At 72.7% G+C, this 55005-nt stretch carries 53 protein-coding genes, 1 tRNA gene and 2 pseudogenes (1 of these 56 only partly in view); 26 read left to right on the forward strand and 30 right to left on the reverse strand.

Going from position 1 to position 55005, the window contains the following annotated elements; translation table 11 throughout:
• Positions 1-756: 756 nt before the first annotated feature.
• The gene (locus tag ABZ128_RS21545; RefSeq protein WP_356850375.1) at positions 757-1020 is read right to left on the reverse strand and encodes a hypothetical protein; all 264 of its coding nucleotides are present in this window, start codon (positions 1018-1020) and stop codon (positions 757-759) included.
• A 13-nt stretch (positions 1021-1033) separates the two neighbouring features.
• Positions 1034-1132 (reverse strand): annotated as a pseudogene (locus ABZ128_RS21550) (NUDIX hydrolase); the annotation flags it as partial.
• On the opposite strand from ABZ128_RS21550, the pseudogene ABZ128_RS21555 reads away from it, so the two are divergent.
• A pseudogene (locus tag ABZ128_RS21555) lies at positions 1119-1621 on the forward strand (site-specific integrase); the annotation flags it as partial. The pseudogenes ABZ128_RS21550 and ABZ128_RS21555 overlap by 14 nt on opposite strands.
• Before the next feature lie 89 nt (positions 1622-1710).
• Here the strand turns inward: ABZ128_RS21555 and ABZ128_RS21560 are convergent.
• Positions 1711-1785: transfer RNA gene (locus ABZ128_RS21560), tRNA-Val, on the reverse strand.
• 105 nt (positions 1786-1890) lie between these two features.
• Here ABZ128_RS21560 and ABZ128_RS21565 point away from each other — a divergent pair.
• From ABZ128_RS21565 to ABZ128_RS21575, 3 genes are all read left to right on the forward strand, one after another.
• Positions 1891-3135 (forward strand): hypothetical protein, encoded by a 1245-nt coding sequence (locus ABZ128_RS21565; RefSeq protein WP_356850377.1) that lies wholly within the window; start codon positions 1891-1893, stop codon positions 3133-3135.
• A 342-nt stretch (positions 3136-3477) separates the two neighbouring features.
• Positions 3478-4059 (forward strand): DUF4383 domain-containing protein, encoded by a 582-nt coding sequence (locus tag ABZ128_RS21570; RefSeq protein ID WP_356850379.1) that lies wholly within the window; start codon positions 3478-3480, stop codon positions 4057-4059.
• Positions 4060-4068: 9 nt separating this feature from the next.
• Positions 4069-4272, forward strand: coding sequence for a zinc ribbon domain-containing protein (locus ABZ128_RS21575; protein WP_356850381.1), 204 nt, complete (start codon positions 4069-4071; stop codon positions 4270-4272).
• Positions 4273-4363: 91 nt separating this feature from the next.
• Here ABZ128_RS21575 and ABZ128_RS21580 read toward each other — a convergent pair whose 3' ends face one another.
• From ABZ128_RS21580 to ABZ128_RS21595, 4 genes are read right to left on the reverse strand one after another with little or no spacing between them, the layout of a single operon-like run.
• The gene (locus ABZ128_RS21580; RefSeq protein WP_356850382.1) at positions 4364-5023 is read right to left on the reverse strand and encodes an O-methyltransferase; all 660 of its coding nucleotides are present in this window, start codon (positions 5021-5023) and stop codon (positions 4364-4366) included.
• Positions 5020-5841 carry an HAD family hydrolase gene (locus ABZ128_RS21585; protein WP_356850384.1) on the reverse strand — a complete coding sequence of 274 codons (822 nt, stop codon included), beginning with the start codon at positions 5839-5841 and terminating at the stop codon, positions 5020-5022. The genes ABZ128_RS21580 and ABZ128_RS21585 overlap by 4 nt, the downstream gene beginning before the upstream one ends.
• Entirely contained in the window at positions 5838-8438 is a 2601-nt protein-coding gene (locus tag ABZ128_RS21590; protein ID WP_356850386.1) for a phosphoribosyltransferase, read from the reverse strand. Before ABZ128_RS21590 ends, ABZ128_RS21585 begins: the two co-directional genes overlap by 4 nt.
• A gap of 8 nt (positions 8439-8446) precedes the next feature.
• Positions 8447-9622 (reverse strand): HpcH/HpaI aldolase/citrate lyase family protein, encoded by a 1176-nt coding sequence (locus ABZ128_RS21595; protein ID WP_356850387.1) that lies wholly within the window; start codon positions 9620-9622, stop codon positions 8447-8449.
• Between the two features lie 194 nt (positions 9623-9816).
• On the opposite strand from ABZ128_RS21595, the gene ABZ128_RS21600 reads away from it, so the two are divergent.
• On the forward strand, positions 9817-10620 hold the full coding sequence (locus tag ABZ128_RS21600) for a TerD family protein (protein ID WP_356850389.1): 804 nt from the start codon (positions 9817-9819) through the stop codon (positions 10618-10620).
• Between the two features lie 112 nt (positions 10621-10732).
• Here the strand turns inward: ABZ128_RS21600 and ABZ128_RS21605 are convergent, their stop codons facing one another.
• From ABZ128_RS21605 to ABZ128_RS21630, 6 genes are all read right to left on the reverse strand, one after another.
• Positions 10733-11473 (reverse strand): Tellurium resistance, encoded by a 741-nt coding sequence (locus tag ABZ128_RS21605; protein ID WP_356850390.1) that lies wholly within the window; start codon positions 11471-11473, stop codon positions 10733-10735.
• Between the two features lie 130 nt (positions 11474-11603).
• Positions 11604-12719, reverse strand: a complete 1116-nt coding sequence (locus tag ABZ128_RS21610) for a DUF475 domain-containing protein (RefSeq protein WP_356850392.1) — start codon at positions 12717-12719, stop codon at positions 11604-11606.
• 25 nt (positions 12720-12744) lie between these two features.
• On the reverse strand, positions 12745-13320 hold the full coding sequence (locus ABZ128_RS21615; protein ID WP_356850394.1) for a TerD family protein: 576 nt from the start codon (positions 13318-13320) through the stop codon (positions 12745-12747).
• A 145-nt stretch (positions 13321-13465) separates the two neighbouring features.
• Positions 13466-14041: a TerD family protein gene (locus tag ABZ128_RS21620; RefSeq protein ID WP_356850395.1), complete on the reverse strand. Its 576-nt coding sequence runs from the start codon at positions 14039-14041 to the stop codon at positions 13466-13468.
• Positions 14042-14271: 230 nt separating this feature from the next.
• On the reverse strand, positions 14272-14730 hold the full coding sequence (locus tag ABZ128_RS21625) for a peroxiredoxin (RefSeq protein ID WP_356850467.1): 459 nt from the start codon (positions 14728-14730) through the stop codon (positions 14272-14274).
• Positions 14731-14881: 151 nt separating this feature from the next.
• Positions 14882-15310, reverse strand: a complete 429-nt coding sequence (locus tag ABZ128_RS21630) for a DUF3052 domain-containing protein (RefSeq protein ID WP_356850396.1) — start codon at positions 15308-15310, stop codon at positions 14882-14884.
• 452 nt (positions 15311-15762) lie between these two features.
• Between ABZ128_RS21630 and aceE the strand changes: the two genes are divergently transcribed.
• The gene (gene aceE / locus ABZ128_RS21635) at positions 15763-18495 is read left to right on the forward strand and encodes a pyruvate dehydrogenase (acetyl-transferring), homodimeric type (RefSeq protein ID WP_356850397.1); all 2733 of its coding nucleotides are present in this window, start codon (positions 15763-15765) and stop codon (positions 18493-18495) included.
• 90 nt (positions 18496-18585) lie between these two features.
• Positions 18586-19392 (forward strand): potassium channel family protein, encoded by an 807-nt coding sequence (locus ABZ128_RS21640; RefSeq protein WP_356850398.1) that lies wholly within the window; start codon positions 18586-18588, stop codon positions 19390-19392.
• Here ABZ128_RS21640 and ABZ128_RS21645 read toward each other — a convergent pair.
• Together ABZ128_RS21645 and ABZ128_RS21650 are read right to left on the reverse strand one after the other, a co-directional pair.
• The gene (locus tag ABZ128_RS21645) at positions 19373-19771 is read right to left on the reverse strand and encodes a peptidase inhibitor family I36 protein (RefSeq protein WP_356850399.1); all 399 of its coding nucleotides are present in this window, start codon (positions 19769-19771) and stop codon (positions 19373-19375) included. The genes ABZ128_RS21640 and ABZ128_RS21645 overlap by 20 nt on opposite strands.
• Positions 19772-19979: 208 nt before the next feature.
• Positions 19980-21587, reverse strand: a complete 1608-nt coding sequence (locus tag ABZ128_RS21650; protein WP_356850400.1) for an MFS transporter — start codon at positions 21585-21587, stop codon at positions 19980-19982.
• Positions 21588-21704: 117 nt separating this feature from the next.
• Between ABZ128_RS21650 and ABZ128_RS21655 the strand changes: the two genes are divergently transcribed.
• The 3 genes from ABZ128_RS21655 (at position 21705) to ABZ128_RS21665 (ending at position 24662) form a co-directional block, all read left to right on the forward strand.
• The gene (locus ABZ128_RS21655) at positions 21705-22361 is read left to right on the forward strand and encodes a TetR family transcriptional regulator (protein WP_356850401.1); all 657 of its coding nucleotides are present in this window, start codon (positions 21705-21707) and stop codon (positions 22359-22361) included.
• 234 nt (positions 22362-22595) lie between these two features.
• Positions 22596-23735, forward strand: coding sequence for an alpha/beta hydrolase (locus ABZ128_RS21660; protein ID WP_356850468.1), 1140 nt, complete (start codon positions 22596-22598; stop codon positions 23733-23735).
• Between the two features lie 66 nt (positions 23736-23801).
• Complete coding sequence (locus ABZ128_RS21665; RefSeq protein WP_356850402.1) at positions 23802-24662, forward strand: DUF4429 domain-containing protein; 861 nt, start codon at positions 23802-23804, stop codon at positions 24660-24662.
• A gap of 95 nt (positions 24663-24757) precedes the next feature.
• On the opposite strand, the gene ABZ128_RS21670 is transcribed toward ABZ128_RS21665, so the two are convergent.
• Both ABZ128_RS21670 and ABZ128_RS21675 read right to left on the reverse strand, forming a co-directional pair.
• The gene (locus ABZ128_RS21670) at positions 24758-25786 is read right to left on the reverse strand and encodes an aldo/keto reductase (protein WP_356850403.1); all 1029 of its coding nucleotides are present in this window, start codon (positions 25784-25786) and stop codon (positions 24758-24760) included.
• The gene (locus ABZ128_RS21675) at positions 25783-26163 is read right to left on the reverse strand and encodes a MerR family transcriptional regulator (protein WP_356850404.1); all 381 of its coding nucleotides are present in this window, start codon (positions 26161-26163) and stop codon (positions 25783-25785) included. Before ABZ128_RS21675 ends, ABZ128_RS21670 begins: the two co-directional genes overlap by 4 nt.
• Before the next feature lie 52 nt (positions 26164-26215).
• Between ABZ128_RS21675 and ABZ128_RS21680 the strand changes: the two genes are divergently transcribed.
• Positions 26216-27031, forward strand: coding sequence for a serine hydrolase domain-containing protein (locus tag ABZ128_RS21680; RefSeq protein ID WP_356850405.1), 816 nt, complete (start codon positions 26216-26218; stop codon positions 27029-27031).
• Positions 27032-27040: 9 nt separating this feature from the next.
• Here ABZ128_RS21680 and ABZ128_RS21685 read toward each other — a convergent pair whose 3' ends face one another.
• On the reverse strand, positions 27041-27694 hold the full coding sequence (locus ABZ128_RS21685; RefSeq protein ID WP_356850406.1) for a pirin family protein: 654 nt from the start codon (positions 27692-27694) through the stop codon (positions 27041-27043).
• Positions 27695-27774: 80 nt separating this feature from the next.
• Between ABZ128_RS21685 and ABZ128_RS21690 the strand changes: the two genes are divergently transcribed.
• The 5 genes from ABZ128_RS21690 to fabF all read left to right on the forward strand — a co-directional run bounded on the left by ABZ128_RS21690 (position 27775) and on the right by fabF (position 32664).
• The gene (locus ABZ128_RS21690) at positions 27775-28983 is read left to right on the forward strand and encodes a helix-turn-helix domain-containing protein (RefSeq protein WP_356850407.1); all 1209 of its coding nucleotides are present in this window, start codon (positions 27775-27777) and stop codon (positions 28981-28983) included.
• An 89-nt stretch (positions 28984-29072) separates the two neighbouring features.
• The gene (locus ABZ128_RS21695) at positions 29073-29990 is read left to right on the forward strand and encodes an ACP S-malonyltransferase (RefSeq protein ID WP_356850408.1); all 918 of its coding nucleotides are present in this window, start codon (positions 29073-29075) and stop codon (positions 29988-29990) included.
• 19 nt (positions 29991-30009) lie between these two features.
• Positions 30010-31014, forward strand: a complete 1005-nt coding sequence (locus tag ABZ128_RS21700) for a ketoacyl-ACP synthase III (RefSeq protein ID WP_356850409.1) — start codon at positions 30010-30012, stop codon at positions 31012-31014.
• A gap of 58 nt (positions 31015-31072) precedes the next feature.
• Positions 31073-31321 (forward strand): acyl carrier protein, encoded by a 249-nt coding sequence (locus tag ABZ128_RS21705; RefSeq protein WP_125816520.1) that lies wholly within the window; start codon positions 31073-31075, stop codon positions 31319-31321.
• A 77-nt stretch (positions 31322-31398) separates the two neighbouring features.
• Positions 31399-32664 (forward strand): beta-ketoacyl-ACP synthase II, encoded by a 1266-nt coding sequence (fabF, locus tag ABZ128_RS21710; RefSeq protein WP_356850410.1) that lies wholly within the window; start codon positions 31399-31401, stop codon positions 32662-32664.
• A gap of 70 nt (positions 32665-32734) precedes the next feature.
• Here fabF and ABZ128_RS21715 read toward each other — a convergent pair whose 3' ends face one another.
• Entirely contained in the window at positions 32735-33229 is a 495-nt protein-coding gene (locus tag ABZ128_RS21715; RefSeq protein WP_356850411.1) for a DUF3145 domain-containing protein, read from the reverse strand.
• Positions 33230-33479: 250 nt separating this feature from the next.
• Here ABZ128_RS21715 and ABZ128_RS21720 point away from each other — a divergent pair, with 250 nt between their 5' ends.
• On the forward strand, positions 33480-34376 hold the full coding sequence (locus ABZ128_RS21720) for an SGNH/GDSL hydrolase family protein (RefSeq protein WP_356850412.1): 897 nt from the start codon (positions 33480-33482) through the stop codon (positions 34374-34376).
• 83 nt (positions 34377-34459) lie between these two features.
• Here the strand turns inward: ABZ128_RS21720 and ABZ128_RS21725 are convergent, their stop codons facing one another.
• Positions 34460-36898, reverse strand: a complete 2439-nt coding sequence (locus ABZ128_RS21725) for a glycoside hydrolase family 3 C-terminal domain-containing protein (protein WP_356850413.1) — start codon at positions 36896-36898, stop codon at positions 34460-34462.
• A 172-nt stretch (positions 36899-37070) separates the two neighbouring features.
• Here ABZ128_RS21725 and ABZ128_RS21730 point away from each other — a divergent pair, with 172 nt between their 5' ends.
• Together ABZ128_RS21730 and ABZ128_RS21735 are read left to right on the forward strand one after the other, a co-directional pair.
• On the forward strand, positions 37071-37643 hold the full coding sequence (locus tag ABZ128_RS21730) for a TetR/AcrR family transcriptional regulator (protein ID WP_356850414.1): 573 nt from the start codon (positions 37071-37073) through the stop codon (positions 37641-37643).
• A gap of 26 nt (positions 37644-37669) precedes the next feature.
• Positions 37670-38440 carry a carbon-nitrogen hydrolase family protein gene (locus ABZ128_RS21735; RefSeq protein ID WP_356850415.1) on the forward strand — a complete coding sequence of 257 codons (771 nt, stop codon included), beginning with the start codon at positions 37670-37672 and terminating at the stop codon, positions 38438-38440.
• On the opposite strand, the gene ABZ128_RS21740 is transcribed toward ABZ128_RS21735, so the two are convergent.
• From ABZ128_RS21740 to ABZ128_RS21750, 3 genes are all read right to left on the reverse strand, one after another.
• Positions 38437-40026 carry a DUF2142 domain-containing protein gene (locus ABZ128_RS21740; protein ID WP_356850416.1) on the reverse strand — a complete coding sequence of 530 codons (1590 nt, stop codon included), beginning with the start codon at positions 40024-40026 and terminating at the stop codon, positions 38437-38439. The two genes, ABZ128_RS21735 and ABZ128_RS21740, sit on opposite strands and share 4 nt — an antisense overlap.
• A 13-nt stretch (positions 40027-40039) precedes the next feature.
• Positions 40040-41704: a hypothetical protein gene (locus ABZ128_RS21745; RefSeq protein WP_356850417.1), complete on the reverse strand. Its 1665-nt coding sequence runs from the start codon at positions 41702-41704 to the stop codon at positions 40040-40042.
• 181 nt (positions 41705-41885) lie between these two features.
• Positions 41886-42467, reverse strand: coding sequence for a DUF1707 and DUF4190 domain-containing protein (locus tag ABZ128_RS21750; RefSeq protein WP_356850418.1), 582 nt, complete (start codon positions 42465-42467; stop codon positions 41886-41888).
• A 243-nt stretch (positions 42468-42710) separates the two neighbouring features.
• On the opposite strand from ABZ128_RS21750, the gene ABZ128_RS21755 reads away from it, so the two are divergent.
• Positions 42711-43430, forward strand: a complete 720-nt coding sequence (locus ABZ128_RS21755; RefSeq protein WP_356850419.1) for a hotdog fold domain-containing protein — start codon at positions 42711-42713, stop codon at positions 43428-43430.
• Positions 43431-43452: 22 nt separating this feature from the next.
• On the opposite strand, the gene ABZ128_RS21760 is transcribed toward ABZ128_RS21755, so the two are convergent.
• The 3 genes from ABZ128_RS21760 to ABZ128_RS21770 all read right to left on the reverse strand — a co-directional run bounded on the left by ABZ128_RS21760 (position 43453) and on the right by ABZ128_RS21770 (position 45900).
• Positions 43453-44310 (reverse strand): EI24 domain-containing protein, encoded by an 858-nt coding sequence (locus tag ABZ128_RS21760; RefSeq protein ID WP_356850420.1) that lies wholly within the window; start codon positions 44308-44310, stop codon positions 43453-43455.
• Between the two features lie 83 nt (positions 44311-44393).
• Positions 44394-44816: an organic hydroperoxide resistance protein gene (locus ABZ128_RS21765; RefSeq protein ID WP_356850421.1), complete on the reverse strand. Its 423-nt coding sequence runs from the start codon at positions 44814-44816 to the stop codon at positions 44394-44396.
• Positions 44817-44880: 64 nt separating this feature from the next.
• Positions 44881-45900 carry an NADP-dependent oxidoreductase gene (locus ABZ128_RS21770; protein WP_356850422.1) on the reverse strand — a complete coding sequence of 340 codons (1020 nt, stop codon included), beginning with the start codon at positions 45898-45900 and terminating at the stop codon, positions 44881-44883.
• Between the two features lie 97 nt (positions 45901-45997).
• On the opposite strand from ABZ128_RS21770, the gene ABZ128_RS21775 reads away from it, so the two are divergent.
• The gene (locus tag ABZ128_RS21775; RefSeq protein ID WP_356850423.1) at positions 45998-46420 is read left to right on the forward strand and encodes a MarR family transcriptional regulator; all 423 of its coding nucleotides are present in this window, start codon (positions 45998-46000) and stop codon (positions 46418-46420) included.
• A 30-nt stretch (positions 46421-46450) separates the two neighbouring features.
• Here ABZ128_RS21775 and ABZ128_RS21780 read toward each other — a convergent pair whose 3' ends face one another.
• The gene (locus tag ABZ128_RS21780) at positions 46451-47215 is read right to left on the reverse strand and encodes a hypothetical protein (protein WP_356850424.1); all 765 of its coding nucleotides are present in this window, start codon (positions 47213-47215) and stop codon (positions 46451-46453) included.
• A 67-nt stretch (positions 47216-47282) separates the two neighbouring features.
• On the opposite strand from ABZ128_RS21780, the gene ABZ128_RS21785 reads away from it, so the two are divergent.
• Complete coding sequence (locus tag ABZ128_RS21785; RefSeq protein WP_356850425.1) at positions 47283-47861, forward strand: hypothetical protein; 579 nt, start codon at positions 47283-47285, stop codon at positions 47859-47861.
• A gap of 13 nt (positions 47862-47874) precedes the next feature.
• Here the strand turns inward: ABZ128_RS21785 and ABZ128_RS21790 are convergent, their stop codons facing one another.
• A complete protein-coding gene (locus ABZ128_RS21790; protein WP_356850426.1) occupies positions 47875-48606 on the reverse strand; it encodes a triacylglycerol lipase in 732 nt (243 codons plus the stop codon).
• 222 nt (positions 48607-48828) lie between these two features.
• Between ABZ128_RS21790 and ABZ128_RS21795 the strand changes: the two genes are divergently transcribed.
• Together ABZ128_RS21795 and ABZ128_RS21800 are read left to right on the forward strand one after the other, a co-directional pair.
• Positions 48829-49866, forward strand: a complete 1038-nt coding sequence (locus ABZ128_RS21795; protein WP_356850427.1) for a rod shape-determining protein — start codon at positions 48829-48831, stop codon at positions 49864-49866.
• Positions 49863-51446 (forward strand): GAF domain-containing protein, encoded by a 1584-nt coding sequence (locus ABZ128_RS21800; RefSeq protein WP_356850428.1) that lies wholly within the window; start codon positions 49863-49865, stop codon positions 51444-51446. The genes ABZ128_RS21795 and ABZ128_RS21800 overlap by 4 nt, the downstream gene beginning before the upstream one ends.
• Before the next feature lie 85 nt (positions 51447-51531).
• On the opposite strand, the gene ABZ128_RS21805 is transcribed toward ABZ128_RS21800, so the two are convergent.
• Complete coding sequence (locus ABZ128_RS21805) at positions 51532-51972, reverse strand: Lrp/AsnC family transcriptional regulator (protein ID WP_356850429.1); 441 nt, start codon at positions 51970-51972, stop codon at positions 51532-51534.
• A 70-nt stretch (positions 51973-52042) separates the two neighbouring features.
• Between ABZ128_RS21805 and ABZ128_RS21810 the strand changes: the two genes are divergently transcribed.
• Positions 52043-52930, forward strand: coding sequence for a LysE family transporter (locus ABZ128_RS21810; RefSeq protein WP_356850430.1), 888 nt, complete (start codon positions 52043-52045; stop codon positions 52928-52930).
• Positions 52931-53023: 93 nt separating this feature from the next.
• On the forward strand, positions 53024-54391 hold the full coding sequence (locus ABZ128_RS21815; RefSeq protein ID WP_356850431.1) for a carboxyl transferase domain-containing protein: 1368 nt from the start codon (positions 53024-53026) through the stop codon (positions 54389-54391).
• Between the two features lie 112 nt (positions 54392-54503).
• On the opposite strand, the gene ABZ128_RS21820 is transcribed toward ABZ128_RS21815, so the two are convergent.
• Positions 54504-55005: the 3' end of an MFS transporter gene (locus ABZ128_RS21820; protein ID WP_356850432.1), read on the reverse strand. Its footprint extends 761 nt past the window's final position; 502 of the gene's 1263 nt are visible here — the last part of the coding sequence; its start codon lies off the right edge, out of view; the stop codon is at positions 54504-54506.

Consider the following 55005-nt stretch of genomic DNA (forward strand, 5'->3'; position numbering starts at 1 on the left):
GTCCGGTCACGAGCAGCAGGGGCCGGGACAGCCCGGGTGCGTCCGCGATCAGCGAGTCCCGCTCGTACACCTCCGGGTGCTCGGCTTGCCTGGGTCGACGGCAGGCGGGATGGGAGCACCACCCATCCACCTCCACCACAAACCAACCCGCACCCGCCGGCCGGCCCCCTCCATCCCGGAGCCTGAGCGCCCCCGCCGGAGGCATGTCTTTGAGTGGCTGGTGATGACGGACCTTGGGTCCCGTGCTCAGGCCTTGGAGGCCCGCCGCGCTTCGCTGGGGCCTGCGTCAGGGTTAGGCCTGGTGGTGTTGGGCGGCGTCGTGGTGTCGCTCGGCTCGGGTGCTTGGTGGGCAGGGGCTGGCTTTGCGGCCTCGGGTGCGTCAGCCGTACTGCGGGTCTCCCACCATCGAACCCGTGCCTTCTGGGGCGCGGCCGGCGGACGGGGTGGAGCGGGGCGGAGACAGGAATGCAGGCCCGGGCGACGGGCGCGCGCGCCGCGCTGTGCGCGGCGGGTGCCTTGATGAAGTAGGGAACTCTTACCGCGCTACGGGCCCGTGGCTACCAAAGCGCCTCGGTTCGCCTCGATGCACGCCGTCAGGTCGGGAAACGAGCACTCCATGCCGGTGCCGCCGATCGGCGCGAAGTCTGTGATCTCGGATGCATCGGCGTAGCCGGATGGCCCGATGCCCCACGCCTCGATCAGGCTCCATCCCGCCTGAACCAAGGCAGCCTGACCATCCGACGATGAGACGCGCAGCTATGCCGTGCACTGGTCGGAGAAGTCGTATGGAAAGTAGGCGATACCGCCCGGGCCCACGAGCTCGGCAACCTGTTCTTTCCACTGCTCCAGCAGGCGTCCGAGCTTCGCTCCTAGGCCTGCACCCGCCACCGTTGGCGACTGGTCGGTGGCGAAGTAGTAGGAGTCGCACACGTGCCGAAGGGTGCCGATGCTCAACCGGAGATCGTTGTGGGCTCCCCGGTTGGAGATGCGCTCGAAGCGCAGGGCAAGATCCGCAGTCATGAGCCGTCCCGGGTCAGCGAGCACTGGTGAGGGTTCGGCCGTCGTGGCTGCGGACGTGAGGGCCTGCGTCGTCCAGGGCGTCCAGGAGGCGGATCGCGAAGTCCTCGGACATCATTGACAAGCGGGAGATACGGGTGCGGACCCAGCGGCAGCGCGTTCGCGGTGAGGCCTACGAGGACGACCCCAAGGGCGCCGCCGCCGACAGACGCTCCCCCTGCCCGGGATCTGCGTCGCTCCCCTGCGCTGGCAGCGGATGAAGCAGGCCGCCATGAAGGAGGCAGCCGGGGAGAAGTGGGAGGATACCGGCTACGTGTTCACCACCCGGACCGGGCGGCCCATCGAGCCGCGGAACGTCTACCGCTCCTTCACCCGCGTCGCCAAGGACGCCGGGCTCCGGGTGGTCCGGCTGCACGACGCACGGCACGGAACCGCGACCCTGCTGACCGCCGCCGGCGTCCCGCCTCGGGTCGTGATGGAGATCCTCGGGCATTCGCAAATCGCCGTCACCATGAACGTCTACGCCCACGTGGTCCAGGACACGCAGCGCGAGGCGGTCGGGCACATGGATCGGCTGCTCAGGACTCGGCGCAACCGCCCCTGATCATCCCCGTTGATGTCAATCGTGGATGTCATGTGGCGTCGATGTGGCACAGAAAAGCCCCCAACCAAGATCGGTTGGGGGCTTTCCACTGGTGGGCGCGGACGGTTTCGAACCGCCGACATCTGCTTTGTAAGAGCAGCGCTCTACCCCTGAGCTACGCACCCGTGGATGAGTGGACAGCCTACATGGCGGGCACACCCCCCACGCAAACCCGATCCTGTGGGGGAGAATGGATCAGGGCATGGCGGACGCGGTACGGGAGAGGGATTGTGGCAACGGCATCCCGGCGGTGGTTCGGTGGGCGGGACGAGGGTCGGCGGGCCGATGCGCAGGCGGCGAAGGATGCCGCCGCCGCCGCGTTCTACGAGTTGGACACCGCGCAGCGCGATCTGCGGATCTCCATCGAGACCATCGCGGCGGCCGACGGGTCGCCCGCGGCGCGGGAGGCCGGGCAGGGGTTCGCCGCGCTCGGGCAGCGGATCGACCAGGTCAGCCAGGTGTACATCGAGGCCGTCGACGCCCATGACCTGGACCGGCCCGAGCTGGAGGGTTCCGTCGCGGCGCGGGCGCGGGATCAGCTGACGCGGGCGCGGGACGAGCTCGTACGGGTCAAGGCGGAGCTGGACCGGTTCGCGCAGGGGCTGCAGCCGCTGCTGGACAAGGCCGAGACGCAGCTGGCCCGGGTGGCGCCCGCGCGGGAGCGGGCCAGGGCGGCGCTGCTGGCCGCGAGCACGGCGCTGGACGACGTGCGCGGGAAGGGGATGCGGGCCGATGACCTGGCGGCTCGGCTGGCTGCGCTCGGGCCGGAGCTGACCCGGCTGAACCAGGGCGCCGCGCAGCACGGGGTGCAGGAGACCGTGCAGCGCGCGGACCGGATCCTGCGCGACGCGGAGGCGATACGGGCGGAGGCCGCGCGGCTGCCGGAGCGGGCTGCGGAGATCGACCGGCGGCTGGTGAGCCTGCGGACGCGGGCGCAGGCGTTGCGCAACCGGGCGGACCGGGTGGATCCGGTGCTCAGTGAGCTGCGCCGGCGGTTCAGTGCCGAGTGCTGGCAGGACCTGCAGCAGGTTCCGGACGAGGCGGTACGGGATGTGGCGCGGGCCGAGGAGCAGTTGCGGGAGGCGTCCCGGGCCCGCGAGGAGCAGCGGTGGGCGGACGTCGGGGCGCTGATCGAGGCGGTCCGGGTGTCGTTGGACGCGACCGACGAGGCGGTGTCGGCCGCGCAGGACCGGCTGGCGCGGCTGGAGGCGGTGGCGCGGGATCCGCAGGCGGAGGTGCAGCGGACGCGGTTCGCGATCCGGGATGCGCAGCGGCTGGCGATGGAGGGGCGCAGCGTGCCCGATCCGCGGCATGCGCGGCCGCTGGACGAGGCGGTGTCCCGGATGGAGCGGGCTCTGGGCGGGCTGGAGGGGCGGCATCCGGACTACTGGCATTTCCTCCAGGAGATGGAGGGGGTCCGGGCGGCCGTGGGCCGGGTGGTGGCGGACATGCGGGGCCGGCGCGCCGTCGGCTGACGCCGGGGCCGGAGTTGTCCGGGGGTGGGCATCGGCGGATGCTGGAGGTCCGGGAACGGAGCAGAGGAGGGCGGTATGGCTGCCCACACTTTCCACCGGCCTCGTGTGCTGCACAGGCCTCGTGTGCTGCACGGGCGTCGTGCGTCCCGCGCGCCGCGGGTGCCTCCCGTACCGCATGAGTACGAGCACGAGCATGGGCACGGCCACGGCCACGGTCCTGAGTCCTATGCGCCTCATGCGCTCTACGGGTGCCACGAGCCCCATGAGAACTATGCGCCGTACGTGCCCCACGAGCCGTATCCGACGCATGGGCCCCCGCCCGGCCCCCGGCTGGTGCAGCGCATGATGAATCCCGTCAATGCCCGGCTGGACGAGCACCTGCCCTCCGATCACAAGCTGAGCAAGGTCTACCGGGTCGGGGCCGGACTGACCGGGCTGCTGCTGGTCGCCTTCGGCGTCCTGGGGCTGGTCAACAGGATCGGGTTCTTCGACACCGGCGGGGACACGGTGCTCGCGCTGAACACCAACGGCGCGCTGAGTGTCCTGTCGATCTGCATCGGGGGGCTGCTGTTCGTCGGGATGGTGATCGGCGGGACGTTCGCCTCCACCCTGAACATCGTGCTCGGGGTGGCGTTCATCCTGAGCGGGTTCGTCAATCTCGCCCTGCTGGACAGCAGTTTCAACTTCCTGGCGTTCCACATCCAGAACGTGCTGTTCAGCTTTGTCGTCGGTGTGATGCTGATGTGGTTCGGGATGTACGGGCGGGTGGGCAGTGCGCTGCCGCACGACAATCCGTACTGGCGGGCCCGCCATCCGGAGCAGGCGGCGCTGGAGGACCGCGTCCGGGCCGGGGGCCGGGTCGGCGGGCAGACCGGTATGCGGGCCGGCGGTGGCAGGCTTCAGCCGGGGCGGCCGGCTCGGTAGCCTGGGGCCATGCCCCGTTACGAATTCCGCTGCCGGACCTGCGAAGACACCTTCGAGGTCAGTCGGCCCATGGCCGAGTCCTCCGCCCCCGCCGATTGCCCCGCCGGGCACGCCGACACCGTCAGGCTGCTGTCCGCGGTGGCCGTCGGCGGTACGAGCAGCGCCCCCGCCCCCGCCGGCGGCGGATGCTGCGGCGGAGGCGGTTGCTGCTAGCCGGCCGGTGCTGCCAGCCGCCCGGCCGGTCCGGCCAGGCCGCCGGTGCGGCCGGCCGGCCGGCAGCGCGGGCCGGCCGGCAGCGGCGCGCTCAGCGCTTGCGTGAGAGGGTCAGGCCGTCCGAGATGCCCAGGAGGACGGATTCCATCCGGTCGTCCGCGACCACGTGGTCGTTGAAGGCCTGGACGCCCGCCGCCGAAGGGCGCGGGTCGGTGTCCAGGACGCTCCCGTGGAAGAGGGTGTTGTCGGTGACGATCAGACCGCCCTGGCGCATCCGCGGAACCAGTTCCTCCCAGTAGGCGATCTGGCTCTCCTTGTCCGCGTCCAGGTAGGCCATGTCGATGTGCGGATCCGCCGGCATCGCGCGCAGCGTGTCCAGGGCCGGGGCGATCCGCAGGTCGATGCGGTCGGCGACGCCCGCCGCCTCCCAGGCCGCGCGGCCGTACGCCGTCCACTCCTGCGAGATGTCGCAGGCGATCAGCGTGCCGTCGGCCGGGAGGGCCTGGGCCATCGAGAGGGCGGAGAAGCCGGTGAAGGTGCCGACCTCCACGATGTGCCGGGCGCCGGTCAACCGGACCAGGAAGGCCAGCAGCGGGCCCTGCTCCTCCGCCGACTGCATGCCGGCGACGTCGGGGAACTTGGCTTCCGTGGTCACCATCAGCTCCCGCTGGTGGTCGTCCAGCGGTGGGTTGTGCGCCAGCATGTAGGCGTACAACTCGTCAGTCATCTTTGTCGTGTTGCCTTTGCTCATACGTTCAGTCTGGCAACTGCGCGGCCGAAGCGCCGGAGGATTTCCTCACCTGCGAGGACGCCGACCTCCTCCAGGGCCGTCACGCCCGGGGCGCCCCAGCCGGCGTCCGCGAGTTCGCCGTGGCCCGGGCGCCATGCGGCGTCCGCGGCGAGCAGCAGGTCCGCGTCGAGCAGGGAGTCGCCTGCGGCGAGGGCCGTCGTGGCTCCCGTACGGCGGGCGACCTCGTGCATCGCCGCGCTCTTGGTGAGCGGTCGCGGGACGGCGTAGATCTTGCGGCCCTGGAGGGAGACGGTCCAGCCGCGCGCCTCGGCCCATTCGGCCAGGGTCTTGATCCAGTCTGCGGGGACCAGGGCGCGTTCGACGACGAGGTAGGTGAAGAGGTCCTCCGCCACCCGGGCCTTGCGCAGCCAGGCCGGGTCGGCCGTGGCCAGCAGGTGTCCGTGGACCTCCTCCAGCGGGGCGCATTCCTCGGCGAGGCGTGCGGCGACCTGCCGCCGCCAGTCGCGGTCCGGTACGCCGTCCACCAGCAGCTGGCCCCCGTTGGCGCAGATCGCGTAGGGGGCGGGGCGGCCGGGGAAGCGGATGCGCTGGTACTGCTTGCGGGTGCGGGTGGTGGTGGGGACCAAGACCACGGCCGGGTCGGCGGCCAGTTCGGCCAGCAGCTGCGCCGCCGTCTCGGTCATGTAGGACAGCGGCTTGCTCTCGTGCACCTCGACGCACAGCAGGCGCGGGGCGGCGGTGTCGGGCATGCTGAGGCCCAGTGCCGCAGTCGAGTAGATGAGCGTGCGGTCGAGGTCACTGGCTACGAGGACGGTCACTTGGAGGCCACGGCCTTTCCGTCGGCGCCGGTCGCGCCGCGCGTGAAGCGGGGGTGGATGAGTCCCACGCAGGTGTAGGGCAGTCCGTCGACCTCTTCCACGGGCACTCCGCGCTGCTGCGCGAGCAGGCGTACGTGGTCCAGGTCGTCTCCGGCGCCGCGCTGGGCGAGGATCTTCCACGGCACGCGCCGCAGCAGCACCCGCGTCGTCTCGCCGACGCCGGGCTTGACCAGGTTCACGTCGTGGATGCCGTACTCCTCGCTGATGCGCTCGACCGCCGCCCAGCCCTCCCAGGTGGGGGTCCGGTCGGCCGCGAGCAGCTCCTTGACCTCGGCGCCGACGGCGTCGGCCACCTCGTCGAAGCGGGCGGCGACGGTGTCGACGAAGTCGACGGAGACGTCGGCGGCGGCGAGTTCGCGGTAGAACTTCGCGCCGTGGAAGTCGGCTGGGCCGACCAGGTCGGACCTGAGCACCGTACGCGAAATGAGGCCGGAGACGGTGGAATTGAGGCAGGCGGAGGGGATCAGGAAGTCCTCGCGGGTGCCGTAGGTGCGCACGCAGGAGCCGGGGTCGGCGAGGACGACGATCTCCGGGTCGAATCCGGGGAACTCGCCCAGGGCGTCCCTCAGTTCGCGCGTGATCGCACCCTTGCCGGTCCAGCCGTCGACGAAGACGACGTCGGCGGGGTCGTGGTGGGCGGCCAGCCAGCGCAGCGCGTTGGCGTCGATGCCGCGGCCGCGCACGATGGAGACGGCGTAGTGCGGCAGGTCCAGGCCGTGCCGTGCCCGGGCCCAGCGGCGCATCAGCACGCCGACGGGGGTGCCGGCGCGGGCCAGGGAGACCAGGACGGGGGACGGGGACCGCTCGGCGAGGACGGTCTCGGTGACCGTGCCGACGGCCCGGGCGATGCGGGCGGCGGAGGCGCCCAGCGCGCTGCGGTAGAGCTCCTGGTACCGGTCGGAGGGCTGGTACTCGACGGGCAGCGACTCCGCGTAGTGGGCGCCGCCGGCCTGGATGGCCTCCTCGCGTTCCTCGGTCGGTGCCTCCAGCGGCACGTCGGAGAGGTCCTGGAGCAGCCAGCCGACGTCCTCGGCGGCGTACGAGGAGAAGGCGGGGCCGCGCAGGGGATCGGGCATGGTCGGCTCCTGCCGGCGGTCGGGGGTCGTGCGGGGCGCGGGGGCGTGCGGGCCGGGGGTGTACGAGGGGACGACGGCGAGCAGGATCCGGCCGGTGTGGGGGGCCAGGCGGGCGAGGAGCCCGTCGGGGGCGTGCAGTGCGGCGGTGTCCCCGAGGCTGTCGACGACGGCGATGACGGTGTCGAAGCCGGCTCCGGCCACGTTGTACGCGTACCGGTCGCCGGGGCCGTCGGCGGGGCTGTCGTGGGCAGGGAAGACGAGCCGGGTGCGGATGGCGTAGCCGGGGTCGTCGACGGCGAGGACGGGCGAGCGGGTGGTGGTCGAGAAGCGGACCTCGTCGGCTGCCCCCGCGTCCTCCAGGGCCTGCGCGAGGCGCAGCGGCGTGTACATCAGCTCCTCGTTGCCGAGTACGAGGACCCGCCCGGGCGTGGCGTCGAGCGCGTCGGTGAGCTGCCGGGCCAGGGCGGGCAGGGCGGCGTCGAGGCGGGCGCGGTGGGCGGGGGTGAAGCCGTGCCGGCCGCCGTCCGGGAGCCCGGCGGGCCAGTCCAGGGCGACACGCACCACGGGGGCGGGCGGCGCAGGGGAGGCGGAGGCGGCTGGAGCGGCTTCCGGCGCTTCGTGGGTTTCGACCAGGGCCTGTCCGGCGGCGAGGACGCCCTCGGGGAGGTGCACGGTGCCGCGGGCCAGGGCGATCAGGTCGACGCGGGCGCCGACCTCGGCGGCGAAGGCGGCGAGCCGGTCCCGGTCGCTCTCCGCGCGCATGTCGACGAGGGCGACGACCACGTAGTGGGTGCGGGGGTGGCGGGCGTGGAGGTCGCGGATGGTGTTCAGGACCGTGTTGCCGGTGGAGAACTCGTCGTCGACGAGGACCAGCGGTCCCTCGCCGGCCAGCAGCTCGGGGTCCTCGGGCAGCAGCAGGTGGGAGGTGGCGTGCGAGTGGGCCTCCTCGAATCCGCCTGCGGGTTCCACGCCCGGGACGGGGCGGCGGGTGGAGTGCAGGTAGGGAGCCGCGCCGAGGCCGTCGGCGACGCAGTGCCCGAGCCCGGTCGCGGTCTCGGCGTAGCCGAGGACGACGGCGCGGGCGGCGGCCTCGTCCCCGAGCAGGGCCCGGACCCGCTGCCCGAGGCCGTGTCCGGCGGCGTAGACGGTGCGCGGCGACTGCGGGACGTGCTTGCCGAGGACCTGGGAGACCAGCAGGTGGGCCCGCTTGGGGTTGCGGCGCAGGGCCAGCCCGAGCAGGTCGGTGAGCCGCGGCGGCGCCCCGCCCGCGGCTCCCGCGCCGGCGGGCTCCGCGGCGACGGCCTCCGCGCCGGAAACCGCGCCGGCGGGCGCGGCGGCCCCCTGCGGGGCAGGCCCGTCGGGGGCCCCGGCCTCCTGCAGGCGTACGCCCAGCCGGTCCGCGACCCAGGTTCCCGACCACACCGCTTCGATCGTCTTGCCTCTCTGCTCGGGGGATGCCACGGGCCCGCTCACGTCTGGAGCCCGGCGGCGAGGAGGTCGACGAAGCCGACCTCTTCCTTGGCGACGCCGAAGACCTCGGCGCGCAGCATGGTGCGCTCGGCCCAGGCCCGGTGCGGCTTCACCTCGTTCATCTTGTTCGTGTAGGCGGAGCGCATCACTCCGCCGCCTCCGCGCTCGGGACGCAGGATGTCCTGGGCGTCGCTGAACTCCTCGTGGGAGACGACCGACAGCGCGTGGACGGGGGTGACGTGGGCGGGGTGGATGCAGGTCTTGCCCAGCAGTCCGTTGGCCCGGTCGAGTTCGACCTCGCGCAGGAGGCCGTCGAGGTCGTGTTCGATGAGCGCGGTGCGCAGTTCCTCGGCGCCCTCCTCCAGGAAGGGGCTGCGGCGCAGCTGCGGTTTGAAGAGGCGCTGCTGGTGGCGGAAGTACTCCCAGACGGGTCCGGTGACGGTGAAGCCGGTGCCGTCGGCGCGGCTGAGCACGTTCACCACGTCGGCGATCACCCCGGCGACGATCTGGACGTCGTAGGCGGTCATGTCGGGGGTGCGGCGCAGGCCGTACACGGAGCAGAAGTCGGTGACGCCGAGCCGGAGGGCGAGGACCCGGTCGCGGTGGCGGTTGACGGTGCGGGAGATGCCGGCGAGGGCCTCGACGCGGGTTTCGAGGTGGAGGAGGTCGGGGGTCTCCAGGACGGGCATCGCATACAGCCGGTGCTGTCCGCTGTGCTGCTCCGCCTGGGCCAGGGCGTCGAGGAAGGCGGTTCCGCCGTGTTCGGTGAACTTGGGGAATACGAATCCGGCCAGTCGGCGGGCGGACGCGCCGAGGCGGTCCACCAGGTCGGGTATCTGCTCCGGGGTGCGGACCCGGACGAAGAGCAGGGGGAGCTCCCGGCCTTCGCCGGCGTCTGCGTCGAGGGCGGCGAACTGGCGGACGAGGTTCTGCTCGGCGCCTGCCACCTCGGCGTCACTGATCGAATCCTCCAGGCAGAGCACCATGGAGACGACCCCTCGGCCGGCCTGCTTGTGGACGTCCGCGGCGAGGTGGGGGCGGGTGGCCGGGCTGTAGAGGGTGGCGCCGAGGGCAGCGGCGAGGATGCGGGCCGGAGAGGCGGCGGTGAACTCGGCCGGCTCCTGGTGGAAGAGGTCCTTACGGACCGCGGGCGAGATGTGCCCAAAGTGACGCATGTGCTTCCCCCGTACTGCTTCGGCGGCCCGACTGGCGTGGCCGGTAATAGTACGTACGAATGTGAGTCAAGAGTTCCTCAAGCACATGAAGTTCAGGTAACCCTCTTGCACCATGCCCAGCTCTTCCGTCCGGGACAAGGCCCTACGGGGGGCCGCGTTGTTCCGCGGTACCCCGGGAGGGCAGGATGACGGGCATGACGCACGCGATGCAGAAGGGCTCGAACATCCCCGTGACCGCCGTGGCGGTCAGGGCGGTGCTGCGGTGGACCGGCGGCCCCGAGGTCCCGGACGTCGACGCCTCGGCCCTGCTCGTGGGCCCGGACGGACGGGTGCGCTCGGACGAGGACTTCGTGTTCTACAACCAGCCCCGGCACCCCTCGGGGGCGGTGTGGCGGCTCGGCAAGAAGCAGATCGGCGACGCGGTCACCGACGCCGTGCAGGCGGACCTGCGGGCCGTGCCCGCGGCGGTGGACCGCGTCCTCGTGGTCGCCTCCGCCGAGGACGTCCCCTTCCAGCGGGTCCAGGACCTGCGGATCCTGCTGTACGACGCCACCGCGACCGGCGGCTCGGAGCCGCTGGCCTTCTTCGACGTACGGCCCGAGACGGGCGCCGAGACGGCCCTGATCTGCGGGGAGCTCTACCGGCGCGGCGAGGGCTGGAAGTTCCGCGCCCTGGGCGAGGGCTACTCCGACGGGCTGGTGGGCCTGGCCACCGACCACGGGATCTCGGTGGACGAGAACGCCGCAGAGGCCGCGCAGGGCGCCGAGCAGGCGGCCGCCTCCGGGACGGCCCCCGCCGCCGGTCCGACGGCCGAGCAGACGGCGGCGATGCCCGCGCCGACCCCGCCCGGCCCGCTCGCGCCGCCGACGCAGGCCCCTCCGGCCGTGCAGCCGGCCTACGGGTACCCGCAGCCGGTGTCCCCGGCGCCGGTGCCGGGTCAGGGCGGCGACCCCGCCTTCCGGCTGCCGGTGCAGGGCCCGCAGTTCATCCGCCGCTGACCGGCGCGGGCTGACCGGCGCGGCCTGACCGGCGCGGGCTGACCGGCGCGGGCGGCTCCGGGCGGCCCGGGCAGCCGGGGGTGGGCGCGGCGGCGCCGGGGCCGGGGAGCGGTCAGCTCTTGGCGGTCTTGTAGCCCCGCCCCCACTGGAGTCCCCACCCGTACAGCCGGTCCAGCTCGGCCTGGAACCCGTACACGAACTTCACCTCGCGGCGCACGATCAGCTCGCCCCTGACGTGCTCCAGGGAGAGCACGGCGCAGGAGCGGGCCTGCGGATGGCGTTCCTCCAGCGGGATCTCGATGCGCGGCCCGGTGATCGGGTAGAGGGTGACCATGGCGTGGGTCCGGTCGAAGGCCGGGGTCTGGTCGTAGATGTAGACGAAGATCAGCAGTCGTTTGATCGCGTCGGCGTGGTCGAGGTTGACGAAGACCGTCTCCCCGGAGGGCGCCCCGAAGCGGTCGTCGCCGCTGAGCTTCACGTAGGGCGGGCTGTTGATGTCACCGTGCAGGTTGCCCAGGGGCTGGACGACGCCGCGGGTGCCGTCGGCGAGCTCGTAGAGGCAGCCGATGTCGAGGTCGACGTTGACCATGCCCTGGGTGTGCGCCTGCACCATGTCGGGCTTGAACAGCTTGAACGGGTGCCGCAGGAGCCGGCCGCTGCCCGATCCGGGGCCGCCGATGTCCGAGGTGCGCATCCGCCAGGACAGGTTGACCCGCAGGTTTCCGTGGACCGCGCCCTGTTTGGTGAGCGAGACGGTCGGATGTCGTTTGGTGAGCTCGATCGCGTTCGACGAGGCGTTGCCCGAGTCGAACTGCAGCGCCCGGCTGCCCCGGATGCCGTCGAAGAATCCCATCCCCTGTGTCCCCCTGATCCCCTGGTTCCCTGGTCCCCTGAACCCCTGTGTGACGCGGGCGGGGCGGCCCGCCGGGTGTGTGGACCCGGCGGGCCGCCCCGCAGTAGAGCGTTCCGCATGTGCGCCGCGGTCATGCCTCGGCGGGGGAACCCTCCGCTTCCAGGCGCTTGTTGCGGCGTACCGAGGACCAGAAGGACCAGGCGATGAGCACGACGCCGACGAGGCCGGTGATGACCTCGTGGATCTCGTACTGGATGGTGACGAGCAGGATCACGGCGAGCGCGCCGATGGCGTAGTGCGCGCCGTGCTCCAGGTAGACGTAGTCGTCGAGGGTGCCCTGGCGGACCAGGTAGACCGTGAGCGACCGGACGTACATGGCACCGATGCCGAGGCCGAGGGCCATCAGCACGATGTCGTTGGTGATGGCGAAGGCGCCGATGACCCCGTCGAAGGAGAAGGAGGCGTCGAGGACTTCGAGGTAGAGGAACATGAAGAAGGCGGCCTTGCCGGCCAGGGCGACGGCGGAGACCTGCTTGCCGGTGCGCTTGGCCTCTTCCTCGGCCTCGTGTTCGGCTTCCTCCTCTTCCTCCAGCTTGTTCTCGAAGTAGCCGGAGAGACCGCCGACGATCATGTAGGTGATCAGGCCGGCGATGCCGGCGATCAGTACGGTCTGCGCCTTGTCCACGTGGGCACCGCCGTGCTGGTGGGCGTGGGCGGCGAAGGTCATGGACGTGATCAGCAGGGCGATCAGGGCGATGCACGCGGACAGCATGTCGATCTTGCCGAGCTTGGCGAGCGGGCGTTCCAGCCAGGCGAGCCATTTGATGTCCCGGTCCTCGAAGATGAAGTCGAGGAAGATCATCAGAAGGAACATGCCGCCGAATGCCGCGATCGCCGGGTGGGCGTCGGTGACCAGCTGCTGGTACTGGTCCTTGTCGGTCAGCGCCAGATTGACGGCGTCGATCGGCCCGATCTTGGCGGTGATCGCGACGATCACGACGGGGAAGACCAGGCGCATCCCGAACACGGCGATGAGGACGCCGACGGTGAGGAAGATCTTCTGCCAGAAGGCATTCATCTTCTTCAGGATTCCGGCGTTGACCACCGCGTTGTCGAAGGACAGCGAGATCTCAAGGATGGACAGGATCGCGACGATCCCGAATGCGGTCCACCCCCCGTAGAACACCGCTGCGACCAGACCGAGCGCAGTGACTGCGAACGACCAGCCGAAGGTTTTGAGAACCACTGGCACCCCATCGTCTTGTACGGCTTTACGAAACGTTGACCCCGAAGTCTAGAGCGATGCCCCGGAGCCCCGACGCGTACCCCTGCCCCACCGCGCGGAACTTCCATTCACCCCCGTACCGGTAGACCTCGCCGAAGATCATCGCGGTCTCGCCGGAGGCGTCCTCCGTGAGGTCGTAGCGGGCCAGTTCCTGGCCGTCGGAATCGTTCACGACGCGGATGAAGGCATTGGTGACCTGGCCGAAGGTCTGCCGGCGGGCGTCCGCCTCGTGGATCGAGACCGGAAAGACGATCTTGTCCACCTCGACCGGGACCTTGGTCAGGTCGATGATGATCGACTCGTCGTCGCCCTCACCCTCGCCGGTGAGGTTGTCCCCCGTGTGTTCGACGGAGCCCTCGGGGCTCTTGAGGTTGTTGTAGAAGACGAAGTACGCGTCCCCCAGCACCCGGCCGTCGCGGCAGAGCAGCGCGCTGGCGTCGAGGTCGAAGTCGGCCCCCGTGGTCGAGCGCGCGTCCCATCCGAGACCGACCAGGACCCGGGTGAGGTTCGGTGCGGCCTTGGAGAGGGAGACGTTGCCCCCCTTGGCGAGTGTGACGCCCATGTTGTGGTCCTCCCCGGACGACGTGTGGTCCCGGCCCCGCTCTGGCGTGGCGGGCCGGGGGTGGATCGGGCAAAGCGCGTCCGGCGCCGTACACACAGTGCACGGCGCCGGACGGATGACAGCTGGTGACAGCTGGCAGGCTTGATCAGACGTTGACGCCGAAGTCCTGCGCGATGCCGCGCAGGCCCGAGGCGTAGCCCTGGCCGATGGCGCGGAACTTCCACTCCGCACCGTTGCGGTACAGCTCGCCGAAGACCATGGCGGTCTCCGTCGAGGCGTCCTCGGAGAGGTCGTAGCGGGCGAGCTCGGAGTTGTCGGCCTGGTTCACGACGCGGATGTAGGCGTTGCGGACCTGGCCGAAGCTCTGCTGGCGGCTCTCGGCCTCGTAGATGGAAACGGGGAAGACGATCTTGGCGACATCGGCCGGGACCGCGGCGAGGTTGACCTTGATGGCCTCGTCGTCGCCCTCGCCCTCACCGGTGGTGTTGTCACCGGTGTGCTCGACCGAGCCGTCCGGGCTCTTCAGGTTGTTGAAGAACACGAAGTTCGAGTCGTTGGCGACCTTGCCCTGGTCGTTGGTCAGGATCGCGCTGGCGTCGAGGTCGAAGTCGACACCGGTGGTGGTGCGAGCGTCCCAGCCCAGACCGACGATGACCGCCGTCAGGTTCGGCGCGGCCTTGGTCAGCGAGACGTTGCCGCCCTTGCTGAGGCTGACTCCCACGGGTCCTCCATTGGGTTCATGTGGGGCGGTGCCCCGTCGTGCGGTTTCTACGGGATCAACGCTTCGATCCTAGTGACGGGTTCCCGCCGACAGGGGGTTTTCGCGCGGATCCTGCCCCGGGGCCTCAGGAGCCCCAGGGGCTTCGGAGCCCGCAGGGCTCCGGCGGCTCCGGGGGCTCCGGGCCGGAGCTCTCGCGGCCCCGGCCCGGCCCCCGGTGCCTCAAAGGCGCATCACAGGCTGTCGAGGGCCTTGATGTACTCGTTCAGGTCACGGGCGTCGGGCAGGCCGTTGACGACGGTCCAGCGCACGATGCCGTCCTTGTCGATGATGAAGGTGCCGCGGACGGCGCAGCCCTTCTCCTCGTCGAAGACGCCGTACGCGCGGGAGGTCTCGCCGTGCGGCCAGAAGTCCGAGAGCAGCGGGTAGTCCAGGCCCTCCTGCTCCGCGAAGACCCGCAGGGTCGGCACGGAGTCGTTGGAGACGGCGAGGAGCTGGACGTCGTCGTTCTGGAACCGCGGCAGCTGATCGCGCAGCTCGCACAGCTCGCCGGTGCAGACCCCGGTGAAGGCGAACGGATAGAAGAGCAGGACGACGGCCTTCTCGCCGCGGAAGTCCGAGAGCCGCACGGTGGCCCCGTGGTTGTCCTTGAGCTCGAAGTCCGGAGCCTTGTTGCCGACCTCGATCGCCATCTCTCGCATCCCTTCGTTCCTGCGTCCCTGGATTGGGCTGTTCGGGTGGGGCCAGCCTAGGGGGACGAGGCGTCCGCAACGCACGCACCCCGCCGACCGGGGTGGGTTCCGGTGCGGCGGGGTGCGTGTCCGCTTGGCTGCGGGGCGCGGCTCAGCGCTTGGACTTGGCGGCCTTGGGGGTCATCAAGCGGCTGGCGTTCCACTCCTTGCCCACGCTGACGCTCTTGGTCTGCGAGAGGCCGGCGGTCTGGGCCGCCTCGCTGATGTCGCTGGCCTCGACGTAGCCGGGGCGGCCCGTCTTGGGGGTCAGCAGCAGGATCAGCGCGGCGTCCTCGACCAGCTCGGTGGCGTCGACGAGGGCGTCCGTCAGGTCACCGTCCTCGTCGCGGAACCACAGCAGCACCGCGTCGGCCACGTCGTCGTAGTCCTCGTCGACGAGGTCGTTGCCGATCAGTTCCTCGACTGCGTCGCGGAACTCCTGATCGACATCTTCGTCGTAGCCGATCTCCTGGACCACCTGTTCGGACTGGAAACCCAGCCGGGCGGCCAGGCTCTCCGCGTGGTCCGCGGTCGCGCTCACGGGGTGCCTCCTGCTCATGTTCGGTGAATGTCTTCGGCGGCGCGCGTACGCGCAGCATTGGGCGTAGTCCACACGGGCGCGGCGGATCGCGCAAGTACCCGGCCGCCGAGACCGTCGAAACGGTGACGATTGCGGCCGTCTCGCCGCAACTTTCAGCCTTCCCGTGGGGGACTCTGGTGATTCATCCCACAGCATTCCAGGTCTTTAGGCCTTGCTTGATGACTTTCCTACCTGTTTGAGGGACGAACGCGCTTACGGACCGGGTGATCCCTCCTGGGCGTAGGGTGGCGATGGGGCCGAACGCCGCCGAGGCCGCCGAACCCCTGCTCGCCGCCGAATCGCCGCAGACTCGATTGATTACCCAGTGGTAGAGATGACGATGGGGAGCGAGCGTACGACCATGGGAGGCGGCGAAACCGAGGCAGAGCCTCCCCTGACAGCGAAGGAACAGCGTGGCTTCCGCATCCGATCGCAACCCGATCATCATTGGCGGCCTGCCGAGCCAGGTCCCGGACTTCGATCCTGAAGAGACCCGGGAATGGCTCGACTCCCTGGACGCCGCCGTCGACGAGCGGGGACGTGAGCGTGCCCGCTACCTGATGCTGCGGCTGATCGAGCGGGCCCGCGAGAAGCGCGTGGCCGTGCCCGAGATGCGCAGCACGGACTACGTCAACACGATCGCCACCAAGGACGAGCCGTTCTTCCCGGGCAACGAGGAGATCGAGCGCAAGGTCCTGAACGCCACCCGGTGGAACGCGGCCGTGATGGTCTCGCGTGCCCAGCGCCCCGGGATCGGCGTCGGCGGCCACATCGCCACCTTCGCCTCCTCCGCCTCCCTCTACGACGTGGGCTTCAACCACTTCTTCCGGGGCAAGGACGAGGGGGACGGCGGCGACCAGATCTTCTTCCAGGGCCATGCCTCGCCCGGCGTCTACGCCCGCGCCTATCTGCTGGACCGGCTCTCGGAGCAGCAGCTCGACGCGTTCCGGCAGGAGAAGTCGAAGGCCCCGTACGGTCTGTCCAGCTATCCGCACCCGCGGCTGATGCCGGACTTCTGGGAATTCCCGACCGTCTCGATGGGCCTGGGCCCGATCGGGGCGATCTACCAGGCCCGGATGAACCGGTACATGGAGGCGCGGGGGATCGCGGACACCTCCAGGTCACACGTTTGGGCGTACCTGGGCGACGGCGAGATGGACGAGCCGGAGTCGCTGGGCCAGCTGTCGATCGCGGCGCGCGAGGGCCTGGACAACCTGACCTTCGTGGTGAACTGCAACCTGCAGCGCCTCGACGGCCCGGTCCGCGGCAACGGCAAGATCATCCAGGAGCTGGAGTCGCAGTTCCGCGGTGCCGGCTGGAACGTCATCAAGCTCATCTGGGACCGCTCCTGGGACCCGCTGCTGGCGCAGGACCGTGACGGCATCCTGGTCAACAAGATGAACTCGACGCCGGACGGGCAGTTCCAGACGTACGCCACGGAGACCGGCGCGTACATCCGCGAGCACTTCTTCGGCGACGACCAGCGGCTGCGTGCGATGGTCGAGAACATGACCGACCAGCAGCTGCTGCACCTGGGCCGCGGCGGCCACGACCACAAGAAGATCTACGCGGCGTACGCGGCGGCCAAGGCGCACAAGGGCCAGCCGACGGTGATCCTGGCGCAGACGGTCAAGGGCTGGACGCTCGGCCCGAACTTCGAGGGCCGCAACGCGACGCACCAGATGAAGAAGCTGACGGTCGACGACCTCAAGCGCTTCCGGGACCGGCTGCACATCCCGATCACGGACGCACAGCTGGAGAGCGGCGCGCCGCCGTACTACCACCCGGGCCGCAACTCGCCGGAGATCCAGTACATGCACGACCGCCGCAGCTCGCTGGGCGGTTACGTGCCGACCCGTGTGGTGCGGGCGAAGCCGCTGCAGCTGCCGGACGACTCGGCGTACGCGGCGGCCAGGAAGGGTTCGGGGCACCAGTCGATCGCGACGACCATGGCGTTCGTGCGCATCCTGAAGGACCTGATGCGGGACAAGGAGATCGGCCGTCGGTTCGTGCTGATCGCCCCGGACGAGTACCGCACCTTCGGTATGGACGCGTTCTTCCCGAGCGCCAAGATCTACAACCCGCTGGGCCAGCAGTACGAGGCGGTCGACCGCGACCTGCTGCTCGCGTACAAGGAGTCCCCGACGGGCCAGATGCTGCACGACGGCATCTCGGAGGCGGGCTGCACGGCCTCGCTGATCGCGGCGGGTTCGGCGTACGCGACGCACGGCGAGCCGCTGATCCCGGTGTACGTCTTCTACTCGATGTTCGGTTTCCAGCGCACGGGTGACCAGTTCTGGCAGATGGCCGACCAGCTAGCGCGCGGTTTCGTCCTCGGTGCGACGGCCGGCCGGACCACCCTGACGGGTGAGGGCCTGCAGCACGCGGACGGTCACTCCCAGCTGCTGGCGTCGACGAACCCGGGCTGTGTGGCGTACGACCCGGCCTACGGCTACGAGATCGCGCACATCGTCAAGGACGGTCTGCGGCGGATGTACGGGCCGGAGGCGGAGGACGTCTTCTACTACCTGACGGTCTACAACGAGCCGATCCAGCACCCTGCGGAGCCGGCGAACGTCGACGTGGACGGCATCCTCAAGGGCATCCACCGGGTGTCCACGGGCGTGTCGGGCGCGATCGGGGCGCAGATCATGGCCTCGGGTGTGGCGGTGCCGTGGGCGCTGGAGGCGCAGCGGATCCTGGCCGAGGAGTGGAACGTCCGGGCGGACGTGTGGTCGGCGACGTCCTGGAACGAGCTGCGCCGCGAGGCCGTCGAGGTGGAGGAGCACAACCTGCTCCACCCGGAGGAGGAGCAGCGGGTCCCGTACGTGACGCAGAAGCTGTCGGGTGCGGAGGGGCCGTTCGTGGCGGTGTCGGACTGGATGCGGTCGGTGCCGGACCAGATCTCGCGCTGGGTGCCCGGGGCGTACACCTCGCTGGGTGCGGACGGCTTCGGTTTCGCGGACACGCGCGGTGCGGCCCGGCGCCACTTCCACATCGACGCGCAGTCGGTGGTGCTGGCGGTGCTGACGGAGCTGGCGAAGGAGGGCCGGATCGACCGTTCGGCGCTGAAGCAGGCCGTCGACCGCTACCGGCTGCTGGACGTGGCGGCCGCGGACCCGGGCACGGCGGGCGGCGACGCGTAGCGCTGCGGCGCTCGTGAGGGCGAGAAGGGTGGGCCGGGCTCCGCGCAAGCGGGGCCCGGTTTGCTTTACCTGTTCCTTACGATGCTGTGCATGAAGCAACCGTCCAGGCAGTCGCGGTGGGAGCGGCGCAGCCAGACCCCGCTGCTCGTGCTCGCCGTGGCGTTCGCCGTCGCGTACGCCGTGCCGATCGTCGCCCCCGATGCGGACGCGCGGGTGCACCGGGCGTGCATGGTGACCGAGTGGGTGGTGTGGGGGGCGTTCGCCGCCGACTACCTGATGCGGCTGGGCCTGTCGTCGGCGAAGAAGGCGTTCGTGCGGACGCACTGGCTGGACCTGGGGGCCGTCCTGCTGCCGATGTTCCAGCCGCTGCGGCTGCTGCGGCTGGTGTCCACGCTGCTGCTGGTGGGGCGGCGGGCCCGGATGGCCCCGCAGATCCGGCTGACCACCTATGTGGCGGGGGCGGTGGTCGGGCTGCTGATGTTCGGTTCGCTGGCCGTGCTGAGCGTGGAGCGGGACGCCCCGCACGGGAACATCAAGAACCTGGGTGATGCGGTGTGGTGGAGTTTCACCACCATGACGACCGTCGGGTACGGGGACCACTCCCCCACCACCGGTCTGGGCCGGTTCCTCGCGGTGGGGCTGATGCTGTCCGGGATCGCGCTGCTGGGTGTGGTCACCGCGAACATCGCGGCCTGGTTCATCTCCCGCTTCGAGCGCGACGACCGGGTGGAGCGGGCCCAGACAGCCGCGATCGCGGAACTGGCCGCGGAGGTACGGGCGCTGCGGGCGGAGGTCGCCCGGCTGGGTGGGGCCGCCCCGGGCGCGGGGGCCGAAGGGCCGGCCCGGACGCCCGAAGCGGCCCCGGCGGCGGGTACTGCTAGCGCTCCCACACCTTGAACGCCCTGATCAGGTAAGGCGATTCGGGCAGCCAGACCCCGTCGCCGGGGTAGGTCTGGAACTCTCCGGTCTCGGCGCACTCCGCGGACTGGTAGGTGGTCACCGGCCGTCCGGTGCGGTTGACGAGCGACTGGGCGGTGGCTCCTTCGGGCAGGGCGGTGCAGCTGTTGATGTCGAGGGTGCTGAGCTCACGGGTGTGCCGGGTTCCCTTGAACTCGGGCTTCGCCCACAGGCACAGCTGCCCGGTGGCGCAGGGCGGTGTCTTCGTCGGCGGCCCCGCGGCGTGTGCGGCGCTCGCCGTGCTCGGGATGAGGGCGGCCAGGGCGAGGGCGGTAGCGGCGAGGACGGTGGTCGTCCGTGTGGGGGAATGCGTGCGCATGAGGGGTCAACTCCTTGTGGACTGCGGGCCCCGGACCTCTTCCGAGAGCTTCCGGGCACCACGCTGACCTGCGGGGACGGCCGGGCGGAAGGGGCTGGGGGCGGGTCCATCCGGATAGGCGACAGCCCCGCCGGAAGCGTCCGGCGGGGCTGTGGCGGGCAGCGGGTTGACGCCCTGCGCCGCCTGCGCGGAGGGTGCGGGCGGGCGCTCAGATGTGGGCGGCGCCCGCGCCCGCGGCGGCGTTCTCGCCGCGCCTGGTGAAGCAGGCCACGAGGGCGGCGAGGACCGCGACGACGCCGGCGACGGTGAAGGCGGCGCTCATGCCGGACACGAAGGTGTCGTGCGCGACCTTGGTGATCGCCTCGGCGAGCTGCGCGGGGGCGCCGGGCGGGACGGGGGCGATGCCGACCTGGACGCCCTTCTCGGCGAGGTCGAGCTGCCCGGCGCCGAGCGGGGGCAGCTGCGCAGCCTGCCAGTTGTCCCCGAACGAGTTGCCGACCGTACGGGCCATGACGGCGCCGAGGACGGCGGTGCCGAGGCTGCCGCCGACCTGCATGGCGGCCTGCTGGAGGCCGCCCGCCACTCCGGACAGCTCCAGCGGGGCGTTGCCGACGATGACCTCGGTGGCGCCGACCATGACGGGCGCGAGTCCGACTCCGAGGAGGGCGAACCAGAGGGACATGGTGAGGGTGGCGGTGCCGGGGGTGAGCCGGGACATCCCGAAGCAGGCGACGGCGGTGGCGAGCATGCCCGCGACCAGCGGGATCCGGGGGCCGACGGCGGTGATGGCGGCGCCGGCCAGCGGTGAGCCGACGATCATCATGCCGGTCAGCGGCAGCAGGTGCAGGCCGCTGTCGACGGGGCTCATGCCGTGCACGTTCTGCAGGTAGAAGGTGACGAAGAACAGGCCGCCCATGAAGGCGAAGGCCATCAGCACCATGAGCACGGTGCCCGCGGACAGCGGCAGCGAGCGGAACAGCCCGAGCGGGATGAGCGGCTCGGCGACCTTGGTCTCCCAGACCGCGAAGGCGGTGAAGCAGATCAGGGACACGCCGAGGAAGACCAGGGTCAGCGGGTCGCCCCAGCCCCAGTCGGAGGCCTTGATCAGCGCCCAGACCAGGGAGAACATCGCGGCCGACAGCAGCACGACGCCCGGCAGGTCGAAGGAGCGCGGGGCGTTGTCGGCGCGGTGGTCGAGCAGGATGAACAGTCCGAAGGCGAGCGCGACGACGCCGACGGGCACGTTGATGAAGAAGACGGACTGCCAGCTGACGTTCTCCACGAGCAGGCCGCCGACGATGGGTCCGGCGGCGGTGGAGGCGCCGATGACCATGCCCCAGATGCCGATCGCCATGTTGAGCTTCTCGGCGGGGAAGGTGGCGCGCAGCAGGCCGAGTGCGGCGGGCATCAGCAGCGCGCCGAACAGGCCCTGGGCCACGCGGCAGCCGATGACCAGCTCGACGCTGGAGGACAGGCCGATGGCCGCGGAGGCGGCGGCGAAGCCCGTGATGCCGATGAGGAAGGTCTGGCGGTGGCCGAAGCGGTCGCCGAGCTTGCCGGCGGTGATCAGGGAGACGGCGAGGGCCAGCAGGTAGCCGTTGGTGATCCACTGCACGTCGGCGAGGGAGGCGCCGAGATCCTGCTGGATCGCGGGGTTGGCGACGGCGACGATCGTGCCGTCCAGGGTGACCATCATGACGCCGATGGCGACGGCGAACAGGGTCAGCCAGGGGTGGCCGCGCAGACCGGTCGGAGCCGGTCCCGGTCCGGGTGCCTTCTCGGGAACCCGGTCTTCGACGCTGATCTGACGAGTCATGCGAACAGGCTAATGACAGTCGCTGACACTTCACAGACGGCCCAACGGGGCAGCTGCTGTCAGGTCCGTCACAGGTACCCTGACCCCTCACTCAGCGTCAGAAAGGACCCCGCGGTGATGACGGACCAGCAGACCGCGCCGGCCTCGGCACCGGCCGGACTGCGCGAACGCAAGAAGCGGCGCACCCGGGACGCGCTGCTGCGCGCCGCCCTCCTGCTGTTCACCTCCCAGGGGTACGAGGAGACGACCGTCGACGAGATCACCGAAGCCGTGGAGGTCTCCCAGCGCACCTTCTTCCGGTACTTCGCCAACAAGGAGGAAGCCGCCTTCGCCGTGCAGGACCTGGTGGAATCGCACTTCCTGGCGGCGCTGCGGTCGCGGCCGGCCGCCGAGGGCCCGCTGGAGGCGCTGCGCGGTGCGGTGCTCGCCGCCTGGGACACCGTCGAGGAGGCACTGTCGGACGCGGTTCCGGTCGACCTCTACATGCGCACCTACCGGCTCATCGAGTCGACCCCGGCGCTGCTCGCCGTGCACCTGCGGCGCTCCACCGAACTGGAGGAGCGGATCGCCCGGCTGGTCGCGGAGCGTGAGGGCCTGGACGTGGATGCCGATCCCCGGCCGCGGGTGGCGGTGGCCGCGTTCAGCGGGGTGATGAGGGTCACCGGGCGGCTGTGGGGCCAGGGCGAGGACACCAGCGTGGCCGCGATCCGGCGGATGACCGAGGACTTCCTCGACCAGATCGGACCGGCGCTGGCCGCTCCCTGGCGGGGCTGAGCCGCGTACGGGAAGCCCGGCGCGGGCCGGTACCGGTTCCGCCCCCGGCTCGCGCGCGCCCCGTTCGGGGGTCCCACGATCGGCCGTGAACCCGGTCACCCGGGGCACGGTGCCCGGATTCGGTCTCATACCCTGGATGCAGTGAACGTGTCCGGCCCCGCCCCCTCCCCCCTCGGCGCTGATCCGCGCCCCGCCGTCCTGCGCGCCCTGCTCGCGCTGGCGGTGGTCTTCCTCATGCTGGCCACCACGGGCTGGACCGCCGTGCACCGGCCCGACGCCGGCAGCTCCCTGCGCGCCGCCGCACTCTCCGCCTGGGCCGCGGCGCGGATCGAGGGCCGGCCCCTGCCGCCCGCCGACGCACCCGTACGGACCGTGGCCCGCTTCTTCGCCGGTCTCGACGGCGCCCAGCGGGCCCGGCTCGCCGAGGGCTACCCGCTCGTCGTCGGCAACCTCGACGGCGCGCCCGCCGCGCTGCGCTACCGGGCCAACCTGCGCGCCCTCGAACAGGCCGCCCGCGCCGAGGAGTCACGCAGCCGGGACGTCGGCCTGAGTCCGGCCGACCGCAGCACGGCCGGGCGGCGGGCGCACCGCTTCGAGTCCCTGGCCCAGCCCGGCCGGCAGATCCTGGCCTTCGACCCGACGGGCGGCGGCCGCGTCGCCGAGGTCTTCGGCGATCTCGAACGGGCCGACCGGGTCTCGGTCATCGTGCCCGGCGTCGACACCGACGTCCTCACCTTCGAGCGCAGCCAGCGCCGTCTCACCGCACCCGTCGGCATGGCGCAGTCGCTGTACGAGGCCGAGCGCGCGGCGGCCCCGGCCGCCCGGACCGCGGTCATCGCCTGGGCCGGGTACACGGCTCCCACCGGGGTCGGCATGGACGCGGCCACCGGCCGGATGGCCATGGACGGCGCGGTCCGGCTGGAGTCGCTGGCGGCGGCCCTGCCCCAGGACGCGAGCGTGGCCCTGTTCTGCCACAGCTACGGCTCGGTGGTGTGCGGGGTGGCCGCGCACGCGCTGCCGAACTCCGTGAGCGACGTGGTGGTGGCGGGCAGCCCGGGGATGCGCGCGGGGTCCGTCGCCGAACTGGGCACCTCGGCCCGGGTGTGGGCCACGCGGGACGCCGGGGACTGGATCGCGGACGTACCGCACCTGGAGCTCGGCGGGCTGGGTCACGGGGCCGATCCGGTCTCCCCGGGGTTCGGGGCGCGCCTGCTGTCGGCGGCCGGGGCGCGGAACCACACCGGCTATTTCGAGCCAGGGACCGGCTCCCTGGACAACTTCGCCAAAATCGGAACCGGCGCATTCGGTTCCGTTGTCTGCGCGACCGGCGACGACGCCTGTCGGCGTGGAATTTCCTGGCCGGACGGCGAATGACACGTGTAGAGACGGGAAAACCGGGCTCTGCACCGAGGGGGACGCGTGGGGGCGCGTCCCTTTACCATGTGCCGCATGGGTGACGTACTGGCCGGAAACCATGCCGTCTGGGAGTTCGACTCGGACTCGGTGCTCATCCGCTTCGCACGGGGGATGCGAACGCCACGACTCTGGCACGCCCTCGGGGCCCGGCGGATCCCCTTCGAAGCGCTGTCCGGGGTGAGCGTCAGCGCGTCCGGGACCGGGGGGAGGCGCGAGCCGGTGGTGCTGCGCGCCCTGCCGCGGGCGGGAGCCGACCCGCTGATGGAGGCCGCCGCGGGACAGCTCCGGGAGGCCTGGGACCCGTACCGGCTGGTGCTCGCGGCGGACCGGGCCGGGCAGGCGGCCGCCTTCGCCGACGCCGTGCGCGGCCGGCTGGGACCGGATGCCTCCGAACCCGCGGGGCGCTTCCTGGTCGAGGTGGCGCAGCCACCGCTGCGGCTGAAGGCGTACGACGCGCGGGTGGCCTTCGACGGCTCGGCCGTAACGTTTCACTGGTCGCGTACCGGAGCCACCGGCACCAAGTGGAAGGCGGGCGACCAGCGTTATCCCCTGGCCGCCCTCAGCGGCGTGGAGTGGAGCTCCCCGGAGCGCCCCGGCGGCCACCTGCGCCTGCTCACCCGGGACACGACGGGCGACCCGCGCCCGGACCACGACCTGGCGGCGGCGGTGTTCCGGGCCGGGCACGGGGCGGTGCACGAATCCCTGCCGTTCGCGGCGGCGGTGCTGGCCGCGCTGCGCCGGGGCACCCCGGTGGCCGCGGTCCCGCAGCCCCGCGCGGGCGACGGCGACCGGCTGCACCACCTGGGCGAGCTGCACAGCGCGGGCCTGCTGACGGACGCCGAGTACGCGGCCCTGCGCGACCGCTTCACCGCCGAGGCCACGTAAGGCCGTGCCCCCGGATCATGCCGGGCCCGCGGGCTCCGGCTCCCTCCGCCCGGGTCCCTCCGCCCGGCTCACTAGGCCCGGCTCACTCGGCCCGGCTACAGGGAGCCGGTCTCGCGGCCGGCCGAGGTGAAGGACATGTCCGGGTAGCGGTCCCCCGCCACCTGGGCGGCGATCGGCTCCAGCAGGCCCAGTTCGGCCTCGGAGAGGGTGATCCGCGTCGCTGCGGTGTTCTCCGCGAGGCGGGACGGCTTGCGGGTGCCCGGGATCGGGACCACCGTCAGACCGTGCACCTGCGCCCGCTGCTGCACCCAGGCCAGCGCGATCTGCGCCGGGCTCGCCCCGTGCGCCCGGGCGACCTCCCGCACCGGAGCCAGCAGCGCCGCGTTGGCCTTGGCGTTGTCGCCGGTGAACCGGGGCTGGTGGCGGCGGAAGTCGCCCTCCGACAGGTCCGTCGCCGCATCCGCGAAGGCACCCGTCAGGAAGCCCCGCCCGAGCGGCGAGTACGGCACGAAGGCCACCCCCAGCTCCGCCGCCGCCCCCACCGCGCTGCGCTCCACGTCCCGGCTGAACAGCGACCACTCCGACTGGAGCGCCGCGATGGGGTGCACCGCGTGCGCCTCGCGCAGCTCGGCGCCCGTGACCTCGCTGAGCCCCAGGTGGCGCACTTTCCCCTCCTGCACCAGCTCGGCCATGGCGCCCACCGACTCGGCGAGAGGGACCGCGGGGTCCCGCCGGTGCATGTAGTAGAGGTCGATCACATCGGTGCCGAGCCGCCGCAGGCTGGCCTCCACGGCCTGGCGGATGTACGCCCGGTCGTTGCGGATGCCGCGGTGGTGCGGGTCGTCGGTGCGCTCTATGGCGAACTTGGTGGCCAGGGTGATCTCGTCCCGGTGGGCGGCGACGAACGGCGCGAGGAACTCCTCGTTGCGGCCGCGCCCGTAGACGTCCGCGGTGTCCAGCAGGGTGACCCCGAGGGCCAGCGCCGCCTCCAGGGTTTCGCGGGCCGCCGCCTCGTCGGTGTCCCCGTAGAACTCGCTCATGCCCATGCAGCCGAGGCCCTGGACGCCGACCCGCGGGCCGCCCTTGCCGAGTTCGGCCTGTTCGATGGTGGTGTGCTGCGTCATGCCCGTGCCGCCTTCCCCGTATAAAGATCGATCTTGAAGTCCAGTACGGCGAGCGCGTCGTTCAGCTCCGTGATCCGCGCCCGCACCTCGCGCCGGGTCTGCTCCAGCAGCTCCCGGCGCTGGTCGACGGTGTGCTCGCCCTCGCGGACCAGCTCGGCGTAGCGGACCATGTCCGCCACCGACATCCCGGTGGTCCGCAGCTTGCCCACGAAGGCCAGCCAGCCGAGGTCGTCGTCGGTGAACCGGCGCTGCCCCGAGTGCGAGCGGTCCACGTGCGGCATCAGGCCGATCCGCTCGTACCAGCGCAGGGTGTGCTGGCTCAGACCGGTCCGGGCCTCGACCTCGCTGATCGTGTACCGCGTCTGCGTCAGGCTCATGACCGACACGCTAAAACCCTGGAGTGCACTCCAAGCAAGTAGGCTCGGCGGCATGGAGAGTCTGCGGATCATCGAGAGCTGGCCGGTACCGAACGCTGCCGCGGCCGTCGTACGCGCCGACGGGAGCCTGGCCGGTTCCCACGGGCCGGTCGGCCACCGCTTCCCGCTGGCCTCGGTGACCAAGCCGCTCGCCGCGTACGCCGCCCTCGTGGCCTACGAGGAGGGGGCGATCGAGCTGGACGAGCCGGCCGGACCGGAGGGTTCGACGGTGCGTCACCTGCTCGCCCACACCAGCGGGCTGGCCTTCGACGAGCACCGCGTGATGGCCGCTCCCGGCACCCGGAGGCTGTACTCGAACGCCGGTTTCGAGGTGCTCGGCGACCACATCGCCAAGGCGACCGGCATCCCCTTCGCCGAGTACCTGCACCAGGCGGTCTGCGAACCGCTGGGCATGGCCGCGACCACCCTGGAGGGCTCCCCCGCCAAGGACGGCGTCTCCACCGTCGCCGACCTCGCCCGGTTCGCGGCCGAGCTGCAGGCGCCCCGGCTGCTCGACGTCCGCACGGTCGCGCAGGCCACGTCCGTGGTCCACCCGGGGCTCAAGGGCGTCCTGCCCGGCTACGGGCACCAGTCCCCCAACGACTGGGGGCTCGGCATGGAGATCCGCGACGGCAAGAGCCCGCACTGGACGGGCGCCTCCTCCTCGCCGCGCACGTTCGGCCACTTCGGGCAGTCGGGCACCTTCCTGTGGGTGGACCCGCAGGCGCGGGCCGCGTGCGTGGCGCTGACGGACCGCGCCTTCGGCCCGTGGGCCGTGGAGGCCTGGCCCCCGTTCACCGACGCGGTCCTCGCCGAGCTCGCGGGCTGAGCCCGGGCCCTACGGGAGTTCCCAGAGCAGCACTTCGGCCGGGGAGGCGGCGAGGAGCTCCAGGTGCTGCTCGCCGGTGATCCGCGCCGAGTCGCCCGGGCCGAGCTCCTGTCCGGCCAGGCGCAGGTCCCCCCGCACCACGTGCAGGTAGACCCGCTCGGCGGCCGGGACCGCGGTCCGCTCGCCGGCGCCCGGCCGGCGCACGTGCAGGACGGCTCCGGCCGCGGGGAGTGCGTACGGCTCCTCGTCGGCGATCTCCCGGACCAGTTGGTACGAGGGGTCCCCGCCCGCGGTGAGCGGCGCGAGCCACATCTGTACGAAGCGCAGCGGGACGGGGCCGTCGTTGCGTTCCACGTGGCGGGCACCGGAACCGGCGCCGAGGTGCTGGAGGTCGCCGGGCCGGACCAGGCTGCTCGTGCCGGTGGTGTCGCGGTGGGTGAGCTCGCCCTCGACCACCCAGGTCACGATCTCGGTGTGGCTGTGGGGGTGCTCGGGGAATCCGGCGCCCGGTGCGAGGGTCTCCTCGTTGCAGGCGAGGACCGGGCCGAAGCGCAGGTTGTCCGGGTCGTAGAAGGACCCGAAGGAGAAGGCGTGCCGGGTGGTGATGCCGGCGTCCGGATCGCCCCCCTCGTACCGGTCGGCGCCGCGGCGTACGTCAATCATGGGGGCCACCGTAGCCCCGGCCCGGGCCCCGGGAGGAGACCGGAGTCGGCGCCGCCGTCCCGATAAGGCAGTCTTGTCCCGTGCCTCAACCCGAACGTGAGCATTCCCCCGCGCATCCCGCTGCCGCGCATCATCCGCATGCCGCGACGCTGCGCCGGCTGGAGAAGTCCTCCGGCCGGCTCGCCGCCAACGCGATCGCCCGCATGGACGAGACCCTGCCGTGGTACCGGGCGATGCCCCCGGAGAACCGGTCCTGGATCGGCCTGGTCGCGCAGGCCGGTATCGCCGCGTTCACGGAGTGGTTCCGGCATCCGGAGACCCCGCAGGCGATCTCGACCGATGTGTTCGGGACGGCTCCGCGCGAGCTGACCCGGGCGATCACCCTGCGCCAGACCGTCGAGATGGTCCGCACCACGATCGAGGTCATGGAGGCCGCGATCGAGGAGGTCGCGGCGCCGGGCGACGAGTCGATCCTGCGCGAGGCGCTGCTGGTGTACGCGCGGGAGATCGCCTTTGCGACGGCCCAGGTGTACGCGCAGGCGGCGGAGGCGCGCGGGGCGTGGGACGCCCGGCTGGAGTCCCTCGTGGTCAACGCGGTGCTCTCCGGGGAGGCGGACGAGGGCGCGCTGTCGCGGGCCGCGGCGCTCGGCTGGAACTCGCCGGAGCACGTGTGCGTGGTGCTGGGCACGGCGCCGGAGGGCGACAGCGAGCTGACGGTCGAGGCGATCCGGCGGGCGGCCCGCCACCACAAGCTGCAGGTGCTGACGGGCGTCCTGGGTGATCGCCTGGTGGTGATCGCGGGCGGCAGCGACAACCCGCTCCAGGTGGCGAAGTCGCTGATCGGGCCGTTCGCGGCGGGGCCGGTGGTCGCCGGTCCGGTGGTGCCGGACCTGCTGAACGCGACGAAGTCGGCGCAGGCGGCGGCCGCCGGACTGAAGGCCTGCACGGCGTGGCAGGACGCGCCGCGGCCCGTGCTGGCGGACGATCTGCTGCCGGAGCGCGCGATCGCCTCGGATCCCTCGGCCCGCGAGCAGCTGGTGGAGGAGATCTACAGACCGCTGGAAGAGGCGGGGTCGGCTCTGCTGGAGACGCTGAGCGTGTACCTGGAGCAGGCGAGCAGCCTGGAGGGGGCTGCCCGGATGCTGTTCGTACACCCGAACACGGTGCGCTACCGGCTGCGACGTGTGACCGACGTCACCGGCTGGTCGCCGTCGGATGTCCGCTCGGCGTTCACGCTGCGGATCGCCCTGATCCTCGGGCGTCTGGCCGACGGAGATCAGCAGTCCTAGACTTTTGTCGGACATCAACAATTACCCCGACGGTTCTTCGTCCCTGTCCCCACGGGCGGCGGAGACCGTCCACAAGAGAGAGTGTGAGGGTGCTCGTACTCGTCGCTCCCGGCCAAGGCGCACAGACGCCCGGCTTCCTGACTCCCTGGCTCGAACTGCCCGGCGCCGCTGACCGCGTCGCCGCGTGGTCGGACGCCATCGGGCTCGACCTTGCCCACTACGGCACGAAGGCCGACGCGGACGAGATCCGCGACACGGCCGTGGCCCAGCCGCTGCTGGTCGCGGCGGGGCTGCTGTCCGCGTCCGCGCTGGGGTCGCGTACGGCCTTCGGCGCCGTCGCGGGCCACAGCGTCGGCGAGATCACGGCCGCCGCGTATGCGGGTGTGCTGTCGGACGCCGACGCGCTGTCGTTCGTACGGACCCGTGGCCTGGCGATGGCCGAGGCCGCCGCGGTCACCGAGACCGGCATGGCCGCGGTGCTCGGCGGGGAGCGCGACACCGTCGTCGCGCACCTGGAGAAGCTGGGTCTGACGCCCGCCAACATCAACGGTGCGGGGCAGATCGTGGCCGCGGGGACCATGGAGCAGATCGCGGCCCTGGAGGCCGAGAAGCCCGAGGGTTCCATGAAGGTCGTCGCCCTCAAGGTCGCGGGCGCCTTCCACACGCACCACATGGCTCCGGCCGTCGACACACTGGAGAAGGCCGCGCAGGCCCTCACCCCGGCCGACCCCGAGCTGACGTACGTCTCGAACAAGGACGGCCGCGTCGTCACCACGGGCGCTGACGTCGTCGCCCGGCTGGTGGGCCAGGTCGCCAACCCGGTCCGCTGGGACCTGTGCATGGAGACCTTCGCCGAGCTGGGTGTCACCGGTCTCGTCGAGCTCAGCCCGGGTGGCACGCTGACGGGTCTGGCCAAGCGCGCGCTCAAGGGCGTGCCGACGGTGGCCCTGAAGACCCCGGACGATCTCGACAAGGCCGCAGCGCTCCTCGCCGAGCACGCGGCCTGAGACAAGGAGCCCACACAGCATGTCGAAGATCAAGCCGGCCAAGGGCTCTCCGTACGCCCGCATCCTCGGCGTCGGCGGCTACCGGCCGACCCGGGTGGTCCCCAACGAGGTCATCCTGGAGACGATCGACTCGTCCGACGAGTGGATCCGCTCCCGCTCCGGTATCGCGAGCCGGCACTGGGCCTCGCCCCAGGAGACCGTCGCCGCGATGTCGGTGGAGGCCGCCGGCAAGGCGCTGGCGGATGCCGGCGTCTCGCCCGAGCAGATCGGTGCCGTGATCGTCTCGACGGTCTCGCACTTCAAGCAGACCCCGGCCGTCGCGACCGAGATCGCGCACCGGGTCGGAGCGGTCAAGCCCGCCGCGTTCGACATCTCCGCCGGCTGCGCCGGTTTCGGCTACGGGCTGACCCTGGCCAAGGGCCTGGTCATCGAGGGCTCGGCCGAGCACGTCCTCGTCATCGGTGTGGAGCGGCTCTCGGACCTGACCGACCTGGAGGACCGCGCGACGGCCTTCCTGTTCGGCGACGGCGCGGGCGCCGTCGTCGTCGGTCCGTCGGACGAGCCGGCCATAGGCCCCACGGTGTGGGGTTCGGAGGGCGACAAGTCCGAGACGATCAAGCAGACCGTGCCGTGGGACGAGTACCTCGGCAAGGACGGCGGCGAGAAGTTCCCCGCCATCACGCAGGAGGGTCAGGCGGTCTTCCGCTGGGCCGTCTTCGAGATGGCCAAGGTGGCCCAGCAGGCGCTCGACGCCGCCGGGATCACCGCTGATGACCTGGACGTCTTCATCCCGCACCAGGCCAATATGCGGATCATCGACTCGATGGTGAAGACTCTCAAGCTGCCGGAGCACGTCACGGTCGCCCGTGACGTGGAAACCACCGGCAACACGTCGGCCGCCTCGATCCCGCTCGCCATGGAGCGGCTCCTGGCGACCGGAGCGGCGAAGAGCGGCGACACCGCGCTCGTCATCGGCTTCGGGGCGGGGCTCGTCTACGCCGCGACGGTCGTTACCCTCCCCTAGGGCCCGGGATCCACATCCCGCCCTGTTTCACCCCAGTCAGCTATAGAAGGAGCGCCACATGGCCGCCACGCAGGAAGAGATCGTCGAAGGTCTCGCGGAGATCGTCAACGAGATCGCGGGCATCCCGGTCGAGGACGTCGAGATCGACAAGTCCTTCACCGACGACCTGGACGTCGACTCGCTGTCCATGGTCGAGGTCGTCGTCGCCGCGGAAGAGCGCTTCGACGTCAAGATCCCGGACGAGGACGTCAAGAACCTCAAGACGGTCGGCGACGCCGCCGACTACATCCTGAAGCACCAGGCCTGAGCCTGACGTGAGCTGTCGCCACCCGGCGGTGGCGCCGTGACAATTCAGCACCCCTGAGACGTGGAGAAAGAATTCCTGTGAGCCCGACCAATCGCACCGTGGTCGTCACCGGTATCGGCGCAACCACTCCGCTGGGTGGCGACAGCGCATCGACCTGGGAAGGTCTGCTCGCCGGTCGTTCCGGCGTCAAGCCCCTTGAGGGCGAGCGTTTCGCCGAACTCCCGGTCCGTATCGCCGCTCCGGTCGCCGTCGACCCGAGTGAGGTCCTGCCCAAGCCGCTGGCCCGCAAGCTGGACCGGTCGGCGCAGTTCGCCGTCATCGCGGCCCGCGAGGCCTGGGCCGACGCGGGATACACCGCTCCGGCGGGCGAGGACGAGTCCGTCGCGCCCACCAGGCTGGGCACCGTGATCGCCTCCGGTATCGGCGGCGTCACGACGCTGCTCGACCAGTACGACGTACTGAAGGAAAAGGGTGTGCGCCGGGTCTCCCCGCACACCGTCCCCATGCTCATGCCGAACGGCCCGTCGGCCAACGTCGGCCTGGAGGTCAACGCCCAGGCGGGCGTGCACACTCCGGTCAGCGCCTGCGCCTCGGGCGCCGAGGCCATCGGCTACGCCGTCGAGATGATCCGTACCGGCCGCGCCGACGTGGTCGTCGCGGGCGGCACCGAGGCGGCGATCCACCCGCTGCCGATCGCCGCGTTCGCCAACATGATGGCGATGTCCAAGAACAACGAGAACCCCGAGCAGGCCTCACGCCCATACGACAAGGACCGTGACGGCTTCGTGCTGGGCGAGGGCGCGGGAGTCGTCGTCCTGGAGTCCGCCGAGCACGCCGCCGCACGCGGCGCCCGGATCTACTGCGAGGTGCTCGGCCAGGGCCTGTCCGCGGACAGCCACCACATCGCGCAGCCGGAGCCGACCGGCCGCGGTGTCGCCGCCGCCGTGCAGAACCTGCTCGACAACACGGGTCTGGACCCGGCCGAGCTGGTGCACGTGAACGCGCACGCCACGTCGACCCCGCAGGGTGACACGGCCGAGCTGAAGGCCCTGCGCAAGGTCCTGGGCGACGACCTGGACCACATCGCGATCTCCGCGACGAAGTCGATGACCGGTCACCTGCTGGGCGGCGCGGGCGGTATCGAGACCGTGGCGACCGTGCTGGCGCTGTACCACCGGATCGCCCCGCCGACGATCAACGTGGACGAGCTGGACGAGGACATCACGGCGGACATCGTCCGCGGCGAGCCGCGCAAGCTGCCCGTGGACGGCCCGATCTCCGCGATCAACAACTCGTTCGGGTTCGGCGGTCACAACGTGACGCTGGCGTTCCGTACGGTCTGACACCCCGGCGGCTGCGTACGTCAAGGCCCCCTGCCCGGCACCTGCTGCCGGGCAGGGGGCCTTCGCATGTCTAGACGACCTGGTGGAGCCAGCGGACGGGGGCGCCCTCGCCGGCGTAGCGGAAGGGCTCCAGTTCGTCGTCCCAGGGTTTGCCGAGCAGTTTGGCGATCTCGGCCTCCAGGTCGGTCTCGCCGCGTGCCGAGCGGGCGAGGGCGGCGCGCAGCCGGTCCTCCGGGATCAGGATGTCGCCGTGCATGCCGGTGACGGCGTGGAAGATGCCCAGTTCCGGGGTGGAGCTGTAGCGCTCGCCCTCGGCGGTCGGGCAGGGTTCGGCGGTCACTTCGAAGCGCAGCAGGTGCCAGCCGCGCAGTGCGGAGGCGAGCTTCGATGCCGTGCCCGCTTCGGCCTGCCAGGAGAACTCGGCTCTCCAGGTGCCCGGCGAGGCGGGCTGCCTGATCCAGTCGAGGTTCACCCGCACCCCCAGCACGCCCCCAACAGCCCATTCCACGTGCGGGCAGAGCGCGCGCGGTGCGGAATGCACGTACAGAACTCCACGTGTCGTCACCGGGACCTCCAGTGTGGGACGAGGTCGGGAATAAACTCCAGAAAACGGACAGTTTGTGACGTGATGTAATGTAACGGAAAATATTGAACATTGCGCTGCGGGACCTGCGGCCGAAACGCCACGGGAAAAAGCTACCGTGCGCCAGGGGTCATGGTGTGACGTACGGTCGGTCCCGGGCCGCCGAACACAGAGCTTTCACTCAGCAGGACGCCCCCGGGGGACGCGGGGCGACGAGAAGGGGAACCACCCGATGCGCACCACCGCTCCGCGCCGCCGCGCGCGCCGGACCCTCGTGGGCGCGGGAGCGGCATTGGCCGTCGCGGCCGGGGCCCTGACCGGGTGTCAGTCGGACGGGCCCGCGCCCGACGGCGGGCACCGGGGGCAGGCCGGGCCGCGCTGGAACACCGCCCCCAGGTCGATCGCCGCCGTCGGCGACTCCATCACGCGGGGCTTCGACGCCTGTTCGGTGCTGGCGGACTGCCCGGAAGTCTCCTGGGCCACCGGCAACGACCCCGCCGTCCAGTCACTGGCCGCGCGGCTGCTCGGGGAGTCGGAGGTGCCGCTGCGCAGCTGGAACTACGCGGTGACCGGCTCGCGGATGGCGGACCTGGCGGGTCAGGTGGCCGCGGCGGCCGCGCACAAGCCCGACCTGGTCACGGTGATGGTGGGCTCGAACGACGCCTGCCGCCCGACGGCTTCCTCGATGACCTCGGTGGCGCAGTTCCGGGCCGGGTTCGAGAAGGCCCTCGCGGACCTGCGGGCGGCCTCCCCCGCCTCCCAGGTGTACGTCTCCAGCGTGCCGGACCTCCAGCGGCTGTGGGAGCAGGGCAAGGACAGCCCGATGGTGCGGCAGGTCTGGAAGCTGGGCATCTGCCAGTCGATGCTCGCGGACCCCCTGTCGGCGGCCGCCGGGGCGACGGCCCGGCGCGAGCAGGTGCGGGCGCGGGTGGTCGAGTACAACGAGGTGCTCCGCGAGGTCTGCGCGAAGGACGCCCTGTGCCGCTACGACGGCGGGGCGGTGTTCCAGTACCCCTTCGGCGCCGGGCAGTTGAGCCGCTGGGACTGGTTCCACCCCGGCAAGGACGGCCAGGCCCGGCTCGCGGAGCTCGCGCACCGCCAGGTGACGGCCGCCCAGCCGCCGCGTTAGCGGCGTGGCCGGGGACCGGAGGAGGGTGTCAGGGCCCTCCTCCGGTCCGGATCAGGGGTGATTTCCGGCCATCCGCGGAGGTCCTAGAGCTCCAGCGTGGCGGTGAGGCGGGTGTCCCCGTGCGCGCGGCCGGCGCGGACCTCGTAGGTGCCGCCGATCCGCTGCCAGCGGTGGGCCGGCTCGTCCCAGATCTCGAAGGCGCGGTCCGGCAGGGCGATCTCCGCCTCGACGCTCTCCCCGGGGGCCGCCTCGACGCCCGCGAAGGCCGCCAGCCAGCTCGCCGGGCGCTCGGCCCGGTCGGCCACGGGGGCGAGGTAGACCTGGACGACCTCGCGGCCGTGCCGGGTGCCGGTGTTGGTGAGGCGGACCCGGGCGGTGGCGCCGGTGACCTCCAGGGACTCGTAGGCCCAGTCGGTGTAGCCGAGGCCGTACCCGAAGGGGAAGGCGGGGGCCACGCCCTGCGCCTCGTAGGCCCGGTAGCCGATGAGGAGCCCCTCGCCGTACTCCAGTCGGCCCTCGGTGGGGACGACCTCGGTGACGGGTGCGTCCGCGAAGGCGGCCGGCCAGGTGGTGGGCAGGCGTCCGCCGGGCTCGGTGTGCCCGAGCAGTACGTCGGCCAGCGCGGCCCCGCCCTCCTGCCCGGGGAACCAGGTCAGCAGGACGGCGGCGACATCCTCGCGCCACGGGAGCTCCACCGGGGAGCCGGCGTTGACGACGACGACGGTGTTCGGGTTGGCGGCGGCGACGGCGCGCACGAGGTCGTCCTGCCGGCCCGGCAGCATCAGGTCGCTGCGGTCGAAGCCCTCGGACTCCACCCGCTCGGTGGTGGCGACGACCACGACGGCGGTGTCGGCGGCGCGGGCGGCGGCCACCGCCTCCGCGATCAGCTCGTCGGGGTCGCGCCGCGGACCGAGGTGGAGCAGCGAGAACATGATCGCCTTGAGCGGGAGGGCGGTCATGTCGGGGACCTGGAAGGTGAGCGAGACCTCGACCGGCTCGTCCGCGGTGAGCTCGATGCGGGCGCGCTCGCTGGGGGCGCCGAAGAAGGCCTCGAAGGGATCGGCCTCGTTGCCCAGCTCCTGCACGCCCTCCCAGAGGGTGCGCCCGCCGACGGCGAGGGTGAAGGAGCCGAGCCCGCGGGTGCCGAAGGCGTGCTCGCCGCTCTCGCGCGGCAGGAAGCGGCCGGTGACCTCGATGCTGGCCATGGTCTCGTACGAGGCGCCGGCCGGCAGGTCGTCGCCGATCCACTGCACCTGGCCGGACGGCAGGCCGCCTTCGCCGAGGACGGCGCCGGAGGCGTCCCGGCAGACGGCGCGCAGCTCGAAGCCCTTGTCGGCGGGGGTGGGTTCCTCGCTGGGGTCGGCGCCGACGGCGTAGGTCAGGGCGCCCTCGGGCAGGGCGGCGGTGAGCCCGTCGAGCGGGGAGACCACCCGCTCGGGGAAGACGGTGGCCGAGCCGCCGCCGAGGACGCGGGCGTCGCGGGCGGCGGCGCCGATGAGGGCCACCGTGCGGCCGGGCGCGGCGTCGAGCGGCAGCGCCGCATCCCGGTTGCGCACGAGGACGAAGCCGCGGGCGGCGATCTCACGGGCCAGCGCCGGGCCGTCGATGGGGGCCGGGGGCTCGGTGACGACGGGGGGCGCGCCCTCCAGGGCGCCGACGCGGGCGGCGAGGCGCAGGACGTTGCGCACGGCCGCGTCCACGGCCGACTCGGGGACCCGGCCCGCGCGGACGGCCTCGGCGAGGGCGGGTCCGTAGACGGTCTGCGGTCCGGGCATGGCCACGTCGAGGCCGCCGAGGATGCCGGCGGTGGTGGAGCGGGCGGCCATCCAGTCGGAGACGTTGTAGCCGTCGAAGCCCCATTCGCCGCGCAGGACTTCATTGACCAGGTGCTGGTGCTCCGTCATGGTCGTGCCGTTGACCTGGTTGTACGCCGTCATGATGCCCCAGGGCCGGGCGCTGGTGACGATGGCCTCGAAGGGGGCCAGGTACAGCTCGCGCAGGGGGCGCGGAGCGATCGCGTTGTCGACGGTGAACCGCTCGGTCTCGGCGTCGTTGCCGACGAAGTGCTTGACGGTGGTCCCGACGCCGCCGTCCTGGACGCCGTTCACGTAGCCGCTGCCGATGGCGCCGGTGAGGTGGGGGTCCTCGGAGTAGCACTCGAAGTGGCGGCCGCCCAGCGGGGAGCGGTGCAGGTTGACGGTGGGTGCCAGGAGGACGTGGACGCCCTTGCGGCGGGCCTCCTGGGCGAGGAGCCGGCCGGCGCGGCGGGCGAGCGCGGGGTCCCAGGCGGCGGCGAGCGCGGTCGGGGAGGGCAGGGCGATGGACGGGTCGTCGGCGGTCCAGCGCACGCCGCGGACCCCGACGGGGCCGTCGGACATGACGAGGGACTGCAGCCCGATCTCGGGGAGGGCGGGCAGGGACCACATGTCCTGGCCGGCCAGCAGGCGGGTCTTGGTGTCGAGATCGAGCTTGCCGAGCGCCGCTTCCACGACGTCGTTGCGGACCTGATCGGCATCGGTCACGGCCGTGCCTCCTCGTTGGGTGCGTGCGGGTGGTGCGGTGCGGTGGGGTGACGCGGTGAGGGTGCCCCCATCGTGAACCCGTTCCCTGGTGAGCGGTAGGGTTCGTAACTCTTTCGTGATATGCGGATAACGTACGGGGTGCAGGCGGGTCGACGGGAGAGGTGCCGGGGCGATGGCCAGGGCGAGGAGCGAGGAGCGGCGCGGCGACATCGTCCGCGCGGCGGTCGAGGTGATCGCGGAACGCGGCTACCGGGGGGCGTCCCTGGGGGCGGTGGCCGAGCGCGTCGGCCTGACCCAGCAGGGGCTGCTGCACTACTTCCCGACCAAGGAGGCGCTGCTCGTCGCGGTGCTGGAGGAGCGCGACCGCTGGGACACCGGCGGCGGCTCCCGCGCCTCGGGCGGCGTCTGGCGGCTGGACCTGCTGGCCTCGCTGGTGGAGTACAACGCCATGCGGCCCGGGATCGTGCAGACGTTCTCGGCGCTGCTGGGCGAGAGCGTGACCGACGGCCATCCGGCGCGGGAGTTCTTCACCGAGCGCTACGCCCAGGTCCGCGGGGAGATGGCCTCGGTCCTGCGCGCCGAGTTCGGCGACCGCCTGCCCTCGGGGCTCAGCCCGGAGGAGGCCGCGCCGCTGCTGACGGCGGTGATGGACGGCCTCCAGTACCAGTGGCTGCTGGCCCCCGAGTCGGTGGACATGCCGGCCGCGTTCCGCTCGTTCCTGACCTTGCTGCGCGGCTCCGCGTAGCCGGCCGGGATGGCATGCTGGGGGCCGTGAAGATCGCCGCAGCCCAGCTGACCTGCGTCCCGGCCGACCCGGCCGCCAACGCCGCCCGGACCGCCGCCCTCGCCGCCGAGGCGCGGCAGCAGGGCGCCGAGCTCGTCGTCTTTCCCGAGTTCGCGCTCACCGGCTACGAACTGCAGGCCCTGGCCGGCGATCCCGGCCTGTGGATCGCGGACGCCGACGACCCCCGGCTGGACCCGGTCCGCTCCGCGGGGATCGCCGTCGCGGTCAACGTCGCGCTGCGCACCGCCGGCCCGCTGCCGGCCATCGCGACGCTGGTGTACGGGGCGGACGGCGGACACCTGACCACGTACGCCAAGCAGCACCTTTACGGGCACGAACAGGGTGCCTTCGCCCCGGGCGGCGCCGACGGCCGCTTCGAACTGGGCGGGATCCGCTTCTCCCTGGCCGTCTGCTACGACAACCACTTCCCGGAGCTGACCGCCCGCGCGGCGGCCGACGGCTGCCGGGTCCACCTGGCGGCTTCCCTGTACGGAACCGGCGGCGGCGTCCAGGAGCGCGCCACCGTGTATCCGGGGATCGCCCGGGAGCACGGCCTGTACGTGGTGCTGGCCAACCACGTCGGCCCGGCCGGCCCCTGGACGGGCTGCGGCGGCGCCGCGGTGTGGTCCCCGGACGGCGCCCTGCTCGCCGAGGCCGACGACCGCACGCCCTCGGTGGTCACGGCAGAGGTGCCCGCGCGGGTGCCGTCACCCCTGGCGGCACCCGCGCCGGCACCCGCTCACGCGCCCGCGCCCTAGCCGACCGGCGCGGCCTTCGAGTGACGGCCGGACCGGACGCCCGCGGGCCCGGAGGCAGGCCCGTCCGCCGCGGCCGGCTCCCGGTCCCGCGCCAGCGCCGGAAGCGCCAGGGCGAACGCCGCCACCGTGTAGACGGCGGTCCACAGCGCCCAGCCGCCGGGCGGGTTCCAGTGCGCGGAGAACGGCACCCACGGTCCGCTCGTACCCACGGCGAAGCGGCGCAGGGTCCAGAAGAACGCCGCCGCGTCGGCCAGCGCGAGCCCGGCCACCGCGAAGCCGACCAGCCTGCGCCAGGGCATCCCCGCGCCGGGCGCCCTGCTTGCGCAGATCAGCACGGCCATCAGCGGCAGCCCGACGGCGAACGGCAGCAGGTAGCGCCCCTGCCACACCATGCCGAGCTTCTCCGCCTGCGAGGCCTGCGCGGCCACCGGCACCACCACGACGGCGACCAGCATGCCGAGCAGCGCCACCGCCTCCCGCTTGCGGCCGAAGGCCAGCCCCAGCGCGGTGAGGGCCGCGAGCACCCCCAGCCAGACCAGCCAGGTGAAGGCGGGCGCCGGGGTGTCCAGCCAGCCGAAGTAGCCCAGCATCTGGTGGACGTAGGTCTCGGTGTTGCCGAAGGTCTGCCGGGCGGCTTCCCTGGCGGTCAGCGAGCGCGGCGTGTTGATCACGGAGTTGTCGGGGTGCTGCGCCGCCCAGAGCAGCGCACCGGCCGTGGCCGCGCCGAGCAGCACCGTCCAGAGCCACAGCGCCTTGCGGCGCAGCACCGAGCGCAGCACTCCGCGCTGCTGGAGCAGCAGTCCGAAGAACAGCGCCCCGGCGAACCAGATCAGGCCCAGCGGGCGGATGTTGATCAGCACGAGGCCGCCGATGCCCACCCGGGCCAGCCGGCGGTTCAGCAGCCGGGGATCGGGCGACATCAGGACCGACAGCAAGGCGGTCCACACCAGGACTCCCGCGGCGATCTCGCCGCCGCTCGGGTTGACCATCCCGGCCATGTAGAGCGCCATCGGGGTGGCGGCGGCGGCCACGCCCAGCAGGGCGAGCGAGCGCCGGCGCCATTCGGCGGCCGTGACCACCGCACTCGCGAGCAGGGCCGAGCACAGCAGCGCCGACGCCAGCCGCATCAGGTACAGCGCGTGCGGGCCCTTGACCAGGAGGCTCGGCCAGCCCACGGCCAGGTAGTAGCCCGGGTGGTAGCGGCCGGCCGCGGTGGTGGCCTGTGCGGTCTTCCCGGAGTGCCCGATCGCGGGCGCGCAGGAGGCGGGCGTGCCCGCGTGCCAGGCGTAGCACTCGTGCTGCGTGGGCAGCTGACGGTACCACTCGGGGAGTTGCACGCCGGTCTCGGCGAACTTGCCCTCGATGCCCGCCACCATGTGCGGGACCATCACTTCGGGGCCGTTGATCTGCCCCCGGGCGACGGCCGCCGCCCGGATGAAGTGGGCGTGTTCGTCGGGGGAACCGCCGAGCGGGGTGGCGACGGCCCAGGAGGCCGCGAGCGTGAAGAACAGCGCGAAGGCGAGGGCCCAGAGCCGCTTGGGGGTGCGGGCCGACCAGTCGGCCAGCCGCGTCAGTGCGGAGATCATCTCGTCCCTCGGCTCATCGGATGTAGCTCAGCCAGCTCTGGTCGCCGTCCTTGGAGCAGACGCCGTGCGGTGCGAACTTCGGGCAGTTGCCGTCCTGCTTGCGCACGGTGTGCGAGACGTAGGGCAGGATCCGGTACGTGCCGTCCTGGGCCGGCATGTACCGGTCGGACATCGACGACGCGGCCGTGCCGAGCAGCAGCAGGAGCGCGCACAGGGCGCCGATCACCGCGCCTTCACGGCCCGGGAAGGCGGCGGCCGCGCCCCCGCTCCCGCCCGTACGCCGCCGCGCCGGCCGCAGCGAGACCAGGTGGGCCACCAGCGCGCACAGGATCAGGCCGCAGTAGAGCATCTGGTTGTTGGTGCGGGTGTAGAGCTGGACCGTCTGCGTCTCGTACATGTGCGAGGCGATGTACATCCGCATCACCCACGCGCTGATGAACATGGCGGCGATGGTGACGACCAGCGGCTTGCGGATGCCCAGCCAGACCGCGACGCCCAGACCGACGAAGGTCACCAGGGCGAACAGCCCGACCCCGCCGAACTCGCCCGGCGGCGGCCAGTCGCCCACCTTGCCCGGCATGTCGGTGCGCCACATCAGGTAGTACGCGGGGTCGGTGAAGTTGTCGAAGCGGAAGTTGTAGTCCTTGGTGGTCTGGCCCTCGCTCAGCATCACCCTCAGGTAGCGCCCGGCCACCGCGAGGAAGGCCGCCAGCGCCGCACCCATGAAGGCGGCGCCCTTGAGCGGGCCGGTCCGCCACGGGAAGTACAGCAGCGCCGCGAAGAACACCCCGGCCGCGCTCCACAGGAACCAGCCCGAGTACGTCAGGAAGAGCACGCCGAGCAGCACGCCGAACCCGGCGCCCGTCAGCAGCACCTTCCGCCGGCTCTCGCCGCCGCTGCGCCGCAGCGCCACCACCATCGCCACCAGCACCGGCACCAGCAGGGCGAGCACCGTCTGGCTGTACGGCTTGTACGCGTCGATCAGCGCGAACGCCGGCACGACGCCGAAGGCGAGCGCCCGCACCGGGCTGAGCAGCATCCGCCAGGCCAGGTAGACCAGGGGCCCGAACGCGGCGGCGCCGAGGATCTGCAGGTCCTTGAAGGCGTAGGCGGTGTTCCCGCCGTGGAACCACTCGGCGTAGTAACCGAGGGTGTAGAGGGGCGCCGGCGGATAGACCGGCGAGCCCGAGGGCATGCCGTTGGCCACGGCGTGCGCCCACTCGACGATCCGCCCGCTGTCGCCGTTGAGGCCGAACATCGGCCACGGCGTGCCCAGCAGCGACACCACCGCGCCGGCCGCGACGAAGCCGGCGGCCAGGCCGGCGATGGCCGCGGAGGCGATCCGGGCGGCCAGGTCGAAGTGCCGGCCGCCGCGCAGCCGCATGGCCAGGACCACGGCGGCGACGCACAGCAGGCCGAGCAGCACGAACCGCAGCTGGATCGCGGCCAGGCCACTTACCTGCGCGATCCGGTTCAGCGGGTTGAGCTTGAAGCCGCGGGCCAGGAGGGGGAGCACGAGCGCGGCGGCGAAGGCCACGACGGCTTCGAGGAGCAGGAGCGCGCCACGGGAGCGCAGGACGCGCCGCGGGCCGGAGGCCGACGGCGTCCGCGGCCGGCCGGCCTCTGTGCTCGGGGCGTCGGGGCGCACGGGCGCCGCCCCCTCGGTACTGACTGTCACGGACGGTCCCTACTGCTGGTCGGTGCTCGGCACAGCGGCCGGTCATCGTTGCTCGGCAAGCCACTGCCCGGCTCCGGGGCCGCATGGGACAGCCTTGGCTCTTGCTGCCAGGCATACTATCGGGCCACCGCGGGACGCCACCGGGCCCGGACGGGCGGCCCGGCCCGGGGCCCGCGCGGGCTCAGCCGAGGACGCCGGCCGCGGCGAGCAGGAAGAGCAGTACCCAGCCGCCCAGCGACAGCCAGCCGAGGACCAGGCCGACCGTGGCCGGACCGCCGCCCTCCTCGCCGCGCGCGCGGATCTGCGCCTTGGCGATGTGGCCGGTGATCACGGCGCCCAGGCCGGCGGCGCCCAGCGTCGGCAGGGTCATGACGCCCAGCACCAGCGAGGCAATCGCCATCCCGTTGACGCGCCGCGGCGGCATCGGCATCGGCATCGGGGCGAAGGCCGGTGGCGGCACCGGTGCCGCGGCGGCGAAGGGGAACACCACCGGTCCGGCCGGCAGGTCCGCGAGCAGCTGCCCCAGCTCGCCGTACGTCCGGGCCCGGTGCACGGCGTCGAAGCGCTGCTCGTACTCCTCGCGGGAGAGCCGGCCCTCGGCGTAGCCGGCCTTGAGGACGTCCACCGCCCGGTCGCGGTCGGTGTGCGAGGCGCGCATCGCGGACTGCGGACCCTGCAGCGGCGCCGGTGCGGGCGGCCAGGACTGCCCGTACGCCTGCTGCGGGTGCACGGGGTGGTGCTGTCCCCACGGTCGTTCGGCCATCCGGCCACCTCCCAGGCCTGCGCGGTACGCGTCGTTCCAGCACGTCACAGCATGTCCGGCTCGTCCGGCACCTCCGGCACGTCCGGCTCGTCGAGCCGTCCAGCACGCCACGGTGGCAGGACGGCAGGACCGCAGAACGGCAGAACGGCAGGACAACGGACGTCCAGGAGGGAGGACGAACGGGCGCACGCAATGGTTTCCGGTCCTCCCCGTCCGGCCGGCGGGTGTGATGAGGTGGCGGCCATGAACGACTTCGAGACGATCACGGTTGCGGCCCCCCTGTGCGGATATCCGGGGGTGGCCTTCGGCGGCTATGTGGCCGGGGTGCTGGCCGGGCGGTCGACCGCCAAGTCCGTGCGGGTGGACTTCCGGCGGCCGGTGCCCACGGGTACGCCGGTACGGCTCGGCCCTCGCGCCGACGGCGGCGCCGAGCTGACCGGTGGCGAGGAGCTGCTGGCCGCCGCGACTCCCGCCGATCCCGCCGTCGAGGTCCCCGAGCCCCCGTCCTGGGCCCAGGCCTCGGCAGCCGCCGACGCCTACCGCGCGGCCCCGCCGGACGGGCTGGTGGACTGCTTCGGCTGCGGGCTGAACCGCACCCCGGCGACCGGTCTGCGCCTGCACTGCGGCCGGGTGGCGGGCCGTGACCTGGTCGCCGCGGCCTGGACCCCGGCGCCGGAACTCGCGGGCGCGGACGGACTGCTGCCGCCCGAGCTGGTGTGGGGCGCGCTGGACTGCCCGGGCAATGCGGCGGGCCGCATCCTCGACGACCGCCGGGCCGGCGCCGTCACCGCCTCGCTGACCGCGCGGCTGCTGCGGCCGGTCCCGGTGGGCGAGGGGCTCGTCTCGTACTCCTGGCTGCTCGGCTCCGAAGGCCGCAAGTACCGCGCGGGCACGGCCCTGACCACGGCCTCCGGCGACCTCTGCGCGCTGGCCGAGGCGCTCTGGGTCCAGCCCCGGGCCTGAGGAGCTCCCGGGGGCGCGGCCCTTACGAGTACGCGGGCGGCGGCGGTCCGAAGCCGCCGGCCCCGGCCTGCTCGCCGGACCCGCCCCCGCCGCCCGGGCCCTGGGCGGCCGGCCCCTGGGCGCCCTGCGCGGTTTCCGGCTCGTCCTCCCCGGCCAGCTCGCGGGCCATCAGGGTGGCCCCGGCCACCGCGCCCGGCATCAGGAACACCGCCACCAGCGGTACCAGGAACGCCAGCACCAGCGGCACGCCGAACCCGAGCGCCATCATCCGCCGCGCCCGCAGCATGCCGAGCCGCTCGCGCAGTTCCACGCGGCGCCGCTGCAGCGCGACGGCGGTGAGCTCCTCGGTGAGGAAGTAGCCGGAGACGCAGAAGCCGATCACCGGGACCACGGTCTGCCCGATCACCGGGACGAAGCCGAGCGCGAAGAGCAGGATCCCGTAGCAGAGCACGCGGACGAGCACCCGCACGCTGTCCCGGGCGGAGATCCACAGCTCCCGTCCCAGGGAGAGCCCGGACTCGGGGACCTCGCCGCCCTCGCTGCGGTCGACCTGCTCCGAGAGCGACTCGTAGAAGGGCTGGCCGATGAGCAGGGTCACGGCGGTGAAGGTGATCACCGCGAGGAACAGCCCGAGGCAGAAGACCAGGGCGGTCAGGAACCCGCGGAACAGTCCGAGCCAGGGCGAGGACCAGTCGTCGGCGAACGGGGTGGCCCAGGCGGTCAGGTCGTCGGCGCCGTAGCCGAGCCCGATCAGCGCGCCGGCGTACAGCACCAGCGACACCAGCCCGGGCAGCAGCCCGAAGCCCAGCCACCGGCCGTGCCGGAACACCCAACGCTGTCCGGCCAGCAGATGGCCGAATCCCCCCGCAAGATCACGCATGGGCCCAGCTTAGAACGGCGGACGGCGAAGGCCGCACCCCGGTGCCGGGGTGCGGCCTTCGGCGTCAGGCGCGAGCGGCCGGATCAGACGGCGAGCTCGACCGTGATGTTGCCGCGGGTGGCCTTGGAGTACGGGCAGACCTCGTGGGCCTTCTCGATCAGGTCCTTGGCGGTGGCGGCGTCCACGTTCGGGATCACGGCGGAGATCTTGACGATGATGCCGAAGCCCTCGTCGTTCTTGCCGATGCCGACCTCGGCGGTGACCGTGGAGCCGGAGATGTCGGCGTTCTCGTTGCGGGCGACGACACCGAGCGCACCCTGGAAGCAGGCGCTGTAACCGGCGGCGAACAGCTGCTCCGGGTTGGTGCCGGCGCCGCTGCCGCCGAGCTCCTTCGGCGGGTTCACGACCACGTCGAGCTGGCCGTCGTTGGTGGCCACGCGGCCGTCACGGCCGTTCTCGGCGGTGGCGACGGCGGTGTAGACGACGTCGGACTGCTGGATGGACATGTGAAGGGATCCTCCTGGTAATCGCCGCGACTCGCGCCCACGGTCACGACGGTGTGCAGTGAGCCTAACGGGTGAAGGAAACGATCATCTTTCCGGTGTTGTCCCCGCGCAGCATGCCGAGGAAGGCCCCGGTGGCGTTCTCGACTCCCTCGACGACCGTTTCGTCGGCCACGAGCTGCCCGGAACGCAGCCATCCGGCCACGTCCTGGACGAACTGCTGCTGCAGTCCGGCGTGGTCGTTGACGAGGATGCCCTGCAGGCGCAGCCGCTTGCCGATGACCTGGATCAGGTTGCGGGGGCCGGGGGCGGGCTCGGTGTCGTTGTAGTGGGCGATCGCGCCGCACAGGGTGGCCCGGCCGCCCACCTTCATCGAGGAGATCGCGGCCTCCAGGTGGTCGCCGCCGACGTTGTCGAAGTAGACGTCGATGCCCTCGGGGGCGGCGTCCTTCAGCTGCTCGCCTACGGGGCCGTTCTTGTAGTTGAAGGCGGCGTTGAAGCCGTACTTCTCCGTGAGGAGCGTCACCTTCTCGTCCGAGCCGGCCGAGCCGATCACCCGGGAGGCGCCCTTGATCTTCGCGAACTGGCCGACGAGGCTGCCGACGGCGCCGGCCGCGCCGGAGACGAAGACGGAGTCGCCCTCCTTGAAGGAGGCGACCTCGAAGAGACCGGCGTAGGCGGTCAGGCCCGGCATCCCGAGGACGCCGAGGTAGGCGGAGAGCGGGGCGAGCGAGGCGTCGACCTTGGTGGCGTGCCGGGCGTCCACGTCGGCGTACTCGCGCCAGCCGAGGCCGTGCAGCACGTGGTCGCCGACCTCGAAGCCCTCGGCGGCGGAGGCCACGATCTCGCCGACGGCGCCGCCCTCCATGGGCTGGTCCAGCTGGAACGGCGGAATGTAGGACTTCACGTCGTTCATCCGGCCGCGCATGTAGGGGTCCACGGACATGTGCAGGTTGCGTACGAGGATCCGGCCGGGGGCGGGGGCGGTGACCGGCGCCTCGCGCAGGGCGAAGTCCTCGGCGACGGGCCAGCCCTGCGGGCGGCGGACGAGGTGCCATTCGCGGCTGACGGCGGGGATCTCGGACATGGGGGGCTCCCGGGTGCATCGAAGATTACTTCATAACGTGAAACAACCATGCTCCTGGATATTTCAGGTTGTCAAGTAAATGGGTACTCTGGTTCCCATGCCCAGTCGTCATGTGGATCCCTTGACCCTTGAGGTCGTCGAGCTCATCGGCGACGTCGTGGCCCGCTACCACCAGGAGTACGAGCACGCGGCGGCCAGCCACCAGCTCACGGGCGCCCAGGCCCGGGTGCTGAACCTGCTCTCGCTGGAACCGATGGCCATGCGCCGCATCGCCCAGAAGCTGAAGTGCGAGCCCTCCAACATCACCGGCATCGTGGACCGGCTGGAGACCCGCGGCCTGGTCGAGCGCAGGCCGGACCCGGTCGACCGCCGGGTCAAGCTGGCGGCCCCGACGCAGGAGGGCCTCCAGACGGCGGACCGCCTGCGCGAGTCGCTGGACTTCGCGCGGGAGCCGCTGGCCGGGCTCTCGACGCAGGAGCGCACCGCCTTGCGGGACCTGCTCCGGCGCATGCTGGGCTGAGCCGGGCGCGGGCCCGGCCCGGCAGCGCGATCAGCAGAAGAAGATGAACCAGCAGCCGGTCTTCGTCGGCGTCGGGCTCGGCGCCGGATTCGGCGGCGGCGGCTTCGCCGTCCCCGAGCCGGTGGGCGCGGGCTGCCCCGACTGACCCGGCTTTACGGACGGCCCCGCCCCGGAGGCACTGGCCGACGGCACCGCCTTCCCCGAAGCGGAGGGCGACACCCCCGGCCCCGGCTGCGCCGTCGCGGCGGCGGACGCCCCGGCTCCGGCGGACTGCGTGGCCCCCGCGGTGGCCTTCGCGCCCCCCGCGGACTTCACCGGCTTCAGCGCCGACGGCGCGGCCGGAGCCCCCGTGCGACTGCTGGGCAGCGGCGCCGGGTCCTGCGGTCCGTTCCCGTCGGTCAGCACCACCTTCGCCGCCCGGTCGGTGCGCTCGCCCTCGGTCACGATCCGGGCCAGCACCACCGAGCCGCCGACCGCGAGCGCCAGTCCGGCCCCGATCAGCACGGCGGTCCGCCGACGCCGGCGGTGCGTGGCGCGGCGCCGCGAACCGGCCCGGCCCTGGTGCCTCCCTGACAGCACGACGAGCGAGTCCGCGAAGGGGTCCTCGAACCCCCCGCGGGCCGGGCCCGCTGCGGTCGGGGGCGGGTAACCGGACGCGTCGGGCACGCCCGGCACGCTCGCGGCAACGGGTGCGGCGGGCGGCAGGTACTCGGCCGGGGTCCCGCATCCGGCGCACGCCAGTGCGCCGTTGAGGTGCCTTCGGCAGGCGTGGCAGTAGTCCATGGCGTGCTGCACGCTACGCGGTCCCCCGCAACATCCGTATCGCGGGTTCGTAAAGGTCCTGTGTGGAATCGTGGGCCCCATGACCCCACCCGCGCCCCCCGGCGCGTTCGGACGGGCCTCCTTCCAACTGGTCCTCCTGCGCAGGATGGCGGACTTCCAGCCGGAGCTCGCCGACGAGGCCCGGCGGCGGCTCGGGGCCTCCCTGGCGGAGCAGCGGGAGGCGAACAAGCGCTGGCAGGCGATGGTCCGCTCGCCGCGTTCGCGCGGGGCGCTGGCCCGCTACCGCTCGGTGCTCGGGCCGCCGGAGTCGGCCTGCGCCCGCACGATCGGCGACCTGGAGTGCGAGGCCCTGCTGTGGCCGCTGCCGCTCTGGCCGGACCTGCGCTTCGAGGTGCTGGCCGCGCCGGACGGGGCGGTGTGGAACGAGTGGCTCGTACGGGCGCCGGGTGCGCAGGGACCCGTACTGCGGTCACCGCAGGACCTGACGCCCTGGTCGGCCACGGTGGACGAGGTCGCCGCGGCCTTCGCCCCGGTGCGCCCGATGGAGGGGACGGCGCCGACGCGGTGGCGGCTGGCGTTCACCGCGCAGGGGCGGCCGTACGTGGCGGAGTTCACGTACGGCCTCATCCAGCGGGTCTCGGCGGGTGACGGCCCGTAGGGCCGCGGGCTCCCTAGGAGGCGAGGAAGGCCCGGACGCCGGCGGAGGTGGCGTCGTCCCCCAGCAGGTCGTTGTGGTTCAGGCAGCCGACGGGGGTGTTGGCCGCGCCGGCCAGCGGGACGCTGGCATCCGGATTGACGACCTCGTCGCAGTTCGACCAGAACGTCGCGTACTTCACCGTCCCGGGGGTCTCGTCCCCGGCGTTCAGGTGGCTCACCACGTAGGAGCCGGGGGTCATGTCCCGGCACGCCTGGTCCCACAGGGCGCAGGCCCATGCCGTGGAGGTGCCGTGGTTGGGGCCGGCCAGCGAGACCCAGTGGGCCACGGTCGCGGTCCCGCCGCCGAACTTCACGTACCAGCGGCCGACGAGGGAGCCGAAGGAGTGCCCGACGAGGTCGACCCGGTCGGCGCCGGTCTGCCGGCGGACCTGGTCGACGTAGGCGCCGAGCTGCCCGGCCAGGACCTCGTTGACCGACTGGTGGGTGTCGTATCCCCAGGAGAAGAGTTCCGAGTCGGCGTAGCCGGCGGCGCGCAGGTCCTCGCGCAGGGATCCCCAGACCCCGGGGTCGGCGTTGTAGCCGTGGACGAGGACGACCGGGCGGCGCGCGGACGACGCCTGTCCCGAGGCGGACGACGCCTGGCCCGGGGCGGGCGGTGACTGTCCGGCGGCCCGGGCCGGGAGGGGGGCGAGAAGGGCCAGGCAGAGCGTCAGGAGGGCCAGGAGTCTCTGGCGGGGCGTCAGCATCGGGTCCCCTTTACCTTGTTACGCGTGAGTAGCGCGGGCGGTGCGCGCATGGTGGTGCCTGTCGGTACAGAAATCCACCCCCGTGCAGCACCGCTCGCCTCGCGCGGCCCACCCGCCCGGAGCAGCCCAGCAGGCGGTGTGACCCATTCGCCCGAGAAGATATGAAATGCAACCCGGCATCCCGCCGGTCTTCTTGCGTCAGCGCTCTCGGGAGGATCTGCCGTGACCGTCAGTCTTGAGCAGTTGCGCCGCTGCCACGTCGCCGTCGACCTGGGAGCCGCCAGGACCCGCGTGTTCGTGAAGGGCGCCGGACTGGTCGTCGACGAGCCCAGCGTGGCCGCCGTGAACACCCGGACCGGTGCACTCATCGCCGTCGGCACCTTCGCCGAGCGGATGACGGGCCGCACACCGGACTACATCCGGGTCGTCCGCCCCGTCTCCGGCGGCACCGTCGTGGACATCGAGATGGCCCAGCGGATGCTGCGCCACCTGCTCGGCGAGAAGCTGCGCCGCGCCCTGCGCCGCAAGCCCCGGCTGCGGGCCGCCGCCTGCACCCCGCACGACGCCGACCCGCTCGCCCAGCGGGCCGCCGTGGAGACGCTGGTCGGACTCGGCGCCCGCCGCGTCGAGCTGGTCGACACCCTGATCGCGGCGGCCGTCGGCTGCGGCCTGCCCGTGGAGCAGCCGACCGCGACGATGATCATGGTGTGCGGAGCCGCCGCCACCCAGGTCGCCGTCCTCTCCCTCGGCTCCATCGTCACCGCCGAGCGGATCCCCGTCGGAGGCGAGGCCATCGACCACGCCGTCGTCCAGCACCTGCGCCACGCCCACGAACTGATGCTGCCCAGCCAGGCCGTGCGCCCGCTCCAGCTGGCCCTGCACGGCAACGGCATCACCGCCGAAGGCCCCGCCTCCACCCTCATCCACGGCCGCGACGTGGCCACCGGCCTGGCCCGCTCGGTCCACGTGGACACCGCCGCCGTACGGGACGCCATCCACACGCCGCTGACCGCCGTCCTCGACGGCATCGGCAAGGTGCTGCGGGACTGCCCGCCCGACCTGGTCGCCGACCTGACGGACCGGGGCATCATGATGGTGGGGGGCAGCGCCCTGCTGCCCGGTCTGGACCAGATGCTGCGCGATGCCACCGGCATGCCCGTCGCCATCGCGGAACGGCCGGACGTGTGCGCCGTGCTCGGTCTCGGCGCGATGCTCGAAGGGAAGATCGCCCCGATGGTCCTCAACCCGCTGGCCGAATGACCCCGGCCCCCGCGGGCCGGGACCCCGACGCGCGGGCCAGTCTGCCCCTCCTCCTGGATGCCGTCCTCGGCGTCGGCTCCGAACCGGAGCTGCAGGCCACCCTCCAGCACATCGTGGACTCGGCGACCGAGCTGTGCGCGGCCCGGTACGGAGCGCTCGGGGTCGTCGACCCCGAGCGCGTCCGGCTGACCGGGCTCTACACCGCGGGCATGACCGAGGCCGAACGCGCCGCGCTCCCGGAGCTGCCCGACGGGCGGACCGGCCTGCCGGGTGCCCTCATCAGCGATCCGCGGCCGCTGATGCCGCAGGACCTGTCGAAGGATTCCCGCGCGGCGGGACTGCCGCCCGGCCACCCCCTGATGCGCAGCTACCTCGGGGTGCCGATCCGGGTGCACACCGAGGTGTTCGGCCATCTCCACCTCGCCGGGAAGGAGGGCGGCGGGCCCTTCACCGACCAGGACCTGGCCCTGCTGCGCGTCCTCGCCTCGCAGGCGGGCACGGCGATCGGCAACGCCCGGCTGTACGAGACCGCGCGCCGCCGGGAACGCTGGATCGAGGGCGCCGCCGCGGTCACCACCACCCTGCTGGCCGGACGTCCGGCGGCGGACGCGCTGATGTGCGTGGCCGAACGGGCCCGGCTGCTCGCGGACGCGGCGGCCGGCGTGGTGCTCCAGCCGACCCCGGAGGGCGGCATGGAAATCGTGGCCGCCTCCACGCACGGGGACCCGGGAGACCTGGTGGGCACCACGATCGCCCCCGGCTCGGCGGTCCTCGGACAACTCCTCGGCGGTGAGCCGGTCTTCATAGAGGACTCCGCGACGGACCCGCGGATGACCACCCCCGTGCGGGAACGTTTCGGCCCGAGCATGATGCTGCCCCTCCAGAGCGGCGGCCGGCTGATCGGCACCCTCGCCCTTCCGCGCCCGCGCGGCGGACGCCCGTACGACGCGGTGGACCGGCTGCTCGCCTCGCAGTTCGCCTCCCAGGCCGCACTGGCCCTCGTCCTCGCGGACGCACAGCACGACCGGGAACAGCTCGCCGTCTACGAGGACCGCGACCGGATCGCCCGGGACCTGCACGACCTGGTGGTGCAGCGGCTGTTCGCGACGGAGATGATGCTGGAGAGCACGAAGAAGCGGGCGGCCGCCGCGCCGGCCGGGGACACGGTGGGCGAGGACACGGTGGGCGAGGACCTCGCCCGGGCCGTGGACGAACTCGACTCCACCATCCAGGAGGTCCGCACCGCCATCTTCGCCCTCCAACAGCCGCCGTCCGACGCCCCGACGACCTTCCGCGGCCGCGTCCTGCGGGAGACCGGCGGTGCGGCGGTCCTGCTGGGGTTCCAGCCGTCGGTGCAGTTCACGGGCGCGGTGGACACCCTGCTCCCGGAGCCGGTGGCGGGCGACCTCCTCGCCGCCCTGCGCGCCGCCCTGGCCGCCGCCCACCGGCGCAGCGAGGTCACCTCCATCGAGGTGGCGGTGGACGCGACCCCGGCCCGGGTCCGCCTGACGGTGACGGACGACGGCCGCACGACGTCGGGCACCCGCGGTACGACGAGGACGTGGGAGTCGGCGCTGTAGGGGTCCGTCTTCGCGGCCGGCCTCCGGGTCCGGCCTCCAGGTCCGGCCGCCGGCCGGCCCCGGGCTCTGGCCGCGCGCTCCGGGGCTAGCTCTGGCCGTGCCGGGTGGCGGCCCTCAGGGCGATCCGGGTGCTGGACTGGGCCACCCCGGCCTCCCGCTTGAGCCGGCGCAGCAGCGCATCGAGGGCGGCGGGGTCGGCGGCCCTGGCCCGGACCAGGTAGTCGTACTCCCCGGTCACGTGCACCACCTCGGTGATTCCCGGAAGCCCGGCGACCCGCTGCTCGAACTCCTCGTTGGTGGTGTCCTGGCGGAGGGTGAGGTCGATGAAGACCACGAGTCCCCCGCGGGTGTCGGCGGCGGGATCGACGATGACGGTGAAGGCGCGGATCACCCCGTCCCGCCGCATCCGCCGGACCCGCTCGGCGGTGGCGTTGGCACTGAGCCCGACCCGGACCCCCAGGTCCCGGAACGAGATCCGCGCATCCTGCTGGAGGATGCCGAGGATTTCCCTGTCGAGGCGGTCCATACCGCGATTCTCGCAGCCGGGGCCGATAATCGCCGCCCCCTCGGCGGCCCCGTACCGCACGCTCCCGGGCATGAGCGAACTTCTCTCCCCCGGCCTGTCCGGTGCGGTGGCAGGCCTGGGCGTGGCGATGCCGATGGGTGCGATGAGCGTGCTGCTGCTCCAGGAGGCGATGCGGCACCGCCGCACGGCGGTCGCCGCGGCGGCCGGCGTCGCCGCCGTCGACCTCGGCTACGCCGTCCTGGCGACGGCCCTGGGCCCCTGGGTCGCGGCGCACGTCGCCCCGGTCGAGGCCTGGATCCGCCTGACGGCGGCGGCCGTCCTCCTCACCCTGGCGGCCCGCGGCCTGTCCTCCGCCGCCCCAGCGCGCCGAAGCCGCGAGCCGTCACTCCCCCAGCCGCCCGCCGCACAGAGCCGGGGCCCGGGCCCCGGCCCCGGGCCCCAGCCACCGCCGCCCGGGCGGAGCACCCCGGATCCCGGGCAGGGTTCCCTCCCCGCGGCTCCGGCCACGGCGGCGCCGGAGGCGCGGGGGCCGAGGGGAAGCTCCGGGTCCGGGGAGGGGTGGGGTGGAGGAAGGCCGCCCGCAGGGCCCGCCTCCACCGCACCCGCCCCGACGCCGCCACCGGCACCGGCACCGGCAGCGGCCGCGGCAGCGGCCGCGCGGCCCGGCAAGGCCTTCGCCACCTATGTGGCGCTCACCGCCGTGAACCCCACCACCGCCCTCTACTTCGCCGCCCTCACCACCGCCCAGGCCGCCACCCTCCGCGCCCCCTCAGCCGCCACCGCCTTCGTCGCGGGCGTCGGCGTCGCCTCGCTCCTGTGGCAGCAGGTCCTCGTCGCCCTGGGCGCCTTGGCCGGCCGCCGGGTCCCGGCCACCGCACGCGCCTGGACCTTCCGCCTCGGATACGGCCTGGTCATCGCCTACGCCGTGAAGATCGCCTTCCCCCTGCCCTGGCAGTAGCGGCCCCGGCCGTGGCGGGGAGGCGTCTGCGGACGGGGGCCGGATCCCCCCGGGTCCGGCCGTCGTCCACCGGGCTACCCCTAGGGTGGCCTCGTGACGACCCGCCTCTCGGCCCGCGCGGCCATCGCCTCCGTGACCGACCCCGGCAGCTTCACCGAACTCGCCGTCCCCCGGAGGGACTCCGGTACCGACGGCCCCGACGGTCCCCTCGCCTGGTCCGGTTACGACGGCGCCCGCGCCCGCGCCGCCGAGCGGACCGGCGAAGGGGAGTCCGTCGTCGTCGGCACCGCCCTCTTCGGCGGGCGGCACGCCGTGGTGATCTCCTTCGAGTTCGGCTTCCTCGGCGGATCCCTCGGCGAGCGCACCGGGGACCGGCTCGAAGCCGCGTACGGCCACGCCCGCGCGCACCGCCTGCCCCTGGTGTCACTGATCGCCACCGGCGGCTCCCGCATGCAGGAGGGCATGCTCGCGCTGACCCAGCTCCAGCGCGTCGCCCGCCAGTCCGTGCTGAACCGGGCCGCCGGACTCCCGCAGATCGCCGTGCTCCGCGATCCCACCACCGGCGGCGGCTGGGCCACCCTCGGCGCCGGCGCGGACGTGGTGCTCGCGCTGCCCGGGGCCCAGGTCGGCTTCGCCGGGTCCCGGGTCCGGCCCGCCGGCGCGGACCCGGCGGCCTACACCGCCGAGGGGCAGTACACCGCCGGACACGTGGACGCCGTGGTGCCCGCGGCCGAGCTGCCCGCCACCCTGGCCGACTGGCTCGGCGTCCTGGCCGCGCCCCGCTCCGCCGAACCGGTCGAGCCGCCGGCCGCGCTGGCCGACGCCGCTCCCCCGGCCAGCGGCTGGGACGCCGTACGGCAGGCCCGCCATCCGGACCGCCCGCGCGCCGCGGCCTACCTGGACGCGTACTTCACACTGCGCCTGCCGCTCTCCGGCGACCGGGCGGGCGGTACGGACGCCGGCATGCTGTGCGGGTTCGGGCTGCGGGAGGGCCGGGCCGTGGCGTACGCGGCCCAGTGCGGCACCGCGACCCGCCCGGCGGGATACCGTACGGCCGCCCGCGTCATCCGCCTCGCGGACCGGCTCGGGATCCCGGTGCTCACCCTGGTGGACACCCCCGGCGCGGCCAACGACGCGGCGGCGGAACACGCGGGCGCGGGCGCGGCCATCGCCGACACCTTCACGGCGGTCGCGGCGGCCTCCGTCCCCGTGACCACCCTGCTCATCGGCGAGGGCGGCTCGGGCGGAGCCCTGGCGCTGGCCGCTCCGGGGAACACCTGGGTCACCCCGGACAGCTACTTCTCGGTCATCGCCCCCGAGCTGGCCGCGGCGATCCTGAAGCGCCCCCCGACCGAAGCCCCGGCGACGGCGGACCAGCTCCGCATCCGCCCCCAGGACCTGGTGGCGCTGGGCGTGGCCCGGGGCATCGTCCGGCCCGGCGGCGCTCCCGGCCGGCGCTGAAACCTCGCGCCGCGCCGCGGAGGTCCCCGCCGACGCGCCCTTCACCGTGCTCGTAGGGAAGCTGCGGTTCAGCGCCCGCTGCCGGAGGACGGAGGGGAGGCGGCGCCGTACCTCAGGCCTGCGGCGACCTCGCGTCGTACCGGGCGAAGCCGCGCCAGCGCGCGGCCAGCAGGGCCAGCACCAGGACGCACCCGAGCCCGCCGCCCGTGATCGCCACGGCGGGGGAGGTCAGATCGGCGGCGGTCCCGGCGAGGAAGTCGCCGAGCCTCGGCCCGCCCGCCACGACCACGATAAAGACGCCCTGGAGGCGGCCGCGCATCTCGTCCGGGGTGGCGGCCTGCATCATCGTCGAGCGGAACACCATGGAGATGGTGTCGGCGCACCCGGCCGCGGCCAGGAAGAACAGCCCGAGCCACAGGTTCCGGGTGAGCCCGAACACCGCGATGGCCAGCCCCCAGCCGGCCACGGAGAGCAGGATCGCCAGCCCGTGCCGGCGGATCCGGCCCTGCCAGCCGGAGAACAGCCCGCCCAGCAGCGCCCCCACGGCGGGCGCGGCCACGAGCAGGCCGACGGTCTTGGCGTCGCCGCCGTACCAGAGCACGGCGATCGCCGGG

The sequence above is a fragment of the Streptomyces sp. NPDC006326 genome (assembly GCF_040612915.1).
Taxonomy (GTDB): domain Bacteria; phylum Actinomycetota; class Actinomycetes; order Streptomycetales; family Streptomycetaceae; genus Streptomyces.

Excerpts from the sequence above, each read along its gene's own strand:
- ABZ128_RS21545 (WP_356850375.1), bottom strand. The coding sequence starts at position 1,020 with ATGACTGCGGATCTTGCCCTGCGCTTCGAGCGCATCTCCAACCGGGGA.
- ABZ128_RS21570 (WP_356850379.1), top strand. The coding sequence starts at position 3,478 with ATGATGAATCCCGTCAATGCCCGGCTGGACGAGCACCTGCCCTCCGAT.
- ABZ128_RS21575 (WP_356850381.1), top strand. The coding sequence starts at position 4,069 with ATGCCCCGTTACGAATTCCGCTGCCGGACCTGCGAAGACACCTTCGAG.
- ABZ128_RS21580 (WP_356850382.1), bottom strand. The coding sequence starts at position 5,023 with ATGAGCAAAGGCAACACGACAAAGATGACTGACGAGTTGTACGCCTAC.
- ABZ128_RS21595 (WP_356850387.1), bottom strand. The coding sequence starts at position 9,622 with ATGCGTCACTTTGGGCACATCTCGCCCGCGGTCCGTAAGGACCTCTTC.
- ABZ128_RS21600 (WP_356850389.1), top strand. The coding sequence starts at position 9,817 with ATGACGCACGCGATGCAGAAGGGCTCGAACATCCCCGTGACCGCCGTG.
- ABZ128_RS21605 (WP_356850390.1), bottom strand. The coding sequence starts at position 11,473 with ATGGGATTCTTCGACGGCATCCGGGGCAGCCGGGCGCTGCAGTTCGAC.
- ABZ128_RS21615 (WP_356850394.1), bottom strand. The coding sequence starts at position 13,320 with ATGGGCGTCACACTCGCCAAGGGGGGCAACGTCTCCCTCTCCAAGGCC.
- ABZ128_RS21625 (WP_356850467.1), bottom strand. The coding sequence starts at position 14,730 with ATGGCGATCGAGGTCGGCAACAAGGCTCCGGACTTCGAGCTCAAGGAC.
- ABZ128_RS21640 (WP_356850398.1), top strand. The coding sequence starts at position 18,586 with ATGAAGCAACCGTCCAGGCAGTCGCGGTGGGAGCGGCGCAGCCAGACC.
- ABZ128_RS21645 (WP_356850399.1), bottom strand. The coding sequence starts at position 19,771 with ATGCGCACGCATTCCCCCACACGGACGACCACCGTCCTCGCCGCTACC.
- ABZ128_RS21650 (WP_356850400.1), bottom strand. The coding sequence starts at position 21,587 with ATGACTCGTCAGATCAGCGTCGAAGACCGGGTTCCCGAGAAGGCACCC.
- ABZ128_RS21655 (WP_356850401.1), top strand. The coding sequence starts at position 21,705 with ATGACGGACCAGCAGACCGCGCCGGCCTCGGCACCGGCCGGACTGCGC.
- ABZ128_RS21660 (WP_356850468.1), top strand. The coding sequence starts at position 22,596 with ATGCTGGCCACCACGGGCTGGACCGCCGTGCACCGGCCCGACGCCGGC.
- ABZ128_RS21665 (WP_356850402.1), top strand. The coding sequence starts at position 23,802 with ATGTGCCGCATGGGTGACGTACTGGCCGGAAACCATGCCGTCTGGGAG.
- ABZ128_RS21670 (WP_356850403.1), bottom strand. The coding sequence starts at position 25,786 with ATGACGCAGCACACCACCATCGAACAGGCCGAACTCGGCAAGGGCGGC.
- ABZ128_RS21675 (WP_356850404.1), bottom strand. The coding sequence starts at position 26,163 with ATGAGCCTGACGCAGACGCGGTACACGATCAGCGAGGTCGAGGCCCGG.
- ABZ128_RS21680 (WP_356850405.1), top strand. The coding sequence starts at position 26,216 with ATGGAGAGTCTGCGGATCATCGAGAGCTGGCCGGTACCGAACGCTGCC.
- ABZ128_RS21685 (WP_356850406.1), bottom strand. The coding sequence starts at position 27,694 with ATGATTGACGTACGCCGCGGCGCCGACCGGTACGAGGGGGGCGATCCG.
- ABZ128_RS21700 (WP_356850409.1), top strand. The coding sequence starts at position 30,010 with ATGTCGAAGATCAAGCCGGCCAAGGGCTCTCCGTACGCCCGCATCCTC.
- ABZ128_RS21705 (WP_125816520.1), top strand. The coding sequence starts at position 31,073 with ATGGCCGCCACGCAGGAAGAGATCGTCGAAGGTCTCGCGGAGATCGTC.
- ABZ128_RS21720 (WP_356850412.1), top strand. The coding sequence starts at position 33,480 with ATGCGCACCACCGCTCCGCGCCGCCGCGCGCGCCGGACCCTCGTGGGC.
- ABZ128_RS21730 (WP_356850414.1), top strand. The coding sequence starts at position 37,071 with ATGGCCAGGGCGAGGAGCGAGGAGCGGCGCGGCGACATCGTCCGCGCG.
- ABZ128_RS21740 (WP_356850416.1), bottom strand. The coding sequence starts at position 40,026 with ATGATCTCCGCACTGACGCGGCTGGCCGACTGGTCGGCCCGCACCCCC.
- ABZ128_RS21750 (WP_356850418.1), bottom strand. The coding sequence starts at position 42,467 with ATGGCCGAACGACCGTGGGGACAGCACCACCCCGTGCACCCGCAGCAG.
- ABZ128_RS21755 (WP_356850419.1), top strand. The coding sequence starts at position 42,711 with ATGAACGACTTCGAGACGATCACGGTTGCGGCCCCCCTGTGCGGATAT.
- ABZ128_RS21760 (WP_356850420.1), bottom strand. The coding sequence starts at position 44,310 with ATGCGTGATCTTGCGGGGGGATTCGGCCATCTGCTGGCCGGACAGCGT.
- ABZ128_RS21765 (WP_356850421.1), bottom strand. The coding sequence starts at position 44,816 with ATGTCCATCCAGCAGTCCGACGTCGTCTACACCGCCGTCGCCACCGCC.
- ABZ128_RS21770 (WP_356850422.1), bottom strand. The coding sequence starts at position 45,900 with ATGTCCGAGATCCCCGCCGTCAGCCGCGAATGGCACCTCGTCCGCCGC.
- ABZ128_RS21775 (WP_356850423.1), top strand. The coding sequence starts at position 45,998 with ATGCCCAGTCGTCATGTGGATCCCTTGACCCTTGAGGTCGTCGAGCTC.
- ABZ128_RS21785 (WP_356850425.1), top strand. The coding sequence starts at position 47,283 with ATGACCCCACCCGCGCCCCCCGGCGCGTTCGGACGGGCCTCCTTCCAA.
- ABZ128_RS21790 (WP_356850426.1), bottom strand. The coding sequence starts at position 48,606 with ATGCTGACGCCCCGCCAGAGACTCCTGGCCCTCCTGACGCTCTGCCTG.
- ABZ128_RS21800 (WP_356850428.1), top strand. The coding sequence starts at position 49,863 with ATGACCCCGGCCCCCGCGGGCCGGGACCCCGACGCGCGGGCCAGTCTG.
- ABZ128_RS21805 (WP_356850429.1), bottom strand. The coding sequence starts at position 51,972 with ATGGACCGCCTCGACAGGGAAATCCTCGGCATCCTCCAGCAGGATGCG.
- ABZ128_RS21810 (WP_356850430.1), top strand. The coding sequence starts at position 52,043 with ATGAGCGAACTTCTCTCCCCCGGCCTGTCCGGTGCGGTGGCAGGCCTG.